Source organism: Xanthomonas bonasiae (assembly GCF_017163705.1).
Taxonomy (GTDB): Bacteria; Pseudomonadota; Gammaproteobacteria; order Xanthomonadales; family Xanthomonadaceae; genus Xanthomonas_A; species Xanthomonas_A bonasiae.
The window spans coordinates 1-57,671 of sequence record NZ_JAFIWB010000002.1; the positions used below are offsets into that span (position 1 = coordinate 1).

Sequence of the window (57,671 nt, forward strand, 5' to 3'; positions counted from 1 at the left end):
CCCAATCCCCAATCCCCAATCCCCAATCCCGGCCTCACCGCATATTCGCCGCCACGAACTCCCAGTTCACCAGCTTCCAGAACGCTTCCAGGTAGCGCGCACGGTCGCCGCGGTAATCGATGTAGTAGGCGTGCTCCCACAGGTCGCAGGCCAGCAACGGGAGGTCCTCGCCGGTCAGCGGCGAGCCGGCGTTGACCGTGGCGAGCAACGCCAGCGTGGCGTCCGGGCGCTGCACCAGCCAGACCCAACCCGAGCCGAACACGGCCAGCGCCATGCGTTCGAACTCGGCCTTGAAGCGGGCGACGTCGCCGAAGCTCCTGGCGATGCGCTCGGCCAGCTCGCCGCCCGGCTCGCCGCCGCCGCGCGGACGTAGCCCGCGCCAGTAGAACTCGTGGTTCCAGACTTCGGCCGCGTGCTGGAACAGGCGGCCCTGGCTGCGGCGCACCAGGTCCTGCAACGGCAGGTCGGCGAATTCGCTGCCGGCGATCTGCGCATTGAGGCGTTCGACCAGCGCGCGCTGGTGCCGGCCATGGTGCTGGTCCACGGTCTCGGCGGACAGGTGCGGCGCCAGCGCCGCGCGGTCGTACGGCAGGGGAGCGAGTTCGATGGCCATGGATCCTCGGGAGCGGTTTCGGGGGCGCGTTTCGGTACTGCCGTGCGCAGGGCTTACACTATGCGGCTACGCGAAAGTCTAGCCGACCGCCGAGGTCCGTTTTTTCGCCCCAGCAGGAGAAATCCCCCATGCAGGTGATGGAGCGCATCCAGGCCGACGTCGAACACCACCCCATCGTGTTGTTCATGAAGGGCACACCGCAGTACCCGATGTGCGGCTTTTCCAGTCGCGCGCTGCAGGCCCTGTTGGCCGCCGGCGCCGACCGGCTGCACACCGTCAACGTGCTCGACGAACCGGAGATCCGCGCCAATCTGCCGCGCTATTCGAACTGGCCGACGTTCCCGCAGCTGTTCATCCATGGCGAACTGATCGGCGGCTGCGACATCACCATGGAACTGTTCGAATCCGGCGAGTTGCAGCGCATCGTGGCCGAGGCCTACCAGCCGTGACAGCGGAGGCGACGCCGCACGCGGGCGCGCTGGCGCAGCGCGTGGTGCTGGTGTGCGGTGCCGCCGGCGGGCTGGGCAGCGCCGCGGCAATGGCCTGCGCCCAGGCCGGCGCCACGGTGGTGCTGCTCGGGCACAAGCCGGCGCGCCTGAACCGGGTCTACGACGCGATCGCCGCCGTCGGCGCGCAGCCGCTGCTGTATCCGCTGGACCTGCTCGGCGCCACGCCGGAAGACTATGCGACGCTGGCCGAGCGGGTGCAGGCCGAGCTCGGGCGGCTGGACGGGGTGCTGCACTGCGCCGCCGATTTCGTCGGCCTGACCCCGTTCGAGCACGCCGACCCGGCGCAGTTCGCGCGTGCCGTCCACGTCAACCTGACCGCCCCGGGCTGGCTGACCCAGGCCTGCCTGCCGCTGCTGAAGCAGGCGCCGGACGCGGCGATCGTGTTCGCGCTCGACGACCCGGCGCGCGTCGGCCAGGCCTACTGGGGCGGCTACGGCGTGGCCCAGCATGGCCGCCGCGGCCTGCTGGCGACCCTGCACGGCGAACTGGCCGCCTCGACGGTGCGCGTGGCCGGATTGCAACCCGGACCGATGCGCACCGCGCTGCGCGCACGCGCCTACACCCACCAGGAAGACCTCGACGCGGTCGATCCGGCGCACTACGCCGCCGCCTGCGTGGAACTGCTGTCGTCCGCCGGCGCCGCGCACCGCGGCGCGATCTGGAATCCCCTGGCATGACCATCCTGTCGGCAGCACTGCTGCTGTTCCTGATCCTCGACCCGCTGGGCAACATCCCGGTGTTCCTCAGCGTGCTCAAGCCGCTGCCGGCCAAGCGCCAGCGCGTGGTGCTGGCGCGCGAACTGCTGATCGCGCTGGGCGTGCTGATGGCATTCCTGTGGGGCGGCAAGTACGCGCTGGAAGTGATGCACCTGCGCCAGGAATCGGTGGCGATCGCCGGCGGCATCGTGCTGTTCCTGATCGGCATCCGCATGATCTTCCCGCGCCCGGAAGGGCTGATGGGCGAGATTCCCGACGGCGAGCCGTTCATCGTGCCGCTGGCGATTCCGCTGGTGGCCGGGCCCTCGGGCATGGCCGCGGTGATGCTGATGGGCAGCAACGAGCCCACCCGCCTGGGCGAATGGAGCCTGGCGCTGATCCTGGCCTGGATCGGCACCTCGGCGCTGCTGTTCTCCGGCACGCTGCTGTACAAGCTGCTCGGCATGCGCGTGCTGATCGCGGTCGAGCGGCTGATGGGCATGTTGCTGGTGGCGATCTCGGTGCAGATGTTCCTGGACGGCCTCAGCGCCTATCTGAAGCTGCCGGTCGCCGGCTGAGCGGACGCGCGCCCTGTTGCGCGCGCGTACGCCGCCGCACCCTTGCCGTGCCTGTCGCTACGCGCCAACGCTGCGACATCCCGGGCGTTTGCGGCAATTCGATGACATTTGCGGCGCTTTTTTGTGCCGCCGCGTGTCGATGCGTGGCGTCATCTTAAGTTTTTGTAAACCCTCGAGGCATACGCGGGCGAAATAGCCCGCCTACCGTAGCGCCTTCCGAAGCGGTGGGCGCGCGTGCGCCGTGTCCATGCCAGTCGTTCCGCCGCTCTCTGCCGCTCCCACGTTAGCCACAGAGGCGTTTGCCCGATGAAGTCCCGTTCCGCACACCGTATTTCCACTCTTTCCCTGGCGCTGGCGACCGCGCTTTCGGCGCATCCGGCCCTGGCCCAGGACGCCGGTACCGACAGTGCCGAGCAGCGCGTCACGGCCTCCAGCACTTCCAATACCACCGCTGCCTACGAGACCAAGCGCGTGCAGCAGCTGGACAAGGTCAACGTCAATGCCGACAAGAGCGGCTACGTGCTCGGCGGCGGCAACATGACCGTGCAGACCGCCAGCAAGGCGATTTCCACGGTGACCCGCGAGGCCATCGCGCAGGCGTCCGGCGGCAGCAACTTCACCCAGATGATCGATGCGATCCCGGGCGTGGACGCCGCCACCAGCGACGTGACCGGACTCAACAACGGCAACTACAGCCTGCGCGGCTTCGACTCCTCGGCGATCGGCGTCACCGTCAACGGCGCGCCGGTGACCGACAGCGGCAGCTACTCGGTGTACGCCACCGAATACGGCGATGCCGAGAACTACAACGACATCACCGTGACACAGGGCACGCCCAACGTGGACCAGCCGGAGATGGGCGCCACCGGCGGCCAGATCGCCTGGTCGACGATCGATCCGAGCCACACCTTCGGCGTGGACTTCACCCAGAGCTTCGGCAGCAACGACTATCGGCGCACCTTCGTGCGCGTGAACACCGGCGATACCGGCGCGGTGCGCTCGTGGGTGTCGTTCTCGACCAACAGCGCCGACAAGTGGAAGGGCAACGGCGACATGTCGGTCAACAAGATCGACGGCAAGAGCGTATGGGACATCAGCCCGGGCAACTCGATCAGCGCCTCGTTCCAGTACAACCGCCAGTCCAACTATTCCTACAACACCGCCAGCAAGACCCAGCTGGCGAGCGATTACGAGTACGACTACAACGACACCTGGGGCGGCGGCACGACCTCGGCCGACCAGTCCTACTGGAAGTTGCGGCGCAACCCCTACAAGAGCCTGCTGGTCAGCCTGGACGGCGAGTTCACCTTCAGCGACAGCCTGCGTCTTTCGGTGGTGCCGTATCTGTGGTGGGGCAAGGGCGGCGGTTCCAGCGCCGCGTCGGTATACCCGTCCACCAGCAGCGGCAACGTCTATGGCTACTCCAGCGGCGTGAGCGGCAGCCGCGACGTCGACTACACCTATTCCTACTCCAGTACGGTGCGTCCGGGCGTGGTCGCCAAGTTCTTCCAGGACATCGGCATGGACCACAATCTGGTCTACGGCCTGTGGTACGACCGTTCGCGCAAGAGTCAGAACAACAGCATCGTCAAGACCGACCAGAGCACCGGCGAGGCGTGCGACGTGTGGGCCGACAGCGACGATTGCTTCCTGACCTACGCCGATGGCCAGGTGCAGCAGAGCTACCGCACCTACACCGTGACCGACGTGCAGAAGTACTTCATCCAGGACAACTGGACCCCGGCCGACGACTGGGCGGTCAACTACGGCGTGTCCTGGATCCATGCCACGCGCAAGGGCCACAACTACCAGTGGCCGGATACCGCCAAGGAGATCGGCGTGGACTTCGACAACAGCTACAGCAAGCTGCTGCCGGCGTTCGGCATCAAGTACGCGCCCGACAGCCGTAACCAGTTCTATTACGGCGTGGCCAAGACCTTCCGCGTGCCGGCGACCAATTCGATTTCGTTGAACCTGTCGGCGGCCCAGGAGATCCCGCAACCGGAATCGGCCTGGACCAACGACCTCGGCTGGCGCTACTACGGCGACCGCTTCTCGCTGTCGACCATGCTGTACCAGAGCAACTACAGCAACAAGCAGATGTCCAGCTACGACCAGACCACGGCGCTGACCACCTACATCTCGATCGGCAAGGTGCGCATGCGCGGCTTCAACAGCGAAGCCAGCTACAACATCACCGACAATCTCAAGCTGTACGGCTCCTACACCTATACCCAGGCCAAGATCCTGAGCGACACCCTGGCGGTGGGCACCTCCAAGGGCACCTACGACTATGCGGTCGGCGGCAAGCAGTTGGCCAATACGCCGAAGAACCTGGCCAACCTGCGCCTGAGCTACAGCATCGGCGACTTCTGGGTCGCGCTGAAGGGCCGTTACTCCGGCTCGCGTTACGGCGACTACATGAATACCGAACGGGTAGGGGGCTACACCACCTTCGGTGCCGATGCCGGTTACGCGTTCGCCGACTGGGGCTGGCTGAAGAAGCCGTCGATCAAGCTCAATCTGTACAACCTAACCGACAAGCAGGCCGTCACCTGGGCAAGCACCACGCAGGTGCTGGCGGCCTCCGGCGCCAGCGAGTACCCGGACGTGGTGTCCACCGGCACCCCGTACTACTCGGTGCTGGAGCCCCGCGCGTTCGCGGTGACCTTCGGCGGCTCGTTCTGAGGCAAGGCCAGGCCCCGCCTCGGGGCTGGACAACGGAAGCGATGCAGACGGCCGGGGCCTAGCCCCGGCCGTCTGCGTTTGGGCTTTCGTCATTGCCGCGACGGGTTGGTGCAACTGTGTGCGCTACGGCCATCCTCGCCGAAGGCGAGCGCCGTCCAGGCCCTGCCTTCGGTGGGGTTGGGGTTTGGCGTCCGATTCCGATTCCGATTCCGGGTCCGGGTCCGGGTCCGGGTCCGGGTCCGGGTCCGGGGCCAGGGCCAGGGCCAGGGCCAGGGCCAGGACTAGGACTAGGACTAGGACTAGGACCATGGCTAGGGCTAGGGCTAGGGATGCCTGCTGCGCCTGGCGGAGCTACAAGTTCGGCATACGGACGCGGTGCTCGCAGATGTCAGGGCGGCGGTGGGGTAGCGGGGCGGGCTAGGCTAGGGCCGCTCAGCGCCCGGATCTCCTGCGCCGCGCGGACGCCGGCCCCGCCATTCGCGTTTGCCCGAGCGGTGCCTGAGCGAAATATGGCCGGTGGTTTTCTGTCCGCCGCGACCTGCGCCCGCAGCTGACCCGGGTGCCAGTCGTGCCCACGCCTGGCCGGGAGCGTCCGCGCCGGTGCCACGCGATGACCAATGGCCGCCAGGAAACTGCGATCCATGTCGTGTCATGTCCGTTTGTGCCAGCTTGTCACGTTTTGGCAACAAAACGGCCCTATGGTGTTAAACTCACGTTAACCCTTGCGGGGGATCCAGCAAGGGGGCATGAACCCACATTCCGCTGCCGTGCGCGCACCAGGACGGCTAGCTATGCGCATTTCGCCAAACTCCATCGAGGCTATTGCAATGACTCAACCCCGCCGTCTCCGGATGTCCAAGCTCACCCTTGGCCTCGTTGCTGCGCTCGCCGCCGCCCCCGTGTTCGCCCAGAGCACCTCCGCCGGCGTCGGCGGTCTGGTCACCCACGATGGGCAGCCTGTCGTCGGCGCCGAAGTGACCATCACCCATGCCGAATCGGGAACGGTCAGTCGCGCCACCACGGACGCCAGCGGCCGCTACAACGCACGCGGCCTGCGCGTCGGTGGCCCGTACACCATCACCATCACCAAGCCCGGCGAAGGCACCAAGACCGAAGACGGCGTGTACCTGAGCGTGAATCAGACCGCCAGCGTCAACGCCGCGCTGAGCGGCGACGTGACGACGCTGCAGACGGTGAACGCGGTTGCCGTCGCCGGCGGTTCCGACATGTTCAGCGCCACCAAGATGGGTGCGGGCACCAACGTCGGCCGCGAGCAGATCGAGTCGCTGCCGTCGGTCAACGGCAATATCCAGGACTACATGCGCCTGGATCCGCGCGTAGCCTTCGTCGATCGCGCGTCCGGCACCATCAGTGCCGGCGGCCTGAATCCGCGCTACAACTCGATCAACATCGACGGCGTCTCGGCCAGCGACACCTTCGGCCTGGAAGGCAACAACATGACCACCCGGCGCCAGCCGGTGTCGATGGAAGCCATCGAAGCGCTGGACGTCAACCTTTCCAACTACGACGTCAGCGTCGCCAGCGCCGCCGGCGCCACCGTCAATGCGGTGACCAAGTCCGGCACCAACGAGTTCCACGGCTCGGTCTACGGCTATATGCGCGATGGCGACTGGTTCGGCGACAACCCGGACGGCAGCAAGTTCAACGGTTTCACCAAGGAAAAGACCTACGGCGCCACCTTCGGCGGCCCGATCGTCAAGGACAAGCTGTTCTTCTTCGCCAATTACGAGAAGTTCCAGCAGGACGCGCCGGGCATCGATCTGGGCAGCACCGCGTTGGGCAAAGCCAACGCCAAGTACACCCTGGCGGACGTGACGCGTGCGCAGCAGATCGCGCAGAACACCTATGGCTTCGACGCCGGCTCGCTCGACAGCAACGGCAATACCGATCTCGAGGAATACGCGCTCAAGCTCGACTGGAACATCAACGACAACCACCGCGCCAGCTTCCGCTACAGCAAGCTCGACCAGAGCAAGTTGCGCATCAATGGCGCCAGCAGCACCAGCCAGGCGTCGCTGAGTTCGTACTGGTACCAGCACGAGAAGAGCGTGGAGAGCTACGTCGGCCAGCTGTTCAGCGACTGGTCCGAGAACTTCTCCACCGAGTTCAAGGCATCCTACCGCGATTACTCCGCGATCCGCGTGGTGCCGACCAATGCCCCCAGCATCGCGATCTACTTCGACGGCACCGTCGCCGCGCCGACCGGCGATGTGCTGTATCTGGGTACCGAGACCAACTCGCAGGGCAACATCCTCACTACCAAGACCTGGAACTACTACGGTGCCGGTACCCTGACCCTGGAAAACCACGACCTGAAGTTCGGCGTCGACTACACCACCAACGACATCTACAACCTGTTCGGCCGCAACAGCTGGGGCGTGTACACGTTCCTGGGCCTGGACAACTTCGCCAACGGCCGCTGGAGTTCCTACCAGCTCAACAGCGAGCGCACCCCGGGTTCGATCGCGGCCGATTACAAGAACGACAATCTCGGCCTGTTCATCCAGGACACCTGGTATGTCAACAGCAACCTGACCCTGACCCTGGGCCTGCGCGGCGACCGCCCGGGCGTCAGTCCGGATCCGACCTACAACGCGGCCGCCCAGGCGTACTTCGGTTACGACAACAGCAAGGTGCTCGGCGGCGATTTCCTGATCCAGCCGCGCTTCGGTTTCAACTACACCTTCGACACCGAGCGTCCGACCCAGCTGCGCGGCGGCGTTGGTCTGTTCCAGGGCGACGCACCGCAGGTGTGGATCGGCAACAGCTATTCCAACACCGGGTTCAACTACAACGCCTACAGCTACACCGCCTACAACCCGGCGCTGCCGTTCAGCCCGAACAAGGACACGCAGCCGATCCCGACCACGCCCGGTTCGGCGACCCAGGGCGTGAGCTTCGTCGGCGACGACTTCAAGCTGCCGTCGCTGTACAAGGCCAACATCGCGCTCGACCACGAGCTGCCCTGGTACGGCATCGTTGCCTCGGCAGAGCTGCTGGTGACCAAGGTCAAGGACGGCCTGTACTACAAGAGCCTGAACATCGGCCGCGTCAACGCCGCCGGCGAAGATCCGAGCCCGGCCTACTACGGTCCGGACGGCCGCGCGCTGTACTGGAACCCGGCCCGCACCGGCCGTCCGTGGGCGACCGGCGACAACCGCTACAACCGCAACACCGCCTACAGCGACGTCTACCTGATCGAGAACACCGACAAGGGCAAGACCGAGCAGTTCACGGTGTCGCTGTCCAAGCCGTTCAGCGAAGGCGGCGACTGGTCGTGGAACCTGGGCTACACCTACACCCATGCCACGGAAGTCGGCCCGCTGACCAGCTCCACCGCCAGCTCGGGCTGGGGCTACCAGTACGCCTTCAACGCCAATTCGGAAACCGAGAACACCTCGCGCTACGAGATCAAGGACCGCATCTCCGGTTCGTTGAATTGGAAGCACATGTTCTTCGGCGACTACGAGACCCGCGTCGGTCTGGTCTACGAAGGCCGCAGCGGCCGTCCTTACAGCTACGTGTACAACGGCGACGCCAATGGCGACGGCCGTACCACCAACGACCTGTTCTACGTGCCGAAGGGCCCGGGCGACGTGCTGTTCGGTACCCTCAGCAGCACCGGCGCGTTCACCGCCAACCCGGCGCTGGAGAAGCAGTTCTTCGACTGGCTGGCGCAGAATCCGCAGCTGGCCAAGTACGCGGGCAGCTACGCTCCGGCCAACGGCTTCCGTTCGTCCTGGATCAACACCTTCGACGTGCACATCAGCCAGCAGCTGCCGGGCTTCTTCAAGGGCCACAAGTCCGAGGTGTGGCTGGACATCCAGAACGTCGGCAACCTGCTGAACAAGAAGTGGGGCCAGATCTACGACTACGGCTTCTTCGCCGATGCGCGGGTGGCCAATCTGCAGGGCATCTACAACGGCAAATACGTGTACAACACCCTGTACACCGACCAGCCGTCCGCCGCCAATGCCGATGCCGACGGCTTCAATACGGGCGTTTCGCAGTGGTCGCTGAACCTGGGCTTCCGTTACCAGTTCTGATCCAGTCCGAACCGCAGCGCTACAGGACAACGGCCGGGGCAACCCGGCCGTTTTTTTGTTGGGGGGAGGGGGCTGACGCTTACGACGCGCCGTGCGTCACCAACCCCAATGCTAGCGGTCTCGACATGGCATCTTATTAGTCGCTACATTGGAACTGCGTTACAAGTTTAGCTAGCATAGGTCGGGGCTACTAGATAGCTCGGCGGTTTTTCGAAATTAGACTTTGAACACAAAATCGGCGTTCAAAATTCTGGCTTTTTTTTTGAGTTCACGTATATTCAAAAAAAGCTGGAGAAGATCTGCGCCGCATTGGTAATTCGTGGATTATTGAATTATTGGTGGCAATAAATTGCCAATTATTCCGAAGGGTGGTTTGATAGACAAGGAGTGTTATGGCTCTCACCATGCTGGGTGTGCCACAGGAAATGATGCCTCCAGTTTTTCAAGTGTCGCGAGCCCATTGCGAGAGACTTATTGAGTTCAATTCTCATCAGGAGCCTCGTGTTTTACCCAGTGTGGTAATGGAGCGTGAAAGACTGTTTGAGATCGTTCGACGCCTTGTTCCCTTCAAAGTGCATGATCCAAGTTCCTCCAGTGGTTATAGGAGGGAGCTTATCTCAATGGCGGAGGTTGATCGCCTCTTTAAATCAGGATTTTTTGGTCCGAAGCGTGTAGATATTGGTGTAGTGCTCGAAACTCATCGGGCTTTAATGGAAATGACGGGACGGCCGAGCGCGCGATCTGTGTTTCGTAATATAGAGGTCATGGTTGGGGTTAATGCGTTCAATTCGCACGGTTTTGTTGCCCCAAAATGCGAAATCCGTGATGAATTGCGGTGGCTAATAGCCCGGGTCATGGCTCCGGAATTGATGCCGTTGCCTTTTGTCGCGGCATTTCTTTGGTTCTTTTTACATCTGCATCCGTTTAGGGATGGGAATGGGCGCTCCTCGCGTGTCATCTTGCTCAGGTTGATTTCTTGGCGGTGGGGGCTGGAATCGCAAGTGTTTCATGCGGCAGTCTCCGCCCTTTGGTATATGGAGCAAAAGAAGACTGAGTTCGTATACGCAATGCATAGGGCCCGGTTGGGGTATGGCGCAGATTTGTATGGCGTCATTATGGATGGAATGGCTTCCTCTCAAGATCAAGGGCTCGATGAATTGGGGGCTTTTAAAGTCTGTGGTGTGACATGACACCTCGTCGAAAAATTGCGATCAGAATTTTTTGTTTGGCCTTATTTGTCGTCTTGGTTGTCGTGATTTTTCTTAATGGGATGAATAACGGGAATGTGGATGTGGTCATTCCTGCTGGCGCTTATGAAGTCGTTTCTCAAGCAAAGTCGCGGGACTTTGTGGGTGAAAAAAATTGGGAGGCGCCAGAAGCAAAAAATTTTTCAACCGCTACCTTTGCCGTCAAGGCGCTCGCTCGACATGCTGATGCCGGGCATGGTTTGGCAGCATGTGAATTGGCTTCAATATACATTTATTGTGCCTCATTGGATCAGGAGGGTGCGCGAGTTCAACAACTCACTCTTCAGGCGCGGGACCACACTGATCTCAGCATTGTTTCTAAGTTGGAGAGCTCTTGGAAGAAGAAGGCTGATTATTGTCTGGGGCTGCCGCCTGCCTCAACGGCAAAGATCATTGACTATCTTAGGGTTTCCGCCGACTCGGGAAATAGTTATGCTCAAAACCTCTATCTTTCGGGGGTGCTTTTTTCTGGGGATACGCTTGGTAGTATTAATCAGCTTGTCGCGTATCGTAATGGAGCAGAAGGCTTAGCCCTTCAGGCTGTGGGTCAGGGTAATGTAGATGTCATGCTACAGCTTGGTGATGCGTATTCCGGGAGGCCTCGGGCTTCTAAAGCGCTTCTATACGAAGCGGTAAGGCCGAATCCTGCGCGAGCTCTGGCGCTATTTCAAAACGCTTTACTTCGAATTGATGCAGGTACGAGAGGTGAGCCTTTGCGCATAGCTATCGGTGGTCGGATAAAAGCGTTGAACGCTTCTTATCCTGGTTTGGTTGCAGATAATAAATTTATTCCTAATTTAAATAATTTGGATTTGTCGGGCATGCATTCTAGTTATGCGCGTCTGTATGACCCTAAAGGAAAATCGCTAGGTGAGTGTCGCCATTAGTGAAGTGGTCACTAAGTGTCGTGGAGTAGTATTACTATAAATGGAGGTTAAGTGATGAAGCTAGAAAATGCTGTCCGATTGGTGCTTGGCGTTGCGATGGTATTTGGTGCATATGTTAACGATGCAAGTGCATCGTCCTGTATAGCGGAATCGACAGTTATAACTATTATTAATTGCCCTCCTGGCAGTACAAATCCAAATCCCGAGTGGCCTTTCCCAGATGTGACTCCACCAGATTCTACCTGGTATGCAACTATCCTTGTTCCAGATGCTCCTGCTAATCCATATTATGTCACGTGTGGATCGCCGGTGGAAGATCGAGTGAATCACGCTCGATATGCTTTGACGTATTATATGGCTGATCAGGACGCCAAGAATGGCGCGCACTACGACACGATGCCAAACACTTTTTGGTACGTTAGATACAATGATGGCAAGTATCAGGTGTTCATGGATAATGATGCGTATAGCGCAGGAACGCCAGTCAATCCTGGCAATATAGAGATCGCTCCTTGGCAGCCGCCCAGTCAATGTGATGTTCTTGAGGACAATTTGCTTCCTTGGCCAACGTACTGAGTCATTGGCACTATGGAGGCATCTGAGGAGTTGTGTAACCCTCTGAGAGATGGCAAGAGACGGCCGGGGCAACCCGGCCGTTTTCTTTTGCGGAGGCTGACGCTAAAGTCGCCGTTGACGACAACGACAAGAATTCCGATATGACGACGAGCAATACGGCAGCGCGGGCGCTGCCGGTAGTGGACGCGCGGATCTACCCGCGCGGCGGCCTGGACATCCTCTCGCGCGCCGAAGTGGCGCGCCTGCGCGACGCCTCCAGCGGCGGCCTGCACGAGCTGCTGCGGCGCTGCGCGCTGGCGGTGCTGACCAGCGGCAGCGCCTCGGACGACCCGCGCGCCGCGCGCGACCTGTACCCCGACTTCGACATCCAGGTCGCCCAGCGCGACCGCGGCGTGCGCATCGACCTGCTCAACGCGCCGGCGATGGCGTTCGTGGATGGGGAGATCATCAACGGCGTAGCCGAACTGCTGTTCGCCGTGATTCGCGACCTGGCCTACATGGCCATCGAACTCGGCCCGGACTCGGCCGCCGACCTCGACTCCACCGAAGGCATCACCAGCGCCGTGTTCGGCCAACTGCGCAACGCGCGCATCCTGCAGCCTGCCGATCCGAACCTGGTGGTGTGCTGGGGCGGCCATTCCATTTCGCGCGACGAGTACCTGTACACCAAGCAGGTCGGCTACGAGCTGGGCCTGCGCGGGCTGGACATCTGCACCGGCTGCGGCCCGGGCGCGATGAAGGGGCCGATGAAGGGCGCTACCATCGCCCATGCCAAGCAGCGCAAGCGCGACAACCGCTACATCGGCATCACCGAGCCGGGCATCATCGCCGCCGAGTCGCCGAACCCGATCGTCAACCATCTGGTGATCATGCCGGACATCGAGAAGCGCCTGGAGGCCTTCGTCCGCATCGGCCACGGCATCATCGTGTTCCCCGGCGGCGTCGGCACCGCCGAGGAAATCCTGTACCTGCTCGGCATCCTGCTGCGCGAGGAGAACCGCGGCCTGCCGTTCCCGCTGATCCTGACCGGCCCGACCATCGCCGCGCCGTACTTCGAGCAGATCGACCGGTTCCTGCGCCTGACCCTGGGCGAGGCGGCCACCTCCCGCTACCAGATCATCGTCGGCGACCCGGTCGCGGTGGCGCGCAAGATGGCCGAGGGCATCCAGCAGGTGCGTCTGTACCGCAAGGACCAGAAGGACGCGTTCTACTTCAACTGGTCGGTGGACATCCCGCTGGAGTATCAGCGTCCGTTCGTGCCCAGCCACGAGGCGATGGCCGCGCTCGACCTGCATCACGGGCGCCCGCCGCACGCGTTGGCGGCGGACCTGCGCCGCGCCTTCTCCGGCATCGTCGCCGGCAACGTCAAGGAAGACGGCATGCGCCGCATCGAGGAGTACGGCCCGTTCGAGATCCACGGCGACGCGGACATGATGCAGGCCCTGGACGAACTGCTGCGCGCCTTCGTCGAGCAACGCCGGATGAAGATTTCCGGTGAGTACCGGCCTTGTTATCGGGTCATGGCCTGAGTTCGATCCGGATCGTCGCCACGAACAAGGCGTCGTCCTCCAGGCCCGTGCTCAGGACGCCGCCCTGCATGCTTTCCAGGCGGGTGCGCAATGCCGACAAGCCGACCCGGTGGCCACGACCCAGATGAGGCGTGGAACCGGCCGGGGGCAGCGTATTGCTGACGTCGATCTTCAGTTGGTTGTGTGCTTCGCCGATGGCGATGCGGATTTCGCCGCCATCGGGCGAGCATTCGATGCCGTGATGCACAGCGTTCTCGACCAGGGGTTGCAGCGAAAGCCGCGGGACCCTGGCCTGCGGCAGCGGCGACGGTAGCGCCCAGTGCACGCGCAGGCGCGTTCCGAAACGAATGGCTTCGATGTCGAGGTAGCGCCTTGCCAGGTCGATTTCGTCGTCGAGGTTGACCAGGTCGGGCGTTGCCAGCGCAGCGCGGAACAGATCGGATAGATCCATCAGCAACTGTTCGACTTGCTGCGGTTGGCGATGCACCAGCATCACCGCGGTGTTGAGCGTATTGAACAGGAAGTGCGGTTGCACGCGCGCGGTGAGCGCGTCGATTTCCGCCTGTTTGGCGCGTTCGACCAACTGCTTGATGCGGATATGGTTGTTCAACGCAGCCATGCCGAGCAGGCCGATCAGCAATGCGATGCCGGACAGCTGCAGCGAGAGTGTCAGCCATGCCGCGGTCGATAGCTGCCAGTAGTCGCCGAACGCGGACAGGATCACCCAGCTGATCAACCAGGTCAGCAATTGCATCAGGCCAAGCGTCGCGGCGGTGATCAGCAGGATGCCTCTTCCGGCCAGGGCGCGGCGCAGCATCAGCAGGCTGGCCAGGGTCAGCAATGCCACCCATTGGATGCCGAGCGACGCCAGGCCGAAATAGACCCAGCGGTTTCCCCCCGGACCCTGACTCGGGGTCAGCGCCAGGATGGCGGCGATGCATTCGCCGGCCATCACGATCCAGATCAGGGTGGATGGCTGCTTGAGCACCTGCAACTGGTCGTTCGAGTACGCGGGGGAGGGCATCGAGGGCGGGCGGAGGAGGGTAGACGCGCATCATGCCGGCAACGGCGTCGGTCCGCACGATCCGTTCAGTCCCCGATATCTGCCATCCGTCGGCGATGGCTGGCGCGGCGGCGCTACTCCCGTTAGCGTTCGCTTGGGGAAATTTGGGGAGACGATATGTGCGTTCCTGAGCAGCGTGACCTTGCCGGATCGGGGCAGCGCGGGTTCACGCTGGTAGAACTGATGGTCACGGTCGCCGTGCTGGCGATCATCATGGCGCTGGCGTTTCCCAGCTTCACCATGCTGATCCGCAGCAACCGACTGACCAGCACCGCCAATGAGCTGGTCGCTGCCTTGCAGGCGTCCCGTTCCGAGGCGGTGCGCCTGAATGGCGGAGTCAGTCTGTGCCGCAGCGACGACGGCAGCACCTGCGCCAGCGGCGGCGACTGGACCCATCTGCTGACGGTGACGCGCGACGGCACCGTGCTACGGACCACAACGCTGCGCACCGGCCTGTCGGTGTCGAGTCCGGCGCTGGATGCGTCGGGCGACAAGATCACGTTCGGTGCGGATGGCATCGCCCGTGACAGCAACGGTGCATCGCTCAACACCGATGAAATGATCGTCGTCTGCATGCCGGTCACCAGTCCCTCCGACAACGTGCGCACCGTGTCGATGAGCGGAGGCAGTCGGGTTTCCATCTTGCGCAGTTCGAACGGCGGCCAGTGTTCGGCCCAGACCGCTCCTTGAAAAGCAGAGGCGCTATGAAACGGCTCCACAGTGGCAGGAACATCGCCGGCGTCACCCTCATCGAGGTGATGATCTCCGTGCTGATACTCGGGATCGGGATGCTCGGCGTCGCCGCAATGCAGACGACAGCGTTGCGCAACAACCAGAGCGCGATGCAGCGCAGCCAGATCGTGATGCAGACCTACACCATCCTGGATGCGATGCGCGCCAACCGTGACGCCGCGCTGATTGGCGGCTACAACACCTCGGGGATGGTCTGTACGGCGCCCACTGGCGGCAGCCTGATCGAGAATGACCAGGCCGCGTGGCTGGCTGGCCTGAAGGACGCTGTCGGTGGTGATCCCGAGACCACATGCGGTTCCATCGCCTGTCTCGATGGGAATTGCACAATCGGCGTCCAGTGGGACGACAGCCGTGCAAAAGACGCCGCCGATAATGGCAGTGCCACGCAAAAGCTGGAAACGGTGACGCAGCTGTGAGAATCATCTTCTTTCGTACGTCACCGTCGCGCCAATCCGGCTTCAATCTGGTCGAGTTGATGATCTCGATGCTGCTCGGCCTGCTGGTGGTCGGCGCGGCCGTCGGTATTTTCCTGTCCAATCGCAAGACCTATGCAGCTACCGAAGGCCTCAGCCGTGTCCAGGAATCGGCCCGCATCGCCTTCGAGATGATGGCGCGGGACATCCGCGAGGCCGGCGGCAATCCTTGCGATTCGGGACTGCCCGTGGCCAACGTGTTGTCCGACCCTACCGCGACCTGGTGGAAGGACTGGGCGCAGCCGCTGCAGGGGTTCGACAACAGCAGTCCGCCTGGCATCACGTCCAAGAGCGGCACCGATGCGATTCAGGTGCTGTCCGCCAGCACCGGCGGCGCCACAGTCACCGCGCATAACGCCGGCACCCAGACCCTCACCCTCAACGCCGCCGCCCCCGATCTGCATGCCAATGCGGTGATGTTGCTGTGCGACCGGCAGCAGGTCGCGGTGTTGCAGGCCGATGGGGTCTCCGGCACCAGCGTGACCTACGCAAGCGGTTCCTTGAACGCATGCAATCGGTTGGGTCGCCTGCCCGGCGTCTGCGTTGCCGGTTCCAACAGTTACACCTACGAAATGAACTCCCTGCTGACCGAACTGCGCGCAGTACGTTGGTATCTGGCCGACAACACGCGCGGCGGCACGTCGTTGTACCAGGCCGTGGTCGGGCCGGGCGGCACGATCACCGTCAACGAGATCACCGAAGGCGTCTCGAATCTGCAGTTCGAGTATCTGTTGACAGGGGCCAGCACCTATGAACCCGGCACTGCAGGCCTGAACTGGGCCAACGTGGTGGCGGTCAAGGTCGTCATGACGGTCAATTCCGCAGATGCCGTCAGTAGCGACAATACGCAGCTGTCGCGCGAGGTGACGACGATCGTGAGCATCAGGAACAGGAATTCGTGAGCATGAATTCGCCCATCCATCGGCAATCCGGTATCTCCCTCATCATCGTATTGATGCTGTTGCTGGTCATGACCTTGCTGGGTCTGGCGGTGCTGCGCAGTACCCTGCTGGAAGAGCGCATGTCGTCCAACATGTACGACCGCAGCCTGGCATTCCAGGCGGCGGAAGGCGCGCTGCGCGACGCGGAGAAAGTCATCCAGGGCGCCGCCGCAAGCGGCAATCCCGTGGGGTTCAACTGTTCCTCTGGTACGACGGTATGTCCTGCGGTGCCGAGCAATACCTATACCGGCAATGTCAACGGGTGTGCGCTGGGGGCCCAGGAGTGCTGGGTGGATGCCGCCGTTACCCAGAAGCTCCAGTCCAGTGCTGCGCAGTACTACATCCAGTACATGGGGCAGCGTACCAGCGAAGACCAACTTGGCCTGGGCTCCAGCATCAACCAGAACCAGTACGGCGGTACCGGCGGTACCTCGCTCGAACACTATTACCGCGTCATCGCGCGTAGCGCCAACCCCACCGCGGCAGGTGGGCGCGCGATCGTCGTGCTGCAAACCAACGTCACCGTCAAGTAAGGGCCTTCACCATGACCAGTCGAGCAAAGAATGCGACGCGCAAGGACTCGTTCCTCGCCGTGGCGGCGGGTCTCCTGATCGGGACGATCGGTAGCGCTGGCGCGGACGTCGACGTGTCGCAGTCTCCGCTGTACGTGGGCAGTACGGTGCCAGGCAATCTGGCGATCGTGCCCTCTGTCGAGTTTCCTACCGTCATCAGCAAGGCGAACCTGTCCGATACGTATTCGGCGACCTCCAAGTTCGTCGGCTACTTCGATTCTAAGAAGTGCTACAAATACAACTACAGCACCACCGAGACGGATCGCTATTTCTATCCGGTCAGCAGTCTCGGCAGCAGTCCGACAAATTATTCCTGTGCCGGGACGCAGGGCGCCTGGTCGGGCAATTTCCTCAACTGGGCGGCTACCCAGACTATCGATCCGTTTCGTTCGGCCTTGACCGGAGGCTATCGCGTGCGCGATACCGCGACCGAGACGATTCTGGAGAAGGCGGTGGCAGACCGCGCCAGTACTCAGAACTTCCCGCGGCGCGTGATCACTAACAATGCCACGCTCATCACCGGCGGCACGTCGGCGACGTGGCAGAACCTGAACATGCGCATCGATGGGCTTGGCAACAAGATGCGATTCAGCTACGGCGCGACCACGGATACGGTGGTCGCATACGATCCTTCCGTCCATGCCTTGAACGGCAGTTACCTCAATCCAAACGGAACCGCGTGTACTGCTCAGGGTAACAGAGGCTGCGTCCTGGATACCACGCTTACCTTTGAAGTGTCGGTTCGCGTCAAGGTGTGCGTCAGCGGCTTCCTGGAAGACAACTGCGTCGCCTATCCGAACGGGGGATACAAGCCAGAGGGCTTGATTCAGCAATATGCGACCCGCATTCGCTACAGTATCTTCGGGTACAAGAATATCGATAACAATGGTGTCGACACCGGAATTTTGCGTGCCAAGCAGAAGTTCGTTGGTCCCTATAGCTACAATCCAGATCAAGGGCGTCTCGCCAACACTGCACGCGAATGGGATCCCCAAACCGGTATCCTGTATCAAAATCCCGACTCTGCCGATGCCGACGCTACGACGGCGGTGATTGGAAATGGCTATCCGATCGTCAATAGTGGTGTCATCAATTACCTGAACAAGTTCGGCCAGCTCAATACGGGCAAGAATGTCAAGTCGTACGATGACGTAAGTGAGCTCTATTACGCTGCGATTCGCTATTTCAAGCATCAGGGTAATGTGGCCGCTTATTCCGCCCTTAGCGGGGATTCGCTCAGTAAATACAGGCAGGCCGACGGCTTTCCGGTGATTACCAGCTGGAATGATCCGATCTCGTATCGGTGTCAGGTCAATGTCATCCTGGGTATTGGCGACACCAATACGCATAACGACAAAAACCTGCCGGGCAATACCGCGAATTTGAATGGGGAGCCGACCCAGCCTGCCGAGGTGAGCAGCGACAAGTCCGTGAACGTCATCACCAGGATGACCCAGATCTGGCGCAAAGAGGGACAGAATGCGGCGAATGCGGCGACCAAGGCTTCGGCAAGTCAATTCAATGGCGACGGCAATTCGGCCTACATCGCGGCGCTCGCCTACGATGCGCACACCAAGGACATGCGCCCGGATACCGCAAGCGACGGATTTCCAGGCAAGCAGACGCTTTCTACCCATTGGGTGGACGTGGTTGAGTACGGTGACTACAAGTCGCCTAGTACCAATCAGTATTGGCTGACGGCCAAATACGGCGGTTTCCAGGTGCCCGAGGGTTACGATCCGGATACCAATTTGGACGCTTTGGCGGATGGCACCTGGTGGAATGGCACGTCCTATGTCAACGGCAACAATACCTATAAGCAGCCGGACAACTACTACATCGCCGCCGATGCGGAGAAGATGATTGCCAGCCTGCGCAAGGCATTCGAGCGCATCCTGGACGAAATGAAGGGTTCCGCCGCATCGTTGGCCAGCAATACGACCAAGCTCGAGTCGGGTGCTCGCACCTACCAGTCCGTCTTCTACAGCGGCACCTGGCGCGGCGATCTGATTGCGTACAATGTCAACCAGACCACAGGTGCGCTTACCCAGGCATGGAGCGCCAGTGGCCAGTTTCCGGCATGGAATGCGCGGACCATCAAGTTTGCCAGCGGCGCCACTACGCTTTCGAATTTTGCCTATGGCAATCTGACCAGTACGCCATTGTCTTCCGCCACCCAGCAGCAGATCGACTACCTGCGGGGTGATCGCACGAACGAGAAGGCCAACGGCGGTGCTTTGCGCACCCGCACCGGGTTGATGGGCGACATCGTCAATTCGCAACCGGTCTATGTGGGCTCGCCGAATGCGCGGCTTTACACCACCGCGACCTTTACCGGTGCCAGCGCCTACGCGTCGTTCGCTGCTGCCAAGGCGACGCGCACGCCGATGCTCTACGTGGGCGCCAACGACGGCATGTTGCACGGTTTCAACGCCAGCTCTGGCGCGGAGACGTTCGCTTTCGTGCCGAAGGCGGCGATGACCGGGCTGCTGAACTACACCAGTCCCGACTATGAGCATCGCTACTACGTGGATGGAGAGCTCACCGTTTCCGACATCTACGATACGGCGACAGCGAGCTGGCGTTCCATTCTGATCGGGACAATGGGGCGTGGCGGCAAGGGCATGTTCGCGCTGGACGTCACCGATCCGGACAACATTTCCTTGCTGTGGGACAAGACGTCCACAGACCTCACTACGCTCGGTAACAATCTGGGCAAGCCGATCATCGGCCAGCTTGGCAATGGCCAGTGGTACGCGATGGTCGGCAATGGTCCCAACAGCAGTGGAGACTCTGCCGATCTGGTGTTGGTCAATATCCTGAGTGGCGTCTCTAGCGACATCTCGACCGGTGCGACTGGCGACAATGGCCTGTCTTCCGTGCTGGCCTGGTCCTCGAACAACGACTACATCGTCGATCGAATCTATGCCGGCGATTTGAACGGCAACTTGTGGCGTTTCGACATGACCGGCGCGTCCGGCACGGCCACCCGCCTGTTCACTGCGCAGTACGGTTCCAAGACCCAGCCGATCACGGCAGCGCCCACCGCCGCGAAGGACCCATCGACCGGATTGACCTGGGTGTTCTTCGGTACCGGCAAATACCTGTCCGATGGCGACCTTTCCAACAAGGACGTGCAGACTTGGTATGGCTTGATCGACCGTGGCCGCGCGATCGCTTCGGATCGCTCCAGCTTGAACAAGGTCGATATCGAGCAGCAGGGCACCGTGAACGGGTACACCGTGCGCGTCATCGAAGATCAGCCAAGTCCCGGCTTGGATGGGTGGTATATGGACTTGGTGCCGCCATCGGGAACTGCCCAGGGAGAGCGCATGGTCGTCTCCAACTTCTTCCAGGGAACCGCCTTGATCGGTACCACGCGCATACCCGACTCGGGCGATGTCTGCAGCCCAAGTGGCAAGGGCTTCGTGATGGCGATCAATCCGTTCACGGGTGGGCGTATGCCGCAGTCGTTCTTCGACCTGGATGGCAGTGGTGGCTCCAGCACCGGTGATACCCTGAACGGCAAGCCCGCCTCTGGCATCGGGCTGGACAGCAGTCCCAACAGCCCCATCTTCATCGGCAATCAGATGCAGATCGGGCTGGACAATGCCAGCACCGTCGGCATCGGCACCAATAGCAGCGCGCTCAGTATGAAGCGCGTGTCCTGGCGTGAACTCCTGAGGAACGATTGATGCGTCCCCTTCTTTGTGCTCCCTCGCGGCAGCGTGGCTTCACCCTCATCGAGATCATGATCGTGGTGCTGATCGTGGGCATTCTTGCGGCGATCGCCTTTGCCAGCTACGAATCCTATGTTGTGAAGTCGCGGCGTTCCGCTGCGGCTGTCTGCCTGCAGCAGGGTGCGCAGTTGGTGGAGCGTTTCTATACGACCAACATGACCTACGTCGGTGCAACCGCGCCCACATGCGATGCGGATCTGTCACAGTTCTATACGATCGCGTTCGATGGCACTCCAAGCGCAAGCGCTTTCAAGCTCACCGCGACTCCGAAGGGAAGGCAACTGGCGAAAGACACCAAGTGCGGCACTCTTGGGCTGGATCAGAAGGGCGCACGGACGACCTCGACGGGTGCGCTCGAAACTGACTGCTGGTGATCCGGTTGCCGGCCTTGTGCTGGCGGGGAAGATGAGCGCTTGGCGACCCTCTTGCCATGCCCCCGAGGCCTCTATACAATGCGCCTCCCCGCCCGAATAGCTCAGCCGGTTAGAGCACTTGACTGTTAATCAGGGGGTCGTTGGTTCGAGTCCAACTTCGGGCGCCAAATCTGCAAAGGCCGCGAGCGATCGCGGCCTTTGCTTTTTTCAGCTTTTCGGTTGGCAGGCCTGACTTGCCGCCGACCTGGCCAAGCGGGTCCGGCCGGCGTTGTTCACGACCACCTCGGCCAGCAGGCGTCCCTTCCCGCAGATCCTGATGCTGAGGTTGCTGCCCGCGCTGCGGCCATCAGGAAGAAAGCGAACGGCGCCCCTGCCACTGTTTGAAATGACGGTCATGGAGGCTGCCGCCGGTGCGGTTTCCAGGCCCAGAACGCTGCCAGGGTCGGTCGGTTGCGACTGTCGGTCCAGGTCGCGGTAGACCATCCATCCGTGGCTCCAGTCATTGTCCTCGCGGCATTTCCCGCCGCCACTGGATGGGCATACGCTCACCGGCACGCCGTAGCTGATGGCGCTGCTGCGCGCCAGGGCGAGTTGGGAACTGAGCCGATAGCTGGTGACGGATAGGCGCTGGCGCATGACGAGGTCCTGGAAGGCCGGTATGCCGATCGCGGTCAGTACGCAGATCATCGCCATCACGACTGCCAACTGCAGCAATGTGTAGCCTTGAGCACTGGATTTCCTCATGGAAGCCATCCTTCGATGGGGAGGGCTGTCAGTTTCGATCCCTTGACATGGGGGCTTGAATGAGAGGGTTCACCGTTCCCATGTAAGGAATCATCCCGGCGGTGCGTCAGCCGAGGCTCGCTCCACTCAAATTCATCTCGAGGCCCGTTCATGTCCGACCGTTTCCAACTCGTATCGCCATACTCGCCGGCCGGCGACCAGCCGCAGGCGATCGAGAAGCTGGTGGCCGGCTTCGAGGCCGGACTGGCCAAGCAGACCCTGCTCGGGGTGACCGGTTCGGGCAAGACCTACACCATCGCCAACGTGGTCGAGGCGATCCAGAAGCCGACCCTGGTGATGGCGCCGAACAAGACCCTGGCGGCGCAGCTGTACGGCGAGTTCAAGGCGTTCTTCCCGAACAACGCGGTCGAGTACTTCGTCAGCTATTACGACTACTACCAGCCGGAGGCCTACGTGCCGTCGTCGGACACCTTCATCGAGAAGGACAGTTCGATCAACGAGCACATCGAGCAGATGCGCCTTGCCGCGACCAAGACGCTGCTGTCGCGCCGCGACGCGCTGGTGGTGGCCACGGTGTCGGCGATCTACGGCCTGGGCGCGCCGGAGGACTACCTGTCGCTGCGCCTGATCCTGTCGATCGGCGAGCACATCGAGCAGCGCCAGCTGATCAAGCACCTGACCGACCTGCAGTACACCCGCAACGAATACGAGCTGCACCGCGGCACGTTTCGCGTGCGTGGCGAAGTCATCGACGTGTTTCCTGCCGAGTCGGACAGCGAGGCGCTGCGCATCGAGCTGTTCGACGGCGACGTCGAGCAGCTGACCCTGTTCGATCCGCTGACCGGCGAGACCCTGCGCAAGCTGCAGCGTTACACGGTCTATCCGAAGACCCACTACGCCACCACCCGCGAGCGCACGCTCAGCGCCGTGGACACGATCAAGATCGAGCTGAAGGAGCGGCTGGAGCAGCTGTACGCGCAGAACAAGCTGGTCGAGGCGCAGCGGCTGGCGCAGCGCACCCAGTTCGACCTGGAGATGATGGCCGAGGTCGGCTACTGCAACGGCATCGAAAACTACTCGCGGCATCTCACCGGCAAGGCCGCGGGCGAGCCGCCGCCGACCCTGTTCGACTACCTGCCGGCCGACGCGCTGCTGGTCGTCGACGAATCCCATGTCACCGTCCCGCAGATCGGCGCGATGTACAAGGGCGACCGCTCGCGCAAGGAGACGCTCGTGGAATTCGGCTTCCGCCTGCCATCGGCGCTGGACAACCGGCCGCTGCGCTTCGAGGAATGGGAGGCGCGTTCGCCGCGCAGCATCTATGTCTCGGCCACGCCCGGTCCGTACGAACTGCGCGAGTCGGCCGGCGAGATCACCGAACTGGTGGTGCGACCGACCGGACTAATCGATCCGGAAGTGGAGATCCGTCCGGTCGGCACCCAGGTCGACGACCTGCTGTCGGAGATCGGGCTGCGCGTGGCGTTGGGCGATCGCGTGCTGGTCACCACGCTGACCAAGCGCATGGCCGAGAACCTCACTGAGTACCTGAGCGAACACGGGGTCAAGGTGCGCTACCTGCACTCGGACATCGACACGGTCGAGCGCGTGGAGATCATCCGCGACCTGCGCCTGGGCAAGTTCGACGTGCTGGTCGGCATCAACCTGCTGCGCGAGGGCCTGGACATGCCCGAGGTGTCGCTGGTGGCGATCCTGGATGCGGACAAGGAGGGCTTCCTGCGTTCCACCGGTTCGCTGATCCAGACCATCGGCCGCGCCGCCCGCAACCTGCGCGGCAAGGCGATCCTGTACGCGGACCGGATGACCCGCTCGATGCAGGCGGCGATCGACGAGACCGGACGTCGCCGCGAGAAGCAGGTGGAGTACAACCTCGAGCACGGCATCACCCCGAAGTCGGTGGCGCGGCCGATCGTCGACATCCTGGAGGGCGCGCGCGCCGACGGCGCGGTTGAGGCCAAGTCCGGCAAGGGCAAGGGGCGCCGGGTGGCGGAGGAGCCGGCCGACTACCGGATGCTGGAACCGGCCGAGGTGGCGTCCCGGCTCAAGGCGCTGGAACAGAAGATGTACCAGCACGCCCGCGACCTGGAGTTCGAGGACGCGGCGCGGGTGCGCGACCAGATCAAGAAGCTGCGCGACGCCAGCCTGGTCAGCTAGCCGCACGGCAGCTGGCCTCGTCCTCGCGGCTATTGTTCTTGGCCGCAAGGTGGGCTAAGATTCGCGCCCCTGCAGCGGTATGTCCGCAGCAGCGATGGGCGGTTAGCTCAGCGGTAGAGCACTACCTTGACATGGTAGGGGTCACAGGTTCGAACCCTGTACCGCCCACCACGACATGCAGACGATGCACTCGTGGAACACAACAGGCCGGCGCTCGCCGGCTTTTTTGTTGCCCATCGTCCAGCGCAGGGCAGGGCGATCGCGTGCTGGCGGCGGGTGGCCCTGGCGCCCGGCTTGCTTTAGCATCAGGCCGACGATCAGGCGAGGAGGCCGTACGCATGATGGAATATCATCATACGATTCAAGTCAAAGGACGTTACCAGCTGGTGGCGTTGACGCGCGAACCGGAATACAGCCCCGCCAACGTGGTCGGCTATACCGTCACTACCGCGGGTGGCGCGCGCCTGGACTCGCACGACATGTCCTGGGACGAGGCGCGGGTCTGGATGGATACCCTGGTCGAGCAGGACGGCGGCGGCGTCAGCGTCGAAAAAAAGCCGTCGAAGAGCAAGCCGAGCACCCGGCGCCGAAGCTAGAATAGCCGCCAAGGTGCATCAGGGAGGATAGGGGCTTGTCGAATCGTAAGATCGTTGCGGCTGTGGTCGTCGTCGCACTCACTGCCGTTGTCGGCTATTTCCTGTCCGGCTACCTGGTGCTGCTGCTGCTCAAGCTGGATACGCGCCTGTTCGGACTGGGCACCTATTACGAATACGTGCATGCCATCGGCTTGCCGCAGGTCGCGCCCTTCGTCGGCAAGATCAAGTGGGCCGGCTACCTGGGCTTTGGCTTGCCCGGGTTGCTGTGCCTGCTGACGCTGGTACTGATGTTCAAGCCGCGCAAGCAGGCCTTGCACGGCGACGCCCGTTTCGCCGGTGCCGCCGACCTGGCCAAGCACGGCCTGTTCAAGCAGAGCGGCAACGGCATCGTGGTCGGCAAGTTCCGCGGCAAGCTGGTGCGCCTGAGCGGTCAGCAGTTCGTCATCCTGGCCGCGCCCACCCGTTCGGGCAAGGGCGTCGGCGTGGTGATCCCGAACCTGCTCGAATACCAGGAATCGGTGGTGGTTCTGGACATCAAGCAGGAAAACTTCGATCTCACCAGCGGTTGGCGCGCCAGCCAGGGACAGGAGGTGTTCCTGTTCAACCCGTTCGCCGAGGACCGGCGCACGCATCGATGGAATCCGCTCAGCTACGTGTCCGACGACCCCGCGTTCCGCGTCTCTGACCTGATGAGCATTGCCGCGATGCTGTATCCGGATGGATCGGACGACCAGAAATTCTGGGTCAGCCAGGCGCGCAACGCGTTCATGGCGTTCGCGCTGTACCTGTTCGAGAACTGGGACGACGAACGCAACATCGGCTTCCCGGGCGGCCTGGGCACCCCGACGCTGGGGGCGATCTACCGGCTGTCCTCGGGCGATGGCAGCGACCTGAAGAAATACCTGAAATCGCTGTCGGAACGGCGCTTCCTCAGCAGCAACGCCAAGTCGGCGTTCTCCAACATGCTGTCGCAGGCCGAGGAGACCTTCGCATCGATCCTGGGCACGTTGAAGGAGCCGCTCAATGCCTGGATCAACCCGGTGCTCGACGCGGCCACCAGCGACAACGACTTCCTGCTGACCGACCTGCGCAAGAAGAAGATGACCATCTACATCGGCATCCAGCCCAACAAGCTGGCCGAGAGCCGCCTGATCATCAACCTGTTCTTCAGCCAGATCATCAACCTCAACACCAAGGAACTGCCCAAGAGCAATCCGGCGTTGAAGTACCAATGCCTGCTGCTGATGGACGAGTTCACCGCGATCGGCAAGGTCGACATCATCGCCTCGGCGGTGTCATACATGGCCGGCTACAATGTCCGGCTTCTGCCGATCATCCAGAGCATGGCGCAGCTGGACGCAACCTACGGCAAGGACGTGTCGCGGACCATCATCACGAACCATGCACTGCAGATCCTCTACGCTCCGCGCGAGCAGCAGGACGCCAACGACTACTCGGAGATGCTCGGCTACACCACCTTCCGCAAGAAGAACATCACGCGCGGCAAGGACGTGACCCGCAGCGTGTCGGAAGAGAGGAGGGCGCTGATGCTGCCGCAGGAACTGAAGGCGATGGGGAACGATCACGAGGTGTTCCTGTACGAGGGCATCCCGCATCCGGTGAAGTGCGACAAGATCAAGTACTACAAGGACCGGCACTTCACCGCGAGGCTGAAGCCGAAGGTCAATGTGCCGACGCTTTCCTTGTGACATAGGGTGACGTGGTTCGCAAAATTATTGGCAATCTGGCTGGATTGAACGCTTTTTTGCCAAAAGCTTGACGTGAGCATGGCCCTGCGGCACATTCTCGCGATGCTGGTGCGGGGCAATTGGCAATAGGAACAGGGGCGTGTGTTCCCAGGACGCACGCGAGGGTGACATGGAAAGTTTTCTGACAAATTCCGTTTTTCTCGGCGCTGAAAGCCTGTCCTCGGACGTCCTTCGTCTGCAGGAGCGCGTGCGTGCGCCGGATTTACGCGATCCCCGACGCTGTCATCGGGCTCTTGCGCCGACTGTGCATCGCGCCGTGCCGTCCCTGTGGCGAAACCTGCAGTTCTCAGACCGTCGGCCGTTTGCCGGCCGTCCATCAAAAAACGTTTCCGCAATTTAGAGGCTCGCGTGAAAAGAACGCATATGTTTCGGATGATCGCCACTCTGAGCGCCGTTGCGCTGCTGAGCGCCTGTGCCACCAGGCCGGCGCCTGATTTCCGCGGCAGGTGGAAGCCGGTCAACCGGTTCTCCGAGTCGACGATGGAGATCCCGCTGTACTCCTCGTACGTGTACCAGGCGGTGCCGATGGACGGCACCCTGAAGACGATGCTCGAGCGCTGGGCCAAGGACTCGAACATGCAGTTGAGCTACAGCATCCAGTCCGACTACACGCTCTATGCGCCGGTGGCCAAGATCAACACCACGAGCATCCAGCAGGCGGTCGCCGAACTCAGCGTGGTCTATGCGCAGGAAGGCGTCACCGTCTCCGCTGCGGGCAACCGCATTCTCGTGCAGCCATCTTCTTCGCTGAGCGGGACTGCGGCGCCGGCCGGCGACGGCAACGCGAAGTGACTTTACTTTCGGAGGCCGTCCATGTGCCTCCGCAGCCACATTACGTAACCTGGTGAAGTCTGATGTTCGGTAAAAAACCAGTTGAGAGCGAAAGCGTCAACAAGGCGGTTGCAAAGGCTGTCAACTACGAGATCAGCATCGCTGATCTGGCGCGGCGCAGCGAGCGCCGCGCGTGGTGGGTCGCGTTCGGCGCGATCGTCATGTGCCTGCTGTTGGGCGGCGGCTATTACTACATGCTGCCGTTGAAGGAGAAAATTCCGTACATCGTGATGGCTGACGCCTATACCGGGACGTCCACCGTGTCCGTTCTGCGCGATCCTGGCGAAATACGCAGCATCACCGCGAGCGAGGCATTGGCCAGAAGCAATGTGGCGCGCTTCATTACCGCCCGCGAGTCCTACGATTACGAGATGATGGGCCTCAACGACTGGAACACGGTGTTCTCCATGGCGCCATCAGATTCCGCTGTGGGCAGCGAGTACAGGGCGCTCCACGCGCCCAACAATCCATCGGCGCCTTACTTCACCTATGGCAAGGTCCGGTCCATTCGCGTGAATATATTGAGCATCACCTTGCTTGGCGGTGGCGCTCAGCCCTACACCGGTGCGAATGTCCGTTTCCAGCGCAGCATCTACGACAAGAAGACCGGGCAGACGACACTGCTGGACAATAAGTTCGCGATCATGGGTTTTCGCTATAGCGCCGATCTGGTGATGAAAGAGGACCTCCGCGTCGAGAATCCGCTGGGTTTCCAGGTCACCGATTATCGCGTCGACAACGATTACGCCGCGATTCCGGCGCCGCCGCCGTCAGCGCTGCAGCAGACGCCGGTTGCCACGCCCAACCAGCAGCTTGCGCCGGGACAAGTGCCTGCGCCAGGCCAGGTGCCGGTACCCGGCCAGGTGCCAGCGCCGCAGGTTCCCGGTCAGCCGATGTCACCCGGGGCGGTACCCCAGACCAACGGCGCGATGCCCATGCAGCAGGCGCCCGCGGCGGCACCTGTCTATCCGGAAGCGCAGCCTGCCGCCGCGCCTCCCGCGCCCAACGTTGCACCTCAGAACAATGGCAATGGAGCGAACGTTCGATGAGTTTCATGACGAAAACCGGTTCGGCGTGTGCCGCGATGCTGGCACTGGCCTTGTTCGCGCCGCTTGCCTCGGCGCAGGTGGTCCAGCAGTATGAGTACGAACCCGACAAGATCTACCAGGTGCGGACCGGCCTCGGGATCACGACGCAGGTCGAACTCAGCCCGAACGAGAAGATCCTCGATTACAGCACCGGTTTCACCAGTGGCTGGGAGCTCAGTCGTCGCGAGAACGTCTTCTACCTGAAGCCGAAGAACGTCGACGTCGACACCAACATGATGATCCGCACGGCCACCCATTCCTACATTCTGGAATTGAAGGTGGTCGCCACGGATTGGCAGCGTCTGGAGCAGGCCAAACAAGCCGGCGTGCAATACAAGGTGACGTTCACCTATCCGAAGGACACCAGCTTCGCTGCAGCCAGCGATGAGGTGAAGGACGAGTCGCAACTCGATACGCGCATGTCCAAGGATCGTCATTACTATTTCGATTACGACTACTCGACGCGCTCGAAGCAGACATGGATCGTGCCGAGCAGTGTCTATGACGACGGCAAGTTCACGTATATCAAGATGGACCTGACGCGCTTCCCGACAGGTAATTTCCCGGCCGTGTTCGGCCGCGAAAAGGAAAATGACGAGGATTTTCTGGTCAATACCACAGTCGAGGGCAATACCCTGATTGTCCACGGGACCTATCCTTTCCTGGTTGTCCGCCACGGCAAGAATGTTGTCGGCTTGCGTAGGAATAAGCAAAAGTGAACTCGAACATACCTCCGTCTGACGAAAATAACGGCAACGAGCGGGACCAGCCGCGTTCTCCGCAAGCGGGCGACGCGGGTAAGGAGAATCCTTATTTCGCCCGCCAGCGCCAGGCTGGCGAGCCGGATCTGGATGCCAACGAGCCAGTGCTGCGCTCCAGCGATGTGCAGAAGCTCAATCGCAAGGCGCTGATCTTCCTTGGTGGCATCGCGCTGCTGCTGATCCTGGTCATTTTCTGGGTGGTGGGGAGCAGCGGCTCCAGTGAGCCGAAGCCGAAACCGCGGCAGGAAGCGGTCGTGGCGCCCGCATTACCTCAGACCACGGCGCCTCCGCCGCAGCAGCCGGTCGAACCGGTGCAACTGGCGGAACAGCCGAGCTTGCCGCCGTTGCCGCCGATGCCCACCGACACCGAGATACAGGACTCGCAGTCCTTGCGGCAGGAGCGCGGTCCCTCGCTGCTGGAGCGACGCATGGTCGGGGTGCAGGATCCCGCTGGCGGCGGACAGCAGGGAATGCCTGGCTTGCAGCCGGGCATGCCAGCGCAGCAGGAGGAGCAGCAGACCTCGGCCAAGCCCATCGCCAATCCGGACGGCTTGCTGGTGCGCGGCACCTATATCCGTTGCGTGCTCGAGACGCGGATCATCACCGATTTCCCGGGCTTCACTTCATGCATCATCACGGAGCCGGTCTATTCGATCAACGGCAGGCGCTTGCTGTTGCCGAAGGGATCCAAGATGCTCGGTCAGTACGGTGCGATGGAGCCGACCGGCCCGCGGATGCAGGTCGTTTGGGACCGCATCACCACGCCGACCGGCATCGATGTGACGTTGATGGGTCCTGGCGTGGACAACCTCGGCAGCGCCGGTCACCCTGGCAAATACAGCGCGCATTGGGCGAGCCGGATTTCTTCGGCATTGATGATCAGCATGCTCAGCGATGCATTCAAATGGGCGGCGGCAGAACACGGTCCCTCGACGACCACGGTGGGCCTCAATTCCGGCGTTGTGACCGAGCAGCCGTTCGAAAGCAACACGGCGCAGTCCATCCAGCGCTTGTCGGAGCAGGCGTTGGAGCGCCGCCGTCCTGCCACCGTGACCATCAACCAAGGCACCGTCGTCAATGTCTATGTGGCAAAAGACGTCGACTTCACCGCCGTGCTGCCCCGTTGATCGCGTAGAGACAGCCTCGTGACCCTCGACGACTCCCCGACCGCGCAGATCTCCACGGACTTCCTGGATTACCAGTACTCGGTGCTGGGCATCCTGGATTACCTGAATTCGCCGGAAGTGACGGAAATCTGCATCAACCGTCCCGGCGAGTTGTACCTGGAGACGCTGCGTGGCTGGCAGAAGATGGACATCCCGTCGCTGACGTTCGATCGGGCTCGCCAGTTCTGTACGGCGGTGGTCAACGAAAGCAACACCGGCCAGCGCATCACCGATACCGATCCGGTGGTGTCGCTGACCTTCCCGACCGGGCAGCGTGCGCAGTTCGTCATTCCGCCTGCATGCGATGCGGGCAAGGTGTCGATCACGATCCGCCTGCCGTCCAAGCACACGAAGACCCTGGAGCAGTACAAGGAAGACGGATTCTTCGAGGAGATCCTGGAGCAGAAAGCGGGCATCAGCGATCAGGATCGCGAGCTGCTCGAGCTCAGGCGCGAACGGAACTACGCCGAGTTCTTCAAGAAGGCGGTGCTGTTCAAGAAGAACGTCGTCGTTGCCGGCGCCACCGGCAGCGGCAAGACCACGTTCATGAAGTCGTTGGTGAACCATATTCCCAACGAGGAACGCCTGGTCACCATCGAGGACGCGCGCGAGCTTTTCATCAGTCAACCCAATTCCGTGCATTTGCTCTATTCGAAAGGCGGACAAAGCACGAGTAACGTGACGGCCAAGAGCTGCATGGAGGCTTGCCTGCGCATGAAGCCGGATCGGATCATCCTGGCGGAGTTGCGCGGCGATGAATCGTTCTACTTCATCCGTAACTGCGCCTCTGGTCATCCCGGCTCCATCACCAGCTGCCATGCTGGCAGCATCGGCCAGACCTGGGATCAGTTGGCGTTGATGGTGAAGGCTTCGTCCGAAGGTTCGGGTCTTGAGTTCTCGGTCATCAAGCGCCTGCTGATGATGACCATCGACATCGTGGTGCACATCAAGTCGCATGCCGGCCGTCGCTATATCACCGGCATCGATTTCGATCCGGAGCGCACGCTCCATGGGGGTCAATGAATATGTTCATTAAGGTGAGTTCCCATACCTCGTCGTATTGACTTTGATTTTCCCTTCGAACACGATTGTTTGCGTCATTTGCGACCCGCCAGCTATTCGCCGGCACGGTCGATGGACACAGGAGTAAGCGAGGCATGTTGCCAGGCATGGAACTATTGAGTTGCCCCGAAATGGCGGTTCCGGCCGAAGTGATGCAGCACGTCGTGCGCGTCGAGTCGTCGCATAATCCTTTTGCGATCGGTGTGGTCGGCGGCCGTCTGGTGCGACAGCCGCAGAACCTTTCCGAAGCCGTCGCCACCGCACGCATGCTCGAAGAAAAGGGCTACAACTTCTCGCTTGGCCTGGGGCAGGTCAACCGCTACAACCTGGTGAAGTACGGGCTCGATTCCTACGAGAAGGCCTTCAAGACCTGCCCGAACCTGCAGGCGGCCTCCAGAATCCTCGCGGAATGCTATAGCCGTTCGGGGGGCAATTGGGGGAAATCCTTCAGCTGCTACTACTCGGGCAATTTCGAGACCGGCTACAAGCACGGCTACGTGCAGAAGGTCTATGCCTCGATCAACCAGGGGCGCGTGCAGGCGGACATTCCTGCAGGGGCGATTCCGCTGGTTTCATCCGGTGTACGCCGCACTGCTGGCGAAACCGCGAAAGCGGCGGTGGTCCGCGAACTCGATTCGGTCGTGTCGCGACGCATCGAAGCCGCCAATCAACTGGCCAACCAACTCGCCACGCAGCAACAGCCGTCCGCGCTCTACCAGGCGGCGACGCTTCCGGCAACGCAGGCACAGCAGCCCCGTGCAATTGGCGGCAACGCGAGTGCCCCAGCGCAGGCGGCCGCGGCCAGCAATCCGGATCTCTATGTAATACGACCGACAGGCACCGGCAAGGGAGTGGCGGTGCCTGCCGGCGGCGGAGCCGATCCAGCTTCGCACGCCCCTGCGAGCAATTCCCAGTTCGTCGCAGGGGCGGCCGTTCCTGGCTCGAACTCGCCGCCGCCTCCCCCTGGCGACGGGGCTTTCGTGTTCTAGCCAGTTGAAAGTAGCACTGCCATGCGAATGGCGTTTTCGATCACCCCTCTGTTCCAAATCAGGAGATACATCATGAAGTTCAAGAAAATCGAGATGACTGCCGGCGCCAAGGTTGCGGGCATGGCCGCGCTGAAATCCGCGCTGTTCGTGACGGCGCTGCTTGCCGCCAATATCGCGATGGCGACGGACGGCGGCTACGCAGGTGCCGACAAGAAGGTCTGCGGCTTCCTCAGCAACGTCAACAATATCCTGAACATGGGCTCGGTCGCGGTCGTGACCATCGCCGTTGTCGTGGCCGGATACCAGATCGCATTTGCGCACAAGCGCATCTCCGAGGTATCGCCGATCCTGATCGGTGGCGTGCTGATCGGTGCGGCAGGACAGCTGGCCAACATGCTGATCGGCGACACCGGCCAGACTTCGTGCATCAAGACCACCACCACTGGTGCGCTGATGATCCAGAACGCTCTTCAGTACTATGCATAAGAACGTCCTTTTCCGCGGCTGCACCCGTCCTGCAATGTTCTTGGGGGTGCCTTACATTCCCTTTTTCATCGGGGCGGGCGGCGGCTTGCTGATGGGGATGTACTTCGATCTGTGGTTTTTGCTGCTTATCCCGGTGATCATTTTTTTCATGCAACAGATGACCAAACGGGACGAGATGATATTCAGGATGCTTGGGCTTCGCTGGAGGTTCAGGATGCGCGTGCGCAACCTGCAGCGCTACTCCGGGATGTGGGTATTTTCTCCCAATGAATATCGAAGGAATGTGCCGGGCGCCAAGCCTTAATTCGACTTGGCATGTGTGCCTCGACCCCATGCACGAACGGTTCGTTTCGTGCATGGGGTTGTTCGGTTTTCCGAGGCGCGGTAGCTGAACGCTCGTAGACGAATAATTGTTCGACTGTTCCCGCCTCAACCGAGTCGGGCCTTGGCAAGACGAAATGGATTCAGAGTCATCCCACTATGTTCATTCCAGATACTTCGATCAGCGAATTCATCTCCATCTCCACGCATGTAGCGCCTTCGGTGCTCAAGACGACGGGGGGAGACTTCATGTTGACCTGGCATCTGGGAGGGCTGCCGTTCGTCGGCCGCGAGGAGTGGGAGATCGAGCATCGCCACAATACGTTCAACCGGATGCTGCAGACCCTGCGCGCACCGGATTTCGCCAACGTGGCCTTCTGGGTGCATGACGTTCGCCGCCGCCGGCGCATCAAGTCGAGCGGCAAGTTCCGCCAGGCCTTCAATCAGGCGCTGTCGGACGAATACTACGGCGCGCTTTCGTCGCAGAAGATCATGCAGAACGAGTTGTATCTGACCATGATCTACCGCCCCGTGGTCACGGGAAAGCGGCTGATGGACAAGTCGTCCAACATCGCGCAGCTGCAGACCGAGCAGGATCAATCGATCATCAAGATCCTGGAGTTGGCCGGCAACGTCGAGGCCGTGTTGAAGGACTATTCGCCTTACCGGCTCAGCATGTACGAAGCCAGCAATGGCGTCGTATTCTCCGAGGCGCTCGAATTCTTCGGCTATCTGATCAACCGCATCGACGAGCCGGTGCCGGTGCTGCAGGCGCCGATTCCCGCATACCTGCCGGTCAGCAAGCACATGTTCGCCAACAAGACCGGCGACTATGTGATCAAGACGCCCGAGGGCTTCAATCACTTCGGCGCAATCCTGAACATCAAGGAATATACCGACGGAACCTATCCCGGCATCCTGAACGGCCTGAAGTATCTCGATTTCGAGTACGTGGTGACCCACTCCTTCAGCCCGATGGGGCGTCACGACGCGCTGAAGGTCCTGGACCGTACCAAGGGCATGATGATCTCGTCGGGCGACAAGGCGGTCAGCCAGATCCACGAACTGGACCTGGCGATGGATCAGCTGTCGTCGGGCAACTTCGTGCTGGGCGAATACCATTTCACCATCGCCGTCTATGCCGACACCCAGGAAAAGCTGTCGCAACAGGTCGCGACCACCCGTGCGGAGTTGTCCAACGCCGGGTTCGTTTCCACCAAGGAGGATCTGGCCATCGCGTCGTCCTTCTATGCGCAGCTTCCGGGCAACTGGAAGTACCGCACGCGCCTGGCCAACGTCAGTTCGCTGAACTTCCTTGGCCTGTCCCCGTTGCACAATTTCGCTCAGGGCAAGCGCGACAACAATCCGTGGGGCGAGTGCGTCACTACGTTGCAGACCACCAACGGGCAGCCTTACTACTTCAATTTCCACGCGACGCATCCGGCGGAGAATTCTCTGGGCGAAAAGGCGATCGCCAATACCATGGTGATCGGCAAGTCCGGTACGGGTAAGACCGCACTGATCAACTTCCTGCTCAGCCAGGTGCAGAAGTTCGACCCGATTCCGACCATCTTCTTCTTCGATAAGGATCGCGGCGCAGAAATCTTCGTGCGCGCCTGCGGCGGAAACTATCTGGCCCTGGAAAATGGCCGCCCGACCGGCTTCAATCCGTTCCAGTGCGAGCGCAGCGAGGCCAACGTGCAGTTTCTGGCCGACCTTGTCAAGGTTCTGGCCGGCAAGCTCGAGTACACCTCGCGCGAGGAAGAGGACATCTTCCGCGGCGTCGAAGGCATGCTGGATACGCCGATGCACTTGCGCAGCATGACCAACTTCCGCAAGAGCCTGCCCAACATGGGCGACGACGGCCTGTATGCACGCATGCGCAAATGGACCGCGGGCAACTCGCACGGTTGGGTGTTCGACAACCCGGTCGACACCATCGACCTGGAAAAGGCCAGCATCATCGGCTTCGACTACACCGACGTCATCGACAACCCGGAAGTGCGGGTACCGGTCATCAACTATCTGCTGCACCGCCTCGAGGCCTTGATCGACGGACGCCCGCTGATCTACGTCATGGACGAGTTCTGGAAGATCCTGGACGGCAAGGGCGGCCTCAAGGAATTCGCCAAGAACAAGCAGAAGACCATCCGTAAGCAGAATGGCCTTGGCATCTTCGCCACGCAGAGTCCGGAAGACGCGCTGGCCAGCGATATCTCGGCGGCGCTGGTCGAGCAGACCGCCACCATGATCCTGTTGCCCAACCCCAACGCCAGCAAGGAAGACTACATGGAAGGACTCAAGCTCACCGAAGCCGAGTACCAGGTGGTGGTCAATCTGGACGAACGCTCGCGCTGCTTCCTGGTCAAGCAGGGCCATGGCTCGTCGGTATGCCAGCTCAATCTGCGCGGCATGGACGATGCGCTGGCCGTCATCTCGGCGTCTACCGACAATATCGAAATCATGCACCAGGTGCTCGAGCAAAAAGCCAAGGCGCATGGCGTGGCGCCGGATGATCTGACGCCCGAGCAATGGCTCAGCGAGTTTTATGCCAAGCGCAAGGGGTCCGGAAAATCGGCAGCCGGGAAACCGTCGTCTTCGGATAGCCGCGGTACTGCCACTGTCGTCTGATGGCGCTCGTTTGGATTGTGATCGCTACGTTCTCCTACAAGTTTCAGTGTTGAGGTGTTTATGGACAGGACTATGAAATCTTCCAATCGGTTCCGCATCGTCTTTGCCTTGTTCGCGCTGTGCGCGTTGTCGCCTGCCACTGCGCTTGCGCAGTGGGAGGTGGTCGACAATAAGCAGATTGACGAAAATGAAAAGAATACGGACAAGCTGAAGGACAAGCTTGACGAAATTCGCAAGGCGAACCTCGTTGGCGCTAAAGACAAGGACAAGGCGAGCGGTGACGAAGTCGAAAAGCCAAAGGAAGAACTCAAGAAGGTCGACGACAGCTACGGCGTTTCCCAATGTGCAAGCAGCACGTCTGGTACGTCTGTTTCCAGCGAACAACAGAAGACCTGCGAACTCATCCAGCGCACACGCAACTCGCAGTACAACTACATGGTGGCCATGTACGACATCACGGCCAAGCGGTTGGAGCGCTTGCGCGCGATCGAGAAAGAGCGCCAAGACATCAAGCCGGAAGAGATCGGCAAGCTCGAAGACAACACCAATAAGCTGATTGCGCTGAAGACATTGATGGACATCGATCGTCAGCAGACCGAGTCGGCCATGTTTGCCTATGAAAAGCGGCTTTCCTTTCTGACGCAGGTGCAGTCCGCTGGAGCCCGGGCCGCGATGACCGGCCAGACGCCGCCATCGGCGACGGAGACCGGGGGCGGTGGCTTGTTCCCTGGTTGGAGCGGGCTGGGAGATATAGCCAGCAAGTTGGTTGGCGGTGCAGTCATGGAAGGTGCATTGCAGGCGGCAAAGACATCGAAGCCCGATGGCTTCAAACGATTGAGTATCGACGACTAGTCAGCATTGTTCCGGAGCCTTTCTAAAAGGCCTCGGTTCGCAGGGATAGAGCTCAGCGATGAGCGCGCCGCGCTATGGAGCAGTCATGGATTTTTTGAATAATTTAGGTAACTACGCGTTCTTCACGCTCATCAACAATTTTCTGCGTGATGAGATCGACTATTTTCAATGGTCGTTGCTGATCCGGATGTCGTGGTGGGTGACGGTGACGGCGATGAGCGCGCTGACGCTGTGGGTGCTGTTCAAGGGTTTCCGCGTGGTGACTGGCCAGTCGCGCGAGATTGCCATGGACTTGGTGGTGACGGCGCTGCGTTCGGTGCTGATCATTGGCGTGGCGATGAGCATGGTGTCTGCTGCCAGGCCCGGTGCAACAGAGAGCGACGGTTTGATGAGCGGTCTGTATTGGCGGCTGACCGACGGGCTGAGCAGCGCGATCGTCAAGACTGTGACTGGCGACTCGGATAGTCCGTACGAAGCGATCGACAAGAATTTGGCGCTGATGCAGATCGCGCTGACGAGCATCGATCAGATCAACACGGCCGGCGATGCGGAGCGCGAGAAGGAGAAGGATCGCGCTCGCCTGTTCACGGGTCTGGGAATGGCCGGCCCGGGCGTGGTGGGCGGTTCGCTGCTGTTGCTGAACAAGCTGGCGATGGCACTGTTCATCGGCTTTGGGCCGCTGTTCATCCTGTGCCTGCTATTTGATGCAACGAAGTCGCTATTCCAGAAGTGGCTGCTGTACGGGATCGGGACGATGTTCTCGTTGTCGGTATTGAGTTTCACGGTGGGTTTGGCGACGAAGGTGATTGCCGCGGTGGCGGCGGGTTTTCTGGCCAAGTGGATGGCAGCCAACGGCACCGGCGAAGGCGTAAGCAGCATGGCGTTGCAGCAGGGAGGAATCGGTTTGGTATTGAGTACGCTGATCATCACTGCGCCGCCGATGGCGGCATCGTTCTTCCAGGGCACGCTTGGGCAGTTCACGCCGTACTCGGGCTTCGGTTCGCTGGGCAAGGATCCGGCATCGGGGAAGCCTTATACGCCGCAGGCGCCGACGGCTGGCGATGATGGGAGGTCGAATCGAGTTAATGATGCCACAATGAATACTTATGCAAATATGAATAGAGGGGCGGAAGGGCAGAACGCGACTTCATCGCCGGGTAGCCGTGGCGCACATAACGATAGGGTTTGACATCTATGAAGAACCGGATTGCTTACACAATCATAGCTATGGCAACTCTGGGGGCGCCCTTCACCCTGTTCGGTCAGACTCGTTGTCCTGTGGGAACTCAGGCGGGGAGTGCCCAATGCCTTCCTGACGATGATGTTGCGCCTTCACGCCCCACCGGCGAATGGATCAAAACTTGGGGGGCTTTGGTTCGATCCAACCAAAGAGGCGGTGCATGGTCTTCTCAGGGGGCCTTCAGTGAGAATGATGCACGTCAAGACGCTTTAAATAAATGTAGGGCTACCGGTGCTTCCGATTGCGTTGCAGATGCGACCTATTTTAATCAATGTATTGCCGTTGCTGCATCTAATGAGCCTGGTGTTAATATAAATACGGGTAAAGACAAGGCGACGGCCGGTAAAAGGGCTGTTGCAGATTGTGGAAAGGTTTCAAGCTCTCAGTGTGTTGTCGTATTTTCAGAGTGCACTGATCCCGTATTTAAGAAGTATTGATGTACCGGGTTTTAATTATTTAGATTCCGTCTTGAGCTTCACGATTGGTTTGGCGACGAAGGTGACAACTGCGGTGGCGCGGCGGGTTTCGTTGCGAAGTGTGCCGCCCCCAAGGCGAGGGCGTGAGCGCCATGGCCTTGCAGTAATGAGGGGTCGCGTTGGTTTCGACCGAGCTGACCCTTACAGCCCCGCCGATGGCAGCCGTGTTCTTCCAGGGCACGCTGGGACATTTCAATGCGTATTCGGTCCTTGGCCAGATTGGCAAGGATCCGGCGACGGAGTGGCCGATGACGCCGCAGGCACCGAATTACGATTCGTCTTCAAGAACCGGTAACGATTATAACACGTCCCAAAAAACCACTAATCATAGCTCGAGACAGCCGCAATTTGCATCCGACTCTGGATCTCACGCGGGTGGCGGAAAGGTGGGAAAGGTCGATTTGAGCTGATGTAATTTAGGAGGGGATTGCATTGAAATTTATAATTTATATTTTTTTATGTTTATCTTTTGAGGCTGGTGCGCAAACCGCATGTCCTGTGGGCGTTGCCCCAGGTAGTGTTCAATGTCTGCCAGATTCGGAATCATCTTCTCAGCCGTCCGGGCCAATAGGTGAATGGATTAAGGCATGGGGAGCTATTGCAAGCTCTTCTAATGGAGATGTTGGAAGCAGTACAGGTAAATTTTCGGAGCAAGAAGCTAAAGATAACGCGCTGAAAATATGCACTAATCTCGGCAACTCTGATTGTAAAGTTATGTTTACCTATAAAAATCAGTGCGTAGCCGTTGTTAAAGCCGAGGCGGGTCGCACCGGTGGGAAAATTGTCAGTGGTGCAAGTGTAGAAGATGCTAAAAAAAAGGCTCTTAATCAGTGCAAAAATTCTTCTGGCGCGGAATGTTCAGTGGTTGGTGCTGACTGCTCAAAGCCTTTCTTTAAGAAGTATTGATTCCTCTCTCTATATTGTTTGATGCAACGAAGCCGCTGTTCCAGAAGTGGCTGCTGTACGGGATCGGGACGATGTTCTCGTTGTCGGTATTGAGTTTCACGGTGGGTTTGGCAACGAAGGTGATTGCCGCGGTGGCGGCGGGTTTTCTGGCCAAGTGGATGGCAGCCAACGGCACCGGCGAAGGCGTAAGCAGCATGGCGTTGCAGCAGGGAGGAATCGGTTTGGTATTGAGTACGCTGATCATCACTGCGCCGCCGATGGCGGCATCGTTCTTCCAGGGCACGCTTGGGCAGTTCACGCTGTACTCGGGCTTCGGTTCGCTGGGCAAGGATCCGGCGTCCGGGCAGCCTTATACGCCGCAGGCGCCGGCTTGCGATAATTCCACTGCCGATGGTCATGCCACCACGGCTCATGTTAATACTAGAAATACTGGTGGCGATTCGAATAACTTTAATGTAGCAAATGCAGGCTCTCGTGGCATAGCTGCTACTGATAAAATATATGATCTCAGAGGGTGGGAAGTTGAAAATTATTTTCTTTTTTGCGCTTTCTTTGACTTGGGCGGGCGTTGCTCAATCGCAAACGCGATGCCCAACTGGTTCACAGGCCGGTAGCGCTCAGTGCTTGCCTGATGATGAAGGCTCTGCTCCACCTCGTCCCACGGGGGAGTGGATTAAAACTTGGGGTGCCATTGCGAACGCTGATAATACTACTGAGGCTTGGGCTTCAGTTAAAATGTTGTCAAAAAAGATGCGGAAGATGACGCCCTTGATCAGTGTAGGTCGGCTGAATATAAGGGGTGTGTGATAACTTTTACTTATAAATCAATGCGTTGCTATAGCTGCTCCTGATAATGGAAGAACACAGGGAGGTGTGGCTGGTAGAGGGGATTTGGCGCTGGCAAAGTCATCTGCTATCGAGATATGTAAAAAAATGGTGGTTCTGGATGTTCCATAATTTACAGTGAGTGTACGGATCCAGTATTCAAAAAATTTTAAATCTGACACTTGAGCGTTTTGGGCGTTCAATGGTCTCTGTTTATGCGTATGCCCTGCTGGGTAACGGTAAGGGAGATGAGCGCGCTGGCGTTGTGTATGCTGTTCAAGGCTATGATGTGTTGACGGGCCAGTCGCGCGAGATCGCGATGGATCTGTTGATGACGGCGCTGCGTTGGATGCTGATCATCGACCAGGCGATGAGCATGATGTCTGCTGCCAGGCCTGGTGCAACATAGAGCGACGGTCTGATGAGCGGTCTGTATTGGCGGCTGACCGACGGGCTGAGCAGCGCGATCGTCAAGACTGTGCCTGGCGACTCGGACAGTCCGTACGACGCGATCGAAAAAGAACCTGTTTATGGTGCAGATTGCGATAATGAGCGCCGACTCCATCCAAGCGCCCGTTAACGCGCTCGAGCGGCGCTGCGGGCCGTGGTGATCCAATAGTTGCCTGCTTGCTATTTCCCAATTCATAGGCGCCGTGTGCGCTGAATACGTATGCAAGCGCCTGTTCGATTCGCACATCGACGTTACCCTAACGCAGCTTTCCGCGTGCCCTCTGCGCACGCGATCTCTGCCCGAAGGGGGGCGTTGCATGACTCAGGCTCCATGGTGGCGCGGTGCCGTCATCTATCAGATCTATCCGCGTAGCTTCCTCGATGCGAACGGCGATGGCATCGGCGATCTTCCGGGCATCGTGCGCAAGCTGGACTACATCGCGGCGCTTGGCGTGGATGCGATCTGGATCTCGCCGTTCTTCAAGTCGCCGATGGCCGATTTCGGCTACGACATTGCCGACTATCGCGAGGTCGATCCGCTGTTCGGCACCATGGACGACTTCGATCGCTTGCTGGCCAAGGCGCATGCGCTGGGGCTGAAGGTGATGATCGATCAGGTGCTCAGCCATACGTCGGTGGAGCATGCGTGGTTCAAGGAAAGCCGCCAGAGCCGCGACAATCCCAAGGCCGATTGGTACGTGTGGGCGGATGCGCGCGAGGATGGCACGCCGCCGAACAACTGGATGTCGATCTTCGGCGGCGTCGCCTGGCAGTGGGAGCCGCGTCGCGGCCAGTACTACCTGCACAACTTCCTGTCGTCGCAGCCGGACCTCAACTTCCACAATCCCGAGGTGCAGCAGGCCACGTTGGACAATGTCGAGTTCTGGCTCGCGCGCGGGGTGGATGGGTTCCGGCTGGATGCGATCAATTTCTGCTTCCACGATCCGTTGCTGCGGGACAATCCGCCAAAGCCCCCGGAAAAGCGCGTGGGGCGGGGCTTCAGTCCCGACAATCCGTATGCGTTCCAGTACCACTACTACAACAACACGCAGGCGGAGAACCTGCCGTTCCTGCAGAAGCTGCGCGGTCTGCTCGATCGCTATCCCGGGACGGTGAGCCTGGGCGAGATCTCGTCCGAGGACTCGCTCGCCACCACCGCCGAATATACGCGGGCCGGGCATCTGCACATGGGCTACAGCTTCGAGCTGTTGACCGACGATTTCAGCGCACGCTACATCCGCGAGACGGTGTCGAGTCTCGAAGTGGCGATGACCGAAGGTTGGCCGTGTTGGGCGATTTCCAACCACGATGTGCAGCGTGCGGTAACACGCTGGGAGCGGGGTGCGCAGACGCCTGCGTTCGCGCGGCTTCTGATCGCGTTGCTGTGCTCGTTGCGCGGTTCGGTGTGCGTCTATCAGGGCGAGGAGTTGGGCCTGGGCGAGGCCGAGGTGCCGTTCGAGGCGCTGCAGGATCCGTATGGCATCGCATTCTGGCCGAGCTTCAAGGGCCGCGATGGATGCCGTACGCCGATGCCGTGGGACGACAGCGCGCAAGCCGGCTTCAGCACCGGGAAGCCATGGCTACCGGTGGCGCCAGCGCATCGCGCGCAGTCGGTGGCGGCGCAACTGGCCGATCCGCATTCGGTGTTGATCGCGTTCCAGCAGTTCCAGGCCTGGCGCAAACGGCATGCGGCTTTGCGCGAAGGCGATATCGCGTTCGTCGAGACCGCCGAGCCGGTGTTGATGTTCCAGCGCCGGCATGCGCGGCAGACGCTGCTGTTGGCGTTCAATCTGTCGGCGCAAGCCACCCAAGTGGCGCTGCCCGCGGGGCAATGGCGACAGCTGGCAGTGCCTGGCATCGACCCAGGCAAGGTCGAGGGCGGCCTGCAGCTGCCCGGTTACGCGATGGTGTGTCTGGAAGGCGTGTAGCCACCGCGCGATCCGCTGGTCCGGCTGCCTGCGTGACAGGCAGCCGAAAGCGGCATGGATGCCAACGTCGGGCTATGGGAGTGTAGATTTCCTCCCTGGCACAGAACGTTCGCTTGTCTCCTGGATGTCACCGCGCTGGATGTACACGAACCGCTTGCTACTCGCGGTTCCATATCCAAAATCCGCATGTTGCCGCCATGGCGGCGCCTAGAGCGCGACCAGGTTGCGAAGCATCGGCTCGCGTTGCCCTACAGTGCACAAAAGCCGTTGCCCTGATTGAAGCGCGCGTGTCCATGATCCATGGGTGAACGCGTTTCTTGCGGCACCTATGGCCGTTTCGTTGCGAACGACACCGGCACTGGTACTGACACAACCCTGGGCATTGGTGCGTGTGGCATGGGCAACGCATGCGCGCCACTCGCTACGTCATTCAGTGTTCGTGCGTGGGCATTGCCGTTTGCGCAGCTGGGCTGGCAGGCCGATGCGTTTTGCCGGGCGCCGCTGCGCAGCGCACTGGGCACAAAAAAAGCCCGCCGGCATCACGCCGACGGGCTTGCTGCAGGCACGGAGGGTTGGCCTAGAACTTGTAGTTCACCCCGAGCACGTAGGTGCGGCCCCACTCGGTGTATTCCAGTGGGCGGTCCTTGGTCTCGGCATAGGTGCGGTAGGGCGAGTTGCTCAGGTTGCTCGCCTGCAGCAGCAGGCTCAGGCCTTTCAGGCTGCTGAGGTCGCCGAAGGTATAACTGATCTGCGCGTCGGTGATGTTCTCGCCGACCACGTAGCGCAGGGTGCGGTTGCCGTTGAAGTTGCCGATCTCGCCGATGAAGTCCGAGCGCCGGCGCTGGCTGACGCGTGCTTCGAAGCCGTTGCGCTCGTAGTAGGCGGTGAGGTTGTAGACGCGCTTGGACAGGCCGGGCAGGCTGATCTCGCCGTCGCCCACGCTTGATGCGCTTTCCGGGTCGCGGATCTTGACGTCGCTGTCGTTGAAGGTGGCGCTGGCCTGGATGCCGAATCCTTCCAACGGGGCGAACAGCATGTCCAGTGGCAGCGAGGCGGTCAGTTCCAGGCCGCGAAGTGTGCCGCCCTTGCCGTTGAACGGCGCGCTGAAGGTGCCGGTGGTCTGCACCGGCGCCGAGCCCGGCGGCGGCACGTAGCCGGCGACCAGGGTGGAGAAGTCGTAGTCGTCGCGGGTCTGGGTGTAGATGTAGCTCTTCAGGTCCTTGTAGAAGAACGCGGCCGCGACATAGGCCTTGGCGCCGAAGTACTTCTCGTAGGAGATGTCCAGGGCGTTGGCGCGCCACGGATCGAGGGTGGGGTTGCCGCCGCTGGCGCCGGGCTTGCCGGTGGCGTTGTCCACGCCGAATTCCAGCGAGGCGCGCAGCTGGTCCACGCGCGGACGCGCGACCTGCTTGGCCAGCGCGAAGCGCAGGGTCTGCTCGTGCGGGAACTGGAAGGCCAGATTCAAGCTCGGCAGCCAGTCGTTGTAGGTCTTGCCTTCGTCGATCGGCCGCACTTCGCTGCCGACTGGCTGCGAGGCATCCCAGTAATTCGCCTGCGACGACTGGTCGGCGTGCTGCAGCTGTACGCCGATGTTGCCGCGCACGCCCACCGCGCCCCATTCGGTGTCGATGTTGGCGCGCATCCAGGCAGTAGTGATTTTTTCCTGCACAGTCCAGGCCTTGGAGACCAGGTACGAGGCATCCTCGCTGGGATCGAACACCATGTAGCGCGAGACCGCGCCCGGCACGTTCCAGGCGGGGATGTAGCCAATGCCGGCGAAGCCCAGGTTCACCGGCGCGTACTGCAGGTCGGAGGCGATGGTGGTGTCGCCTTGCGCGCCCAGGGTGATGTTGCCTTCGGGCTGGTGCTTTTCCTTCTCGCGGTTGGCGTAGTTCACGCCCACGTCCAGATCGGAGAACCAGCGCAGCGCTTCGGGCATCGGGAAGCTGGCCTGCAGGCGCGCGCCCTTCAGCACGTCCTCCACGCGCGGCGCCTTGCCGTAGCCGGAGCCGTAGATGGTGTTGGTGATGTACAGCGCATCCGGGTTGGAATAGTCCAGCCCGGGCGAAAGCTGCGAGAAGCCGTTGTTGCGGTAGGCCAGGCCGACCGTGTCCAGCTGCGGCATCGGCGTCAGCTGCAGGTTGTTCTCGAGATTGAGCTCCTTGCGCGTAGCCTTGGAGTAGTTCACGTCGGTGATGATCCGCACGGCGCCGGCGTTGATTTCGTTGTTCCAGCCGAACGCGTCGATCTTGTCCTCGCGCTTGTTGTACATGCCGCGTACCAGCGGATAGACACCGCTGGCGGTGCCACCGGTGAAGGTGCCGTTGCCGTTGACCTGGGTGCCGGCGATGGCCAGACCCGGGGTGTAGCCGCCGTTGTAGTTGCTGAGGTTGAGCTCGAACTGGTTGGCGGTGTCGATCTGCTCGGCTTCGGTGTGGAAGGCATCGAGCGTGCTGGTCCAGGCATTGGAAGGGCGGTACTGCAGGGTCGCCATCACGCCGTCGCGCTTGGAGTCGCCGGTGCGGCGCAGCGCCTTGATGCCGTCGGAGAAGTAGGTGCCGGCGGCGACACCCGGACGCGCGCCGCTATCGGTGTTCTGTGTGCTCCAGGGTTCGTACAGGCCGACCTGGTTCTCCTGAATGGGCGTGTCGGTATGCGCGTAGCCGATCGCCAGGCCGATGGTGCGATCGGCGAACTGGTCGATGTAGCTGGCGCTGAAACGGTTGCCATAAGGATCGGTATCGGCGGCCTTGCCCAGCGAATTGCGCTGGTAGCGGCCGCCGATCGCGATCACCCGCTCGCCGAAGCTGAGCGGGCGCGCGGTCTGCATGTCCACCGTGCCCGACAGGCCCTGACCGACCAGGCCGGCATCGGGTGTCTTGTAGACGGTGACGCCGCTGACCAGTTCGGACGGGTACTGGTCGAATTCGACGCTGCGGTTGTCGCCGGTGCTGACCACCTCGCGACCGTTCAGCAGGGTGGTGGAGAAGTCCGGCGACAGGCCACGCACGCTGATGACCTGGGCGCGGCCGGCCACGCGCTGCGCGGCCAGGCCGGGTAGGCGCGCCAGCGATTCGGCGATGCTGACGTCGGGCAGCTTGCCGATGTCCTCGGCCGAGATCGCCTCGACGATGGACGTGGAATCCTTCTTGATCGCGATCGCGTTCTCGATGCCGCGGCGGATGCCGGTCACCTCGACCTTGTCCAGATCGGTGACCTGACCTGCGGTGGCTGTGGTGGCGGACTGCGTCTCGGATTGTGCGGCGGCCAGCATCGGTGTCATGGCGATGGCTACGGCCAGCGTCAGCGCATTGCGCTTGTGGTTCAACATTTTCCCCTCCCAGGCAATGTTGTCGTGCAAATTTTCTGATCCGGAAAATCGGCCGGATGTAGGGATCGCGCTGCCGATGTTCGGTAACGCGACTGCGACGTATGGTAGACACGGCAATCCGCCGCGAACGCGGCCTGCATACGTATTCACTGGGTTTCATCGCATTGGAATCGATTCCACGGTGGCGATGGCGTACGGCGATAAAACGTGGGCGCGTCGTGATCGCAAAGTCGGAGTGCGGGAATGTGCGGCGCAGCGCGCTGCGAAGTGCCTGGATGCGCGGCATGCAGGCAGTGGCGGCAGTCCGACGCATGCCGAAGGGGAGAGCAGATGCCTGGGAGACAGATGCGGATACCAGGCGCGACGAGCGTTATGGGCCAGGGCGGCACGCGTCCGCGCGCAGCATGCGCGGGGAACGGAAAAGGCGGCGCTGCACGGATGCGTCAGTCATCCGTCCGAAGCAGACCGTTGCCGATCGCCTGAGCCATTGCAGGCTGTTTGGCGGTTTGGGTCGTGGCGGGCCTTGTCGGTGAAGTCCGTCGCGGCCGAGGCCGCTCCTGCAGGTAACGTCATCCAGCGACCCAGTCCGGAGCGGGAATGGGCTAGCGCCGTGCCGCTGGATCGCCGTCGGCGGCGGCCGCCGCCGCGTCCAGCGGCGTGAAGCGGATCGCCTGGCCGCCGCCCGGCGCCAGCTTCAGTTCCAGGGAATCGGCGCTGCCGACCTCGCGTTGCTCGCGTACGAAGTCGAACGGGTTGTGCCGGTAGTCGGCGGCGTCGCCGTCGCGGTAGATCTCAGCGCGGTAGCGCACGTCCGGCTCCAGGAACGACAGCGACACCGGCAGCACCCGGCCGTGTTCGTCGGTGATGCTGCCCAGATACCAGTCGCGGCTGTGGCGGTCCTTGCGCACGATGGTCACGTAGTCGCCGACCTCGCCGTCGAGGACGCGGCTGTCGTCCCAGTCCACCGCCACGTCCTCGATGAAGCGGAACGCGTCGCGGTGCTGCAGGTAGTGCTCGGGCAGGTCGGCGGCCATCTGGATCGGGCTGTAGATCGCCACGTACAGCGCCAGCTGCCGCGCCAGCGTGCTCGGGATCGGCTGGCCGTCGCGGCCTTTCAGGCTGAGGATGCCCGGGGTGTAGTCCATCGGACCGGCCAGCATGCGGGTGAAGACCAGGTTGACCTCGTGTTCGGGCGGGTTCGGCGGCTGCCCCCAGGCGTTGTATTCCATGCCGCGCGCGCCTTCGCGCGACAGCCAGTTGGGATAGGTGCGGCGCAGGCCGGTGTCCTTGATCGGCTCGTGCGCGTTGACCGATAGGTGGCGCGCCGCGGCTTCGCGCACCACCTTCAGGTGATGCTGCGCCATGAACTGGCCGTCGTGCCATTCGCGCCACAGCGGCCCGCCGGCCGGATTGCGCCGGTCCACCTGGCCGTCGTCGCAGACGTAGCCGGTCTTGAAGGTATCCACGCTCAGGCGTGCGTACAGGTCCAGGGCGGCATCGAGCTGGTCTTCGTAGTGCTGCACCGCGCAGCCGGTCTCGTGATGGCCGATCAGGTGCACGCCGCGCTTGGCGGCATAGGCGCTGAGCGCTTCGAGGTCGAAATCCGGGGTGGGCCGGGTGAAGTCGAAGCCGCCGCCGTTGCCGAACCATTCGCCGTTCCAGCCGGGATTCCAGCCTTCCACCAGCACGCCACGGAAGCCGTGCGCGGCGGCGAAGTCGATGTAGCGGCGGGTGTTGGCGGTGGTCGCGCCGTGCTTCGGTCCGGTCGCCCAGGTTTCCTGGTTCAAATGCATCGACCACCACACGCCCACGTACTTGGCCGGATGCACCCAGCTCACGTCGCCCAGCGCATTGGGCTCGTTGAGGTTGAGGATCAGATTGGAGTCGACCAGGCCGCCGGCGTGGTCGGCGATCTGCACGGTGCGCCACGGCGTGTCGAACGGCAGGCGGCGCTTGACCTTCCAGCCTTGCGCCGATGGCGACAGCTGCGCGTGCAGGCGCTGGCCGTCGCCGCGGCGCAGCCACATGCCCGCGTAGTCGACCAGGGCGGCTTCGTGCAGGGCGATGTGCAGCCCGTCGCGGCTGCGCATCGTGATCGGCGTATGCGCCAGCGCGACCTGGTTCAGCGGCGTCTGCCGGTACAGGTATTCGTAGTGGATCGGCTCGCCGGCAGGGATCCACCAGGCGGTGGCTTCCGGCGCGATGTCGAATTCGGTCAGTTCCTCATCGATGATCGCCTCGCGCAGGCCCGCTTGCTGCGGGAAGCTGTAGCGGAAGCCCAGGCCGTCGTCGTAGACCCGGAACACGACCGCGAAGCGCCGCCGCAGTCCGCTGCGCTCGCCCAGGTCCACGCGCAACTCGTTGTAATGGTTGCGCACGTAGCGGCGCTCGCCCCACGGCTGCTCCCAGGTTTCGTCCACGCTGCGCGTGGCCTGCGCCAGCACCGCCAGGTCGCGGTCCAGGCGCCCGTCGCGCAACTGGAAGCCCAGCCTGGATTCGCCGATCACGCTGTCGCCCAGGCGTTGCACGCGGTAGCTCGGCCTGCCGTCGTCCAACTGCAGCGCGACCTGCAGCACCTTGCCCGGCGAGTCCACGCTGGCCACGGTCCTGGGTTCTGCGCGCAGCAGAGGTGCGATGCACAACAATGCGGCCGCGAACAGCATCCTTAGAGGAGGCGATGGACGCACGCATGGCATGGCATGAAACTGCGGCATATCCCCTCCCAAGGCGGCCGTTGCCCGTGCGGCGACTATAGCGAGGCGCTGCGAGCCCGCCGTGGCCAAGGCGATGAATACGTATGCAGATGCACGCGGTGCGCTGCGGCGCGTCTACCATGTCCGCAGCGCTTCTCGAAGAAGAGGCCGCGACCGCGGTGCCGGCATGCCGGTGCGGCGAACCCACAATGCAGGCAAAGAGGGAGGGAGGCCGACGGGCGCGAGCCGGTCCGCCGCTTCGATGCTGAAGATGATCTGCTTGGCCGCCACCTTGGGTGCTGCGGTGTCGGCGTCTGCGTGGCAGACGTCGTTGCAATGGCGCGGCCAGACCGCGCAGGCCGCGGCCACCGCCGACGGCGGCTTCGTGCTGCGTTCGGCGCAGGGCACGCGCACGCTGGCGGCGCAGCCGCTGCGCAGCGACACCGCCAGCCCGCTGTTCGATGCGCTGTTCGCGCTGGCGCAGCAGGAGTTGCGCGACGACCAGGTCGACGCGATCCGCGATCCTGCCTTCGACCACGGCAAGCCGCTGCCCTGCGACTGCTACCAGACCGGCGAACGCTGGCCCTACGTGTGGACCCGCGACGTCAGCTATGCCGCCGATCTGGCGCTGGCGCGGCTGGACCCGCAGCGCACGCGGCGCTCGCTGCGCTTCAAGCTGTCGGCGATGCGCGGTGCGGATGCGCTGCCGGGCCTGTTCGTGGCCCAGGACACCGGCTCCGGCGGCAGCTGGCCGGTGAGCAGCGACCGCGTGGTCTGGTTCCTGGCCGCGCGGCATCTGCTCGACGATGCGCAGTTCGCCGCCGACACCCGCGCCGCACTCGATGCGACCCTGGCGCAGGATCGCGCATTCGCGTTCGACCCGCGCATCGGCCTGTACCGCGGCGAGACCTCGTTCCTGGACTGGCGCGAGCAGACCTATCCGGCCTGGACCCGCAACGACGTGCGATTCATCGCCGAGTCGTTCGCGCTGTCCACCAATGTGCTGCACTACCAGGCGTTGCGCCTGGGGGAGCGGCTGGCGCGCGAGCACGGCGACACTGCGGCGGCGGCGCGCTATGCCGGTTGGGCGGATGCGCTGCAGCAGGCGATCGCGCAGCGCTTCTGGCGCGAGGACCGTGGCACCTACGTCAGCTATCTCGGCAGCGCTGCGCATCCGGTGGCCTACGAAAGCTATGACCTGCTGGGGCTGTCGCTGGCGGTGCTGGCCGACGTGCTGCCGCGCGAACGCGCACGCCAGGCGCTGGCGCGCTATCCGGCGGTCGAGGCCGGCAGCCCGGTGGTCTGGCCGCAGCAGCAGGACGTGCCGATCTACCACAATCGCGCGATCTGGCCATTCGTCAGCGCGTATGCGCTGCGCGCGGCGCGACATACCGACGACAGCGCGCGCATCGCCTTCGAAGTGCGCTCGCTGCTGCGCGGCGCCGCGCTGGCCGGCTCGAACATGGAGAACTACGAATTCCTGAGCCAGGCCGCACATGTGGACGATGGCCCGCTCAGCGGGCCGGTGGTCAATTCGCCGCGGCAGCTGTGGTCGGTGGCCGGCTACCTGGCGATGGTAATCGAAGGCGTGTTCGGGGTGGAGGACGACGGAACGGTGGCACCGAAGTTGCCGGTGGGCCTGGTGCCGATGTTGTTCGGCGAGCGCGACGAGATCGCGCTGCAGCTGCGCGAGCGGCGCATCGTGCTGCGGCGGCCTGCACAGCTGCATGGCGATCTGCTGGTGGCCGGCGACACGCGCACCCATGATGGCGTGACCACCGTGCAATTGGTCGCGCGCGACACGGCGAGCACGCCGGTGCCGCTGCTCGCCGCCGCTGATGCGTTCGCCCCGCTCGCGCCGCCAGCGCCGCGCGTCGAGCGCGATGCGCAGGGCTGGCGCGTCGCGGCGGCCGCCGACACGGTGCTGTACGTCGATGGACAGCGCCAGCCAGGCGCCGCCGACGGCGTGCGCCTGCCGTTGCGCGAGGACGTGCAGTGCCTGAGCCTGACCCGCCGCGATGCGCATTGGGAGTCGCTGCACAGCCCCACGGTCTGCATCGGCGACGTGGTCCGCCTGCGCGGACCCGACGACTGGCGTTGGACCGCGCCGCGCGATGGCGAGTACCGGCTGAGCCTGCGCTACGTCAACGCGCACGGCCCGATCAATACCGGCGTCACCGCCGCGGTGAAACTGCTGCAACTGCAATGCGGCGATGCCGCGCCGCAGCGCATGCCGGTGGTGATGCCGCACAGCGTCGGCGAACAGGAGTCCACTGCCGCCGTGTTCGCGCTCAAGGCCGGGCAGGCCTGCCGCATCCGCCTGGCGCCTGCGGCCAACATGAGCGCGTTGCAGCACTTCGCGCGCTATACCGGCGGCCAGGGCGGCGCCGACGGCGTGGTCAATGCGGCCGATGTCGCCGCGCTGCTGATCGCGCCGGCCGGCGCCGCGAAGGTGAGCCGATGAGGACCGCGCCGCGCACCAAGCCGGCGCTGTCGTTCTGGCAGATCTGGAACATGTGCTTCGGCTTCCTTGGCATCCAGTTCGGTTTCGCGCTGCAGAACGCCAATGCCAGCCGCATCTTCCAGACGCTGGGCGCGGACATGGAGCAGGTGCCGGGGCTGTGGATCGCCGCGCCGCTGACCGGGCTGATCGTGCAGCCGATCGTCGGCTATCTGTCCGACCGCACCTGGAACCGCTTCGGCCGGCGCCGCCCGTATTTCATGGTCGGCGCGCTGTTCACCACACTGGCGCTGCTGGTGATGCCGAACTCGCCGGCGCTGTGGGTGGCCGCCGGCACGCTGTGGATCCTGGATGCGTCGATCAACATCTCGATGGAGCCGTTCCGCGCCTTCGTCGGCGACCAGTTGCCGCAACGCCAGCGCGCCAGCGGCTATGCGATGCAGAGTTTCTTCATCGGCGTCGGCGCGGTGGTGGCGAGCATGCTGCCTTGGCTGTTGGCGCAGTGGGGCGTGAGCAATACCGCCGCGCCCGGCCACGTGCCGGCGACGGTGCGCTACGCGTTCTACCTCGGCGGCGCGGTGCTGTTCCTGTCCATCGGCTGGACCGTGCTGCGCACGCGCGAGTATCCGCCCGAAACGCTGCAGGAGTTCGACGACGCGCCGCCGTCGCACGCCGCCGAACACGCGACAGCCATGCCGCGTTCGGATGTCGCCGCGGCGATCTGGCTGCTGCTGGGCCTTGCCGGCGCGGCGGCGATCTTCTGGAGCCGCGGCGACCGCATGCTGTACGTGCTGGCCGGCCTGGTCGCCGGCTATGGACTGTTGCAATGGCTGGCGCCGCGACTGAGGCCGCACCACATGCTGGCGGCGATCATGCGCGACGTGCAGGCGATGCCGCAGGCGATGCGACGCCTGGCCTGGGTGCAGTTCTTCTCCTGGTTCGCGCTGTTCGCGATGTGGATCTACACCACCGCGGCGGTGACGCAGACGCACTACGGCGCCACCGACACCGCCTCGGCGGCGTACAACGACGGCGCAAACTGGGTGGGCGTGCTGTTCGGTGCGTACAACGGCTTCGCCGCGCTCGCCGCGATCGCCATTCCGCTGCTGGTGCGCGCGGTCGGCCTGCGCGTCAGCCATCTGCTCAACCTGTGCCTGGGTGCGATAGGGCTGCTGTCGTTCCTGTGGATCCGCGATCCGCAGTGGCTGCTGCTGTCGATGCTGGGCGTCGGCTTCGCCTGGGCCTCGATCCTGTCGCTGCCGTACGCCTTGCTGTCCGACAGCGTGCCGGCGGCGAAGATGGGCGTGTACATGGGCATCTTCAATTTCTTCATCGTGATCCCGCAGCTGGTCGCGGTCAGCGTGCTGGGTTTCGTGCTCACGCACTGGCTCGGCGGCCGGCCGCTGTACGCGCTGGGCATCGGCGGCGCCAGCCTGCTGCTGGCGGCGCTGTGCGTGCTGCGGGTTCCCGCCGAACACGGAGCGACGCAATGACGTATCGGATATCGCTGCTGGCGCTGGCCTTGTTGGGTGCCGTTGCGCCACCGGCGCGTGCGCAGGCAGCGGCGGAGTACTACGGCACGCTGGAACCGTTCGCCAGCGAGGCGGTGTATTTCGTGGTCACCGATCGCTTCGTCAACGGCGATCCCGGCAACGATCATCGCGACCAGGGCGGCGCGCACCGCACCTTCGACATCCCGCTGCCGGCGCCGCCGGGCGAGAGCGACAACATCGGCTACCTGGGCGGCGACTTCAAGGGCGTGGTCGACAACGCCGGCTATATCCGCGGGCTGGGCTTTGGCGCGGTGTGGATCACCCCGATCGTCGACAATCCGGACGAAGCGTTCACCGGCGGCAAGCCGATCAGTTGGGGCAGCAACCTGAGCGATCGCGGCAAGACCGGCTATCACGGCTATTGGGGCGTCAATTTCTACAAGCTGGACGAACACCTGCCCAGCCCGGGCCTGGATTTCGCCGGCTTCACCCAGGCGATGCATGCGCAGCGGCTGAAGGTGGTGCTGGACATCGTCGGCAACCATGGCTCGCCGGCGTACACGATGCCGAAGCGGCAACCGATGTTCGGCCAGGTGTTCGATCGCGACGGCAAGCTCGTCGCCGATCACCAGAACCTGCCGCCGGCCAGGCTGGATCCGGCGCACAACCCGCTGCATGCGTTCTACAACACCGGCGGCGGCCTGGCCGAGCTGTCGGATTTCAACGAGCGCAATCCGGCGGTGATGGAGTATCTGGTCGGCGCCTATTCGCAATGGCTGAGGCAGGGCGCGGACGCCTTCCGCATCGACACCATCGGCTGGATGCCGGACAGCTTCTGGCACGAGTTCGTGCGCCGCATCCGCGCGCAGCGGCCGGGCATGTTCATGTTCGGCGAGGCCTTCGACTACGACGCGCGCAAGATCGCCGGGCACACCTGGGCGCGCAACGCCGGGGTCAGCGTGCTGGATTTCCCGCTGAAGCAGGCGCTGTCCACGGTGTTCGGGCATGCGCGCGGCGGCTTCGAGCAATTGCAGGCGCCGCTGTACCTGGAGCGCGGCCCGTACGCCAACCCATACGAGTTGATGACCTTCTACGACAACCATGACATGGCGCGGCTGGACGCCAGCGACGCCGGCTTCATCGATGCGCACAACTGGCTGTTCACGGCGCGCGGCATCCCGGTGATCTATTACGGCTCGGAAACCGGCTTCATGCGCGGCCGCGCCGAGCATGCCGGCAACCGCAACTATTTCGGCCAGGCGCGGGTGGACGCGGCGCCGCAGAGCCCGATCTTCGCGCCGTTGCAGCGCATCGCGCTGCTGCGGCAACGCACGCCGGCGCTGCAGCGCGGGCTGCAGCTCGACCTGCGCCTGTCCGGCGACGAGGCGGTGTTCTATCGCGTGTTCCAGCATGCCGGCGGCACCCAGACCGCGCTGGTGCTGCTGAACAAGGGCGACGCGCCGAAGACGCTGGAAGTGCGCCGTTACCTGCAGCCGGGTACCTGGCGCGACGGCTTCGACGGCAGCGCGGTCGAGGTCGCGGACAGCTTGCGCGCCGAGGTGCCGGCGCACGGCGTGCGCGTGTTCCTGTCCGATGCGCCGATCGTTCGCTCGGATCTGCGCGCGCGGCTGGATTGGCTGATGGCGGCGAAGGACGGCGTGGAGCAGCCACTGTAGGAGCGGCTTCAGCCGCGACCGGGCGTCACCGGTAACGCCTGGTCGAGGCTGAAGCCGCTCCTACAAGACGCTGGCAGTGTTCACGCGACCGACGGCTGCGGCTCGGCCCACACGCTGTTCGGTTCGCCATGCCGGGCGCGGCGCGCGGTTGCGCGTGCCAGCGCGGCGAAGCCCACTGCCATCGCCACGGCCATGCCGTCGACCCAGAACAATGGCCATTGCCCGGCGGCGGCGCTGCTCCACATCCACCAGTCGCTGGCCAGGCCGTGCGCCAGCGGGATCGCCGCGGTCACCGCGGCGGCGGCCCACAACAGCTCGCGCGCGGCCTGCGCCGGCGCGCGCAGCGCCGCCCACAGCGCGCACAGCGCCCAGCTGCCGAAGCAGGTCCAGCGCATGCCGGCATCCACCGCGTCCGGCGCGATCCGTTCCAGCACCTGCACCGCGACGAATGCCGCCGAGATCGCCACGCACAGGCCGATGCACACGCCGACCGTGGCCCGCGCCATGTTGATCTGCGCGCGGCCTTGCTGCGCCTGGCGGCGCTTGCGCCGCGATTCGATCCACAGCAGGTTGCCCGAGTAGAACAGGAACGCACCGCCGATGCCGAGCAGGAAATACAGCCACGGCACCAGCGCATTGCCGTATTCGCCGAAATGCAGCGCATAGGCCGAGGTCAGCGTGGCATGGTTGGCGTCGCGGCGGCCGGGCAGCTGGGTGGCGATCACCTTGCCGCTGGCCGCGTCCAGCGCCACCGTCCCGGTCGGTCCCAGCGTGCCGGGCGACTCGCCGCTGATTTCCACCGTGGCGTTGCGGTCGCCGGCGTGCTGCAGCTTCATGTACACCGGCGCGAAATCGTGCAGTCCTTGCCGCCGCGCCTCGGCGACGGCACGCGCGCTCCAGTCGGCCAGCGTGCCCACCGGCGCCGGCGTGCCGCTGGCGCTGCGCACCGGCGCGGTGTCCATCGCCACCGGCACCGCGTCCTGCACCTTGCCGTCGAAGACCAGCGGATTCAGCGCCGCCATCAGGACCAGCGACAGGCACAATACCGCGCCGGTCACCGCGAACATCAGGTGCAGCGGCAGGCTCAGCACCCCGACCACGTTGTGCGCATCCAGCCAGAACTGCTTGAGATTGCGGCCCGGGCGCAGCGCGAACAGGTCCTTGAGCAGCTTCGGCAGATGGATGATCACCCCGGACACGATCGCCACCGCATACAGCAGGCTGACGATGCCCATCAGATAGACGCCGGCCACCGGCAGGCCCAGCGTGTAGTGCAATTCGTTGACCAGGGTGGCCAGACCCGCCTGCGGCAGTTCCGGCCCGCCCTCCAGGTCGTCGAGCGTGGCCATCTGCCACACGCCCTCGGCATCGGGCCAGTAGATCAGCGCCTTGGGAAATTCGCTGCTGGGGAACAGCATGCCGAGCATCGGCTTGGCTTGCGGATGCCGCGCCAACGTCGCGTCGAGCAGGCGCTGCGCATCGTCCATGGTCTGCACCGGCACCACCTGTTGCGATTGCCAGCGCGGCAGGTCGTGGTGAAACACGGTGATCGCGCCGGCATAGAAGGCGACGAACAAGGCGAAGCCGGCGACCAGGCCCATCCAGGTGTGCAGGGCGGTGAAGGTACGCAGCGTGGCGGCTTGCAGTTTCATGCGGATGTCCTCATTGCGCCCAGCCCAGTGCCTTCAGCGCCCACAGCAGGGCGAAGCCGGCCACTGCCAGCGCGCTCAACCAACTCCAGGCGCGGCGCCCGCTGGCGCAGCAATAGGCGCCGATCGCCACGCCCACCCACAGCGGCACGAACGCGATCAGCGCGGGGACCAGCGCCTGCTGCCACGGCCCCGGCGGCAGCCAGCAGACCAGGCCGGTCAGCGCGGCGGCCAGGAAGAAGCCGGGAATCAGCCCGGCAAGCCCGCGGCTCCACATCATCGCGGCCGGCTCCGTGTGGCATCGCCCGTCTCGCCGCGCAGGGCGCCGACGGTCGGTGCCAGCATCAGCGCCAGCATCCAGCTGGCGAGCATCGCGCACAGCCCGGCGCCGATGCCCAATTGGGCGATCCAGGCTGCCAGCGAGGCGCCGGCCAGCGCCAGGCCCAGCCCGTTGCCGAACCGGCGCAGGCGCCGCAGCGGTGCCAGGCGGCAGTTCGGCGAGCCGGAGTACAGCGCCAGCGCGGACAGCGCCGCGCATACGGCGGCCAGGACAATCCCGGCAATGGCGGTACTCATCGGGTGCCGCTCCATGCTGCCGATCGCGGCGGCCTGCCGCCTGCGGCGGCTGCCGGCGGGAGGGCGGAGGTCGGGTGGGAAGCGGGACGGGCAGGGGGCATCGGCATTCCAGGCGGCGGCGTGCAGCCGCGGCAATCCGCGGCACTCTCTCGCGGATGATAATCATTCTGCTTTCGTAAGGAAAACGCGGCGGATGCGCGTGGGCGTGTCTGCCCGGCGCGAATGGAGCGTCTGCGGCTGCGTCCGCGCGCCGGTGAGGGATCAGCTGCGCAGCGAGGAGCCGCGCAACGCCAGCGTCACCGGCAGGGTGCGGCTCTCGACCGGTCGGCCGGCGATCTGCGCCAGCAGGGTCTCGACCAGCACCGCGCCGGCCAGCTTGGTGTCCTGTTGCACGGTCGACAGCGCCGGCGCCACACAGGCGGCGATCGGGATGTCGTCGAAGCCGGCCAGGGCCACGTCCTCGGGCACGCGCAGGCCGTGTTCGCGCAATGCCTTCAGCGCGCCGATCGCGATCAGGTCGCTGGCGGCGAACACCGCGTCGAAGCGCTCCCCGCCGCGCAGCAGCGCCTGCGCCGCTTCGTAGCCGGACTGCTCGGTGGTGATCGCGTCCACCTGCAGGCCGGGCGCGAGCTCCGATCCGGCCGCATGCAGCGCCTGGGCATGGCCGCGGTAGCGCTCCAGGAACTCGGGGTAGTGGTTCGAGGCGTCGCCAAGGAACGCGATGCGCCGGCAGCCCTGTTGCAGCAGATGCGCGGTGATGTCGTGGCCGCCCTGGAAGTTGTCGCTGCCGATCGACACCCCCGGCTGCCCGGGCAGCACCGCGCCCCAGCGCACGAAGTGGGTGCCTTGCTCGACCAGATGCTGCAGCCGCTGCTGCGCCTGCAGATAGTCGCCATAGCCGAGCAGGATCAGGCCGTCGGCCTTCTGGCTGTCGCCGTAGTCGGCGCGCCAGTTGTCCGACAGCTGCTGGAACGACACCAGCAGGTCGTAGCCGTGGCGCGCGCAGGCGCGGGTGATCGAGCCCAGCATCGAGTGGAAGAACGGGTTGATCAGCGAGTCGTCGGTGGTCGGGTCCTCGAAGAACAGCAGCGCCAGCGTGCCGGCATTGCGCAGGCGCAGGCTGGAGGCGTGCTTGTCGACCTTGTAGTTCAGCTCGTTGGCGATCGCCAGGATCTTGCGCCGGGTCTGCTCGTT

The 57,671-nt window shown here is 62.8% G+C and carries 46 protein-coding genes and 2 tRNA genes (1 of these 48 running past the window's edge); 39 read left to right on the plus strand and 9 right to left on the minus strand.

The window, feature by feature from the left end; all coding sequences use genetic code 11:
• Positions 1 to 34 precede the first annotated feature (34 nt).
• The gene (locus tag JR064_RS02700) at positions 35 to 613 is read right to left on the minus strand and encodes a superoxide dismutase (protein WP_179565439.1); all 579 of its coding nucleotides are present in this window, start codon (positions 611 to 613) and stop codon (positions 35 to 37) included.
• Positions 614 to 741: 128 nt separating this feature from the next.
• Between JR064_RS02700 and grxD the strand changes: the two genes are divergently transcribed.
• The 9 genes from grxD (at position 742) to ppnN (ending at position 13,389) form a co-directional block, all read left to right on the plus strand.
• Complete coding sequence (grxD, locus tag JR064_RS02705) at positions 742 to 1,062, plus strand: Grx4 family monothiol glutaredoxin (protein WP_179565437.1); 321 nt, start codon at positions 742 to 744, stop codon at positions 1,060 to 1,062.
• Positions 1,059 to 1,799, plus strand: coding sequence for an SDR family NAD(P)-dependent oxidoreductase (locus JR064_RS02710; protein WP_206228740.1), 741 nt, complete (start codon positions 1,059 to 1,061; stop codon positions 1,797 to 1,799). Before grxD ends, JR064_RS02710 begins: the two co-directional genes overlap by 4 nt.
• Positions 1,796 to 2,395: a MarC family protein gene (locus tag JR064_RS02715; protein WP_179565433.1), complete on the plus strand. Its 600-nt coding sequence runs from the start codon at positions 1,796 to 1,798 to the stop codon at positions 2,393 to 2,395. The genes JR064_RS02710 and JR064_RS02715 overlap by 4 nt, the downstream gene beginning before the upstream one ends.
• Before the next feature lie 306 nt (positions 2,396 to 2,701).
• The gene (locus JR064_RS02720) at positions 2,702 to 5,083 is read left to right on the plus strand and encodes a TonB-dependent receptor (protein WP_206228741.1); all 2,382 of its coding nucleotides are present in this window, start codon (positions 2,702 to 2,704) and stop codon (positions 5,081 to 5,083) included.
• Positions 5,084 to 5,934: 851 nt separating this feature from the next.
• The gene (locus JR064_RS02725) at positions 5,935 to 9,150 is read left to right on the plus strand and encodes a TonB-dependent receptor (protein ID WP_206228742.1); all 3,216 of its coding nucleotides are present in this window, start codon (positions 5,935 to 5,937) and stop codon (positions 9,148 to 9,150) included.
• A gap of 392 nt (positions 9,151 to 9,542) precedes the next feature.
• A complete protein-coding gene (locus JR064_RS02730; protein ID WP_206228743.1) occupies positions 9,543 to 10,340 on the plus strand; it encodes a Fic family protein in 798 nt (265 codons plus the stop codon).
• Complete coding sequence (locus JR064_RS02735; protein ID WP_206228744.1) at positions 10,337 to 11,284, plus strand: hypothetical protein; 948 nt, start codon at positions 10,337 to 10,339, stop codon at positions 11,282 to 11,284. Before JR064_RS02730 ends, JR064_RS02735 begins: the two co-directional genes overlap by 4 nt.
• A gap of 54 nt (positions 11,285 to 11,338) precedes the next feature.
• Complete coding sequence (locus tag JR064_RS02740) at positions 11,339 to 11,860, plus strand: hypothetical protein (protein ID WP_206228745.1); 522 nt, start codon at positions 11,339 to 11,341, stop codon at positions 11,858 to 11,860.
• A gap of 140 nt (positions 11,861 to 12,000) precedes the next feature.
• A complete protein-coding gene (gene ppnN, locus JR064_RS02745; RefSeq protein ID WP_206228746.1) occupies positions 12,001 to 13,389 on the plus strand; it encodes a nucleotide 5'-monophosphate nucleosidase PpnN in 1,389 nt (462 codons plus the stop codon).
• Here the strand turns inward: ppnN and JR064_RS02750 are convergent.
• Positions 13,379 to 14,413 (minus strand): histidine kinase, encoded by a 1,035-nt coding sequence (locus JR064_RS02750; RefSeq protein WP_206228747.1) that lies wholly within the window; start codon positions 14,411 to 14,413, stop codon positions 13,379 to 13,381. The genes ppnN and JR064_RS02750 overlap by 11 nt on opposite strands.
• 156 nt (positions 14,414 to 14,569) lie before the next feature.
• Between JR064_RS02750 and JR064_RS02755 the strand changes: the two genes are divergently transcribed.
• From JR064_RS02755 to JR064_RS02785, 7 genes are all read left to right on the plus strand, one after another.
• A complete protein-coding gene (locus JR064_RS02755; protein WP_206228748.1) occupies positions 14,570 to 15,142 on the plus strand; it encodes a GspH/FimT family pseudopilin in 573 nt (190 codons plus the stop codon).
• Between the two features lie 14 nt (positions 15,143 to 15,156).
• Positions 15,157 to 15,621: a type IV pilus modification protein PilV gene (gene pilV / locus JR064_RS02760; RefSeq protein ID WP_206228749.1), complete on the plus strand. Its 465-nt coding sequence runs from the start codon at positions 15,157 to 15,159 to the stop codon at positions 15,619 to 15,621.
• 2 nt (positions 15,622 to 15,623) lie between these two features.
• Positions 15,624 to 16,580, plus strand: coding sequence for a PilW family protein (locus JR064_RS02765; RefSeq protein WP_484607059.1), 957 nt, complete (start codon positions 15,624 to 15,626; stop codon positions 16,578 to 16,580).
• A gap of 2 nt (positions 16,581 to 16,582) precedes the next feature.
• A complete protein-coding gene (locus JR064_RS02770; protein ID WP_206228750.1) occupies positions 16,583 to 17,152 on the plus strand; it encodes a pilus assembly PilX family protein in 570 nt (189 codons plus the stop codon).
• 11 nt (positions 17,153 to 17,163) lie between these two features.
• Entirely contained in the window at positions 17,164 to 20,886 is a 3,723-nt protein-coding gene (locus tag JR064_RS02775) for a pilus assembly protein (RefSeq protein WP_206228751.1), read from the plus strand.
• The gene (locus JR064_RS02780) at positions 20,886 to 21,305 is read left to right on the plus strand and encodes a type IV pilin protein (RefSeq protein WP_206228752.1); all 420 of its coding nucleotides are present in this window, start codon (positions 20,886 to 20,888) and stop codon (positions 21,303 to 21,305) included. Before JR064_RS02775 ends, JR064_RS02780 begins: the two co-directional genes overlap by 1 nt.
• Positions 21,306 to 21,395: 90 nt before the next feature.
• Positions 21,396 to 21,472, plus strand: a tRNA-Asn gene (locus JR064_RS02785).
• Positions 21,473 to 21,512: 40 nt separating this feature from the next.
• Here JR064_RS02785 and JR064_RS02790 read toward each other — a convergent pair.
• Positions 21,513 to 22,049, minus strand: a complete 537-nt coding sequence (locus tag JR064_RS02790; RefSeq protein ID WP_206228753.1) for a GspH/FimT family pseudopilin — start codon at positions 22,047 to 22,049, stop codon at positions 21,513 to 21,515.
• A gap of 150 nt (positions 22,050 to 22,199) precedes the next feature.
• On the opposite strand from JR064_RS02790, the gene uvrB reads away from it, so the two are divergent.
• The 20 genes from uvrB to JR064_RS02890 all read left to right on the plus strand — a co-directional run bounded on the left by uvrB (position 22,200) and on the right by JR064_RS02890 (position 42,598).
• Positions 22,200 to 24,221, plus strand: coding sequence for an excinuclease ABC subunit UvrB (uvrB, locus tag JR064_RS02795; protein WP_206228754.1), 2,022 nt, complete (start codon positions 22,200 to 22,202; stop codon positions 24,219 to 24,221).
• Between the two features lie 96 nt (positions 24,222 to 24,317).
• Positions 24,318 to 24,392, plus strand: a tRNA-Val gene (locus tag JR064_RS02800).
• A 167-nt stretch (positions 24,393 to 24,559) separates the two neighbouring features.
• The gene (locus JR064_RS02805) at positions 24,560 to 24,817 is read left to right on the plus strand and encodes a hypothetical protein (RefSeq protein WP_179565416.1); all 258 of its coding nucleotides are present in this window, start codon (positions 24,560 to 24,562) and stop codon (positions 24,815 to 24,817) included.
• A 35-nt stretch (positions 24,818 to 24,852) separates the two neighbouring features.
• Positions 24,853 to 26,526 (plus strand): type IV secretory system conjugative DNA transfer family protein, encoded by a 1,674-nt coding sequence (locus JR064_RS02810; protein ID WP_206228755.1) that lies wholly within the window; start codon positions 24,853 to 24,855, stop codon positions 26,524 to 26,526.
• A 423-nt stretch (positions 26,527 to 26,949) separates the two neighbouring features.
• Positions 26,950 to 27,378, plus strand: coding sequence for a hypothetical protein (locus tag JR064_RS02815; RefSeq protein WP_179565412.1), 429 nt, complete (start codon positions 26,950 to 26,952; stop codon positions 27,376 to 27,378).
• Between the two features lie 62 nt (positions 27,379 to 27,440).
• Complete coding sequence (locus tag JR064_RS02820; RefSeq protein WP_206228756.1) at positions 27,441 to 28,466, plus strand: VirB8 family type IV secretion system protein; 1,026 nt, start codon at positions 27,441 to 27,443, stop codon at positions 28,464 to 28,466.
• Entirely contained in the window at positions 28,463 to 29,224 is a 762-nt protein-coding gene (locus JR064_RS02825; RefSeq protein WP_206228757.1) for a TrbG/VirB9 family P-type conjugative transfer protein, read from the plus strand. The genes JR064_RS02820 and JR064_RS02825 overlap by 4 nt, the downstream gene beginning before the upstream one ends.
• Positions 29,221 to 30,393 (plus strand): TrbI/VirB10 family protein, encoded by a 1,173-nt coding sequence (locus tag JR064_RS02830; protein ID WP_206228758.1) that lies wholly within the window; start codon positions 29,221 to 29,223, stop codon positions 30,391 to 30,393. The genes JR064_RS02825 and JR064_RS02830 overlap by 4 nt, the downstream gene beginning before the upstream one ends.
• 18 nt (positions 30,394 to 30,411) lie before the next feature.
• Entirely contained in the window at positions 30,412 to 31,455 is a 1,044-nt protein-coding gene (gene virB11 / locus JR064_RS02835; protein ID WP_206228759.1) for a P-type DNA transfer ATPase VirB11, read from the plus strand.
• Positions 31,456 to 31,589: 134 nt separating this feature from the next.
• Complete coding sequence (locus tag JR064_RS02840) at positions 31,590 to 32,483, plus strand: transglycosylase SLT domain-containing protein (RefSeq protein ID WP_206228760.1); 894 nt, start codon at positions 31,590 to 31,592, stop codon at positions 32,481 to 32,483.
• 72 nt (positions 32,484 to 32,555) lie between these two features.
• Positions 32,556 to 32,969, plus strand: coding sequence for a TrbC/VirB2 family protein (locus JR064_RS02845; protein ID WP_206228761.1), 414 nt, complete (start codon positions 32,556 to 32,558; stop codon positions 32,967 to 32,969).
• A complete protein-coding gene (locus JR064_RS02850) occupies positions 32,962 to 33,273 on the plus strand; it encodes a VirB3 family type IV secretion system protein (protein WP_206228762.1) in 312 nt (103 codons plus the stop codon). Before JR064_RS02845 ends, JR064_RS02850 begins: the two co-directional genes overlap by 8 nt.
• A gap of 176 nt (positions 33,274 to 33,449) precedes the next feature.
• Entirely contained in the window at positions 33,450 to 35,921 is a 2,472-nt protein-coding gene (locus tag JR064_RS02855) for a VirB4 family type IV secretion/conjugal transfer ATPase (RefSeq protein ID WP_206228763.1), read from the plus strand.
• Positions 35,922 to 35,993: 72 nt separating this feature from the next.
• On the plus strand, positions 35,994 to 36,773 hold the full coding sequence (locus JR064_RS02860; protein WP_206228764.1) for a hypothetical protein: 780 nt from the start codon (positions 35,994 to 35,996) through the stop codon (positions 36,771 to 36,773).
• Between the two features lie 85 nt (positions 36,774 to 36,858).
• A complete protein-coding gene (locus JR064_RS02865; RefSeq protein WP_206228765.1) occupies positions 36,859 to 37,962 on the plus strand; it encodes a TrbL/VirB6 family protein in 1,104 nt (367 codons plus the stop codon).
• Positions 37,963 to 37,967: 5 nt separating this feature from the next.
• Positions 37,968 to 38,450: a DUF4189 domain-containing protein gene (locus JR064_RS02870; RefSeq protein WP_206228766.1), complete on the plus strand. Its 483-nt coding sequence runs from the start codon at positions 37,968 to 37,970 to the stop codon at positions 38,448 to 38,450.
• Positions 38,451 to 38,921: 471 nt separating this feature from the next.
• Positions 38,922 to 39,395, plus strand: a complete 474-nt coding sequence (locus tag JR064_RS02875) for a DUF4189 domain-containing protein (RefSeq protein ID WP_206228767.1) — start codon at positions 38,922 to 38,924, stop codon at positions 39,393 to 39,395.
• A gap of 71 nt (positions 39,396 to 39,466) precedes the next feature.
• Positions 39,467 to 40,009, plus strand: coding sequence for a hypothetical protein (locus JR064_RS23285; RefSeq protein ID WP_338123859.1), 543 nt, complete (start codon positions 39,467 to 39,469; stop codon positions 40,007 to 40,009).
• Positions 40,010 to 40,362: 353 nt separating this feature from the next.
• Complete coding sequence (locus JR064_RS02885; RefSeq protein ID WP_206228768.1) at positions 40,363 to 40,629, plus strand: hypothetical protein; 267 nt, start codon at positions 40,363 to 40,365, stop codon at positions 40,627 to 40,629.
• 358 nt (positions 40,630 to 40,987) lie between these two features.
• Positions 40,988 to 42,598, plus strand: coding sequence for an alpha-glucosidase (locus tag JR064_RS02890; RefSeq protein WP_206228769.1), 1,611 nt, complete (start codon positions 40,988 to 40,990; stop codon positions 42,596 to 42,598).
• Positions 42,599 to 43,175: 577 nt separating this feature from the next.
• On the opposite strand, the gene JR064_RS02895 is transcribed toward JR064_RS02890, so the two are convergent.
• A complete protein-coding gene (locus JR064_RS02895; RefSeq protein WP_206228770.1) occupies positions 43,176 to 45,929 on the minus strand; it encodes a TonB-dependent receptor in 2,754 nt (917 codons plus the stop codon).
• Positions 45,930 to 46,531: 602 nt separating this feature from the next.
• On the minus strand, positions 46,532 to 48,592 hold the full coding sequence (locus JR064_RS02900; protein WP_241092828.1) for a glycoside hydrolase family 97 protein: 2,061 nt from the start codon (positions 48,590 to 48,592) through the stop codon (positions 46,532 to 46,534).
• Positions 48,593 to 48,884: 292 nt separating this feature from the next.
• On the opposite strand from JR064_RS02900, the gene JR064_RS02905 reads away from it, so the two are divergent.
• From JR064_RS02905 to JR064_RS02915, 3 genes are read left to right on the plus strand one after another with little or no spacing between them, the layout of a single operon-like run.
• On the plus strand, positions 48,885 to 51,086 hold the full coding sequence (locus tag JR064_RS02905; RefSeq protein WP_206228772.1) for an alpha-L-rhamnosidase-related protein: 2,202 nt from the start codon (positions 48,885 to 48,887) through the stop codon (positions 51,084 to 51,086).
• Entirely contained in the window at positions 51,083 to 52,576 is a 1,494-nt protein-coding gene (locus tag JR064_RS02910; RefSeq protein WP_206228773.1) for an MFS transporter, read from the plus strand. The genes JR064_RS02905 and JR064_RS02910 overlap by 4 nt, the downstream gene beginning before the upstream one ends.
• Positions 52,573 to 54,252 carry an alpha-amylase family glycosyl hydrolase gene (locus tag JR064_RS02915; protein WP_241092829.1) on the plus strand — a complete coding sequence of 560 codons (1,680 nt, stop codon included), beginning with the start codon at positions 52,573 to 52,575 and terminating at the stop codon, positions 54,250 to 54,252. The genes JR064_RS02910 and JR064_RS02915 overlap by 4 nt, the downstream gene beginning before the upstream one ends.
• An 80-nt stretch (positions 54,253 to 54,332) precedes the next feature.
• Here JR064_RS02915 and JR064_RS02920 read toward each other — a convergent pair whose 3' ends face one another.
• From JR064_RS02920 to JR064_RS02935, 4 genes are all read right to left on the minus strand, one after another.
• Entirely contained in the window at positions 54,333 to 55,904 is a 1,572-nt protein-coding gene (locus JR064_RS02920) for a PepSY-associated TM helix domain-containing protein (RefSeq protein WP_206228774.1), read from the minus strand.
• 10 nt (positions 55,905 to 55,914) lie between these two features.
• Positions 55,915 to 56,178 (minus strand): hypothetical protein, encoded by a 264-nt coding sequence (locus tag JR064_RS02925; RefSeq protein WP_179565676.1) that lies wholly within the window; start codon positions 56,176 to 56,178, stop codon positions 55,915 to 55,917.
• Positions 56,178 to 56,477 carry a hypothetical protein gene (locus JR064_RS02930; RefSeq protein ID WP_206228775.1) on the minus strand — a complete coding sequence of 100 codons (300 nt, stop codon included), beginning with the start codon at positions 56,475 to 56,477 and terminating at the stop codon, positions 56,178 to 56,180. The genes JR064_RS02925 and JR064_RS02930 overlap by 1 nt, the downstream gene beginning before the upstream one ends.
• Positions 56,478 to 56,738: 261 nt before the next feature.
• Positions 56,739 to 57,671 carry the 3' portion of a LacI family DNA-binding transcriptional regulator gene (locus tag JR064_RS02935; RefSeq protein WP_191823972.1) on the minus strand. The gene runs 132 nt beyond the window's last position, so only the last 933 of its 1,065 coding nucleotides appear in the window; its start codon lies beyond the right edge, outside the window — the gene reads right to left on this strand; it ends in the stop codon at positions 56,739 to 56,741.

What these genes read in the sequence shown, in the direction of transcription:
- JR064_RS02700 (WP_179565439.1), bottom strand. Translation starts at nt 613, where the DNA reads ATGGCCATCGAACTCGCTCCCCTGCCGTACGACCGCGCGGCGCTGGCG.
- grxD (WP_179565437.1), top strand. Translation starts at nt 742, where the DNA reads ATGCAGGTGATGGAGCGCATCCAGGCCGACGTCGAACACCACCCCATC.
- JR064_RS02715 (WP_179565433.1), top strand. Translation starts at nt 1,796, where the DNA reads ATGACCATCCTGTCGGCAGCACTGCTGCTGTTCCTGATCCTCGACCCG.
- JR064_RS02720 (WP_206228741.1), top strand. Translation starts at nt 2,702, where the DNA reads ATGAAGTCCCGTTCCGCACACCGTATTTCCACTCTTTCCCTGGCGCTG.
- JR064_RS02725 (WP_206228742.1), top strand. Translation starts at nt 5,935, where the DNA reads ATGTCCAAGCTCACCCTTGGCCTCGTTGCTGCGCTCGCCGCCGCCCCC.
- JR064_RS02730 (WP_206228743.1), top strand. Translation starts at nt 9,543, where the DNA reads ATGGCTCTCACCATGCTGGGTGTGCCACAGGAAATGATGCCTCCAGTT.
- JR064_RS02735 (WP_206228744.1), top strand. Translation starts at nt 10,337, where the DNA reads ATGACACCTCGTCGAAAAATTGCGATCAGAATTTTTTGTTTGGCCTTA.
- JR064_RS02740 (WP_206228745.1), top strand. Translation starts at nt 11,339, where the DNA reads ATGAAGCTAGAAAATGCTGTCCGATTGGTGCTTGGCGTTGCGATGGTA.
- ppnN (WP_206228746.1), top strand. Translation starts at nt 12,001, where the DNA reads ATGACGACGAGCAATACGGCAGCGCGGGCGCTGCCGGTAGTGGACGCG.
- JR064_RS02750 (WP_206228747.1), bottom strand. Translation starts at nt 14,413, where the DNA reads ATGCCCTCCCCCGCGTACTCGAACGACCAGTTGCAGGTGCTCAAGCAG.
- JR064_RS02755 (WP_206228748.1), top strand. Translation starts at nt 14,570, where the DNA reads ATGTGCGTTCCTGAGCAGCGTGACCTTGCCGGATCGGGGCAGCGCGGG.
- pilV (WP_206228749.1), top strand. Translation starts at nt 15,157, where the DNA reads ATGAAACGGCTCCACAGTGGCAGGAACATCGCCGGCGTCACCCTCATC.
- JR064_RS02770 (WP_206228750.1), top strand. Translation starts at nt 16,583, where the DNA reads ATGAATTCGCCCATCCATCGGCAATCCGGTATCTCCCTCATCATCGTA.
- JR064_RS02775 (WP_206228751.1), top strand. Translation starts at nt 17,164, where the DNA reads ATGACCAGTCGAGCAAAGAATGCGACGCGCAAGGACTCGTTCCTCGCC.
- JR064_RS02780 (WP_206228752.1), top strand. Translation starts at nt 20,886, where the DNA reads ATGCGTCCCCTTCTTTGTGCTCCCTCGCGGCAGCGTGGCTTCACCCTC.
- JR064_RS02790 (WP_206228753.1), bottom strand. Translation starts at nt 22,049, where the DNA reads ATGAGGAAATCCAGTGCTCAAGGCTACACATTGCTGCAGTTGGCAGTC.
- uvrB (WP_206228754.1), top strand. Translation starts at nt 22,200, where the DNA reads ATGTCCGACCGTTTCCAACTCGTATCGCCATACTCGCCGGCCGGCGAC.
- JR064_RS02805 (WP_179565416.1), top strand. Translation starts at nt 24,560, where the DNA reads ATGATGGAATATCATCATACGATTCAAGTCAAAGGACGTTACCAGCTG.
- JR064_RS02815 (WP_179565412.1), top strand. Translation starts at nt 26,950, where the DNA reads ATGTTTCGGATGATCGCCACTCTGAGCGCCGTTGCGCTGCTGAGCGCC.
- JR064_RS02820 (WP_206228756.1), top strand. Translation starts at nt 27,441, where the DNA reads ATGTTCGGTAAAAAACCAGTTGAGAGCGAAAGCGTCAACAAGGCGGTT.
- JR064_RS02825 (WP_206228757.1), top strand. Translation starts at nt 28,463, where the DNA reads ATGAGTTTCATGACGAAAACCGGTTCGGCGTGTGCCGCGATGCTGGCA.
- JR064_RS02840 (WP_206228760.1), top strand. Translation starts at nt 31,590, where the DNA reads ATGTTGCCAGGCATGGAACTATTGAGTTGCCCCGAAATGGCGGTTCCG.
- JR064_RS02845 (WP_206228761.1), top strand. Translation starts at nt 32,556, where the DNA reads ATGAAGTTCAAGAAAATCGAGATGACTGCCGGCGCCAAGGTTGCGGGC.
- JR064_RS02850 (WP_206228762.1), top strand. Translation starts at nt 32,962, where the DNA reads ATGCATAAGAACGTCCTTTTCCGCGGCTGCACCCGTCCTGCAATGTTC.
- JR064_RS02855 (WP_206228763.1), top strand. Translation starts at nt 33,450, where the DNA reads ATGTTCATTCCAGATACTTCGATCAGCGAATTCATCTCCATCTCCACG.
- JR064_RS02860 (WP_206228764.1), top strand. Translation starts at nt 35,994, where the DNA reads ATGAAATCTTCCAATCGGTTCCGCATCGTCTTTGCCTTGTTCGCGCTG.
- JR064_RS02865 (WP_206228765.1), top strand. Translation starts at nt 36,859, where the DNA reads ATGGATTTTTTGAATAATTTAGGTAACTACGCGTTCTTCACGCTCATC.
- JR064_RS02870 (WP_206228766.1), top strand. Translation starts at nt 37,968, where the DNA reads ATGAAGAACCGGATTGCTTACACAATCATAGCTATGGCAACTCTGGGG.
- JR064_RS23285 (WP_338123859.1), top strand. Translation starts at nt 39,467, where the DNA reads ATGTTCTCGTTGTCGGTATTGAGTTTCACGGTGGGTTTGGCAACGAAG.
- JR064_RS02890 (WP_206228769.1), top strand. Translation starts at nt 40,988, where the DNA reads ATGACTCAGGCTCCATGGTGGCGCGGTGCCGTCATCTATCAGATCTAT.
- JR064_RS02895 (WP_206228770.1), bottom strand. Translation starts at nt 45,929, where the DNA reads ATGTTGAACCACAAGCGCAATGCGCTGACGCTGGCCGTAGCCATCGCC.
- JR064_RS02900 (WP_241092828.1), bottom strand. Translation starts at nt 48,592, where the DNA reads ATGCTGTTCGCGGCCGCATTGTTGTGCATCGCACCTCTGCTGCGCGCA.
- JR064_RS02905 (WP_206228772.1), top strand. Translation starts at nt 48,885, where the DNA reads ATGCTGAAGATGATCTGCTTGGCCGCCACCTTGGGTGCTGCGGTGTCG.
- JR064_RS02910 (WP_206228773.1), top strand. Translation starts at nt 51,083, where the DNA reads ATGAGGACCGCGCCGCGCACCAAGCCGGCGCTGTCGTTCTGGCAGATC.
- JR064_RS02915 (WP_241092829.1), top strand. Translation starts at nt 52,573, where the DNA reads ATGACGTATCGGATATCGCTGCTGGCGCTGGCCTTGTTGGGTGCCGTT.
- JR064_RS02920 (WP_206228774.1), bottom strand. Translation starts at nt 55,904, where the DNA reads ATGAAACTGCAAGCCGCCACGCTGCGTACCTTCACCGCCCTGCACACC.
- JR064_RS02925 (WP_179565676.1), bottom strand. Translation starts at nt 56,178, where the DNA reads ATGTGGAGCCGCGGGCTTGCCGGGCTGATTCCCGGCTTCTTCCTGGCC.
- JR064_RS02930 (WP_206228775.1), bottom strand. Translation starts at nt 56,477, where the DNA reads ATGAGTACCGCCATTGCCGGGATTGTCCTGGCCGCCGTATGCGCGGCG.